Here is a 41,489-nt window from a genome sequence, read left to right on the forward strand (position 1 = left end):
ACCGTCAAATCCGCAACCGCGCTTCTCTATGCCGCCGCTGCCAATGTCCTAATCCGACGCATCGCTCGTTACGCATGAGATTCAAGACAGGCTCTCAGAGGGTTCGCTATTTTCGGCAGCATTTTATGATGGTAGGATCGCCGAAGAGGAATGGATGATGCCCACAACCATTGAATCCAATAATGCGCATCGAAGCGATAACCAACTTCGTCTCGGAGATTGGCTTTGGCGGCCTTGGTCAGCGAAGCTCTGGTGGAGCGGCGTGCCACTCTATTGGCTTGGCATGTTCGCGTCCTTCAAGCTGGACGCATTGGCATACGTTTATCGTTCGGCAGTCGGCGGGTATTTGAACGAATTGTTCTTTCCGCCCATTGTAGCACTCGTTCTCTCATATGGTTTTCTTCGTCAGTGGTTGGTGTCGTTGCCAGCCCAGGAGGACGGTGAAACCGACGAGCACGATTTTTGGGATCGCAACAAATATGGTCCGTCCGGGATGCTTCGTGAATTTGATCCACTCGACCCAGCGTCAGGGGCGCTTTGGATCGGCAGCCCTCTGAACCCGCTGAACCCTGGCTACATCAATTGGCACCCTTCTTGAACTCCGAATCGCCGTCGAACGGCCCCGACGTTAGATCGGTCGAAAATCGTCCGCTGCCTAGTAGCGAGCTCTGCTCGATCGAGGTCAGAGGAGCGGTCAGATCAGCGGTTCCGCGCGCGCTGTCGGTCTGATCAATATATCGGTTTCTGAGCCCATTCGAGCCGAGAATTTCCTCCGACAATCGGTGGGCGAATGCCTCAGCTGGATTGATGGATCGTGCCGCCGATCGTTCTGAATTGGCCAACGCTTGCCGGACATCATAGTTTACAATGTTGAGCTGCGCGCTTGCGGTCTCGTTAGTCGAGCCACCTTCTTGACTGGAAATACCTAGAGATCCCGACATGCGGCCAAATGACGCGCCACGGTCGGACTTTGTCATTCGACCTGTGTGCGTACCAGTACCTCCACCGATCTCGCCTTTTACTCCGATCGAGAATGCGTTTTGGTCCTGCGCGGTGCGGCCGATCGAGCGTTCCCACCCCGTCTGCGCCATAATGGCCTGCACATCTCGTTGGATGGTGTCCGAAACCTGCGGCTTCAGGCGCCAATTGCCCTTCCGGTCCATCTCGAACCCGCCCTTGAGCCAGTTCGCCATGGCGGTGCGCCCTTCGGCGCCACCGCTCATGAAATGTTCGATCGTGTCGGGACCTGCTTGCTTACCCGCCTCGAACCGTGTGCTGGTGTCGTTGCGGGCTGACTTCTCGAACCCAGCACTACTGGAGACGAGCAGGTCATTGTGAGCGAGGCTGAAACGGGCATGGCCGCCATTGGCGACCGCGCCGAGCTGGCTCTCGTTAAGGAGGCCAGCCTGCCACATCTGGGCGGCGGTGGCCGGGGTCAGGTTCATCCTGAAGTCGCCATTCTGGTCCATCGCGATCTGGCGCTTGCTCATTTCGATGCCGTTGGCCCGCAGCAGACCCTGGATGCGTGACAAGCGCTCGCGTTCGACGATGCTGGTCAGCCGGGCGTTTCTCGCCCGGTCAGCGATGCCGTCGGCGCCGCCTTCCGCCATGTCGAGCTGGTTGCCGCTCGCATCGGCCAATGTTCGAATGAAGCTGTCGAGACGGGCCGCCTCGCGCGTCGACATGCCGGCGGCCTCGGCGCCTTGCGCGAAGCCGAAATTCTCCGACTGCCGCCGCTGCTCGCCGATCCGGGCAGCACTGCGCGTGCCGTCGTGCCCGACCTCTTTCTGCGCGTCGAGCTTCCCCGAACGCTCGGCAAAGTCATAGCCGGCGGCTTCCCGGGTCCGCCCATAAACGCTGGTACCTTCCCGCGCTGCTTCAGCCGTTGCCCCGTCCGCCGTACCCAGGTCGGTCGCGGCCCGATAGGTTTCGAGAGCCTTGGTCACCTGGGCCTCATTACGTCCCGTTGTGCGGGAGAGTTGCGTGATGGCGGAGGAGCGCGCTTCGCCGGAGAGAGCATTGATGAAGGCGATGCGGCGGCTCATCTCATCAATAGGTAGGCCGAGCATCAAGGAGGCGTTGCGCTGACCCTGGTTCCCACCCGTGCGATGGGCCTGCTCGGTGGCGACATTGCTCCGTTCCACCTGGGCGACCCGACCCCCGGCATAATCGCGGCGGCCTTCCATGGCGCCGCCCTGCACCTGGGCGGCGGTCAGGTCATTGCGCAGCATTTCCTCCTGCGCATAGCTGTTGGCGATGAGCTTGGCGAAGGTGGGATCGGCGCTGGCTTCTGCGATGACCCCGCTTGCCTTGAGCGCCGCGTTTTGCGGTGAATAGCCGCCGCGCTCGAAATGCCGTGTCGCGGCCTGCATCATCATGCCATAGGCGCGGATGTCGCCAAAGGCCCGCCACTGGACGAGTCCCTGGGTGAAGGCGCCGAACGCCTTCTCGCCTGTTTCGCCCGCCCCGAAATAGCTGGTGCCAAGGCTGCGTAGCGCGTCCTTCTCGGCAAAATTGTGGATCGCGCCGGTGGCGGCTGCTGCCCGCACGGCGCTGGCCGTCGCTGGATCATTGAGGTCTCGGCCGTGTAGCGCTGGCGCAAGGCCGCCCAGTTCCCGCGCGCCATCGACGCTGCCGAGGCCCATTGCGGCGCTACCTTGCGCTCCGCCGCCATGGGCAGCACTGACCGCGCCTGCCGCGCCGAAGCTGCGGTTGGTACCGAACGTCGAGCGCTCGCCGAAATCTCCAAAGCTTGAGGTGGCCGATCGACGAGCGCCCGTTCCCATGGCCGAAGCCTGCGCCTCAAGCGCCGAGGCAAAGCCTTCGGAGGTGGAGACCCCGGCAGCCGCGGCTGATCCCTGAGCCTGAACACCGAGCGAGCCGGCGGTGAAGGACGAGAAGACATTGCCCGAGAAGCGGAACACGGTGAACACAAACGCCCCGGCGAGGCCCGCCGCTGCGGTGCGGAAGCTCCCGAAGATGGCGAGCGCCTTCATCGCCGAGGAGGGGGCAAGCATCCAGGTCGTGGCCGCCACATGATTGGAACGCATCTCTGCTAGCACCGCCATCGCGCGGCCACGGGTCAGTTGATAGATGCCGGCGTCGATGACGCCCCAGAGCGCCACGAACACGAAAAGGCCCAGCGCAAAGCTCGCGACCCGAAGGTTGATGGGGGTGAGGATGAACAGGAGGGCGATCGGCATCATGAACAGCATGATTCCGAAGACGGTCGTGCGGATCGTCGGCATCCATTCATTGGCGGTCGACATGGTGGCAAGGCCGCCCGCCACCACAGCCCGATTGGCCATGACGCGGGCGGCCGTCGCCGGGCTGTCCTCGAATAGAACGTCGCCCACACTATTGCCCAGCAGGATATTGGTGAAGAAGGACTGGGCGGTGAGCGGCGTTCCCAGCATCATGTCACCCATCTCAGCCAAATTGCTGCGGCAGCGTGCCAGCTGATCTGCCTTGGTGATGTCATAGCCTGTGCGCTGACAGACCTGGGAGGAATAGTCCTCGAAGATCGCCGGGTCGGAGAGCCGATCCGCGATATGGGTCCAGGCCTCGTTGCAGCTGACCGTCGTTCCGCCCTTGTCCGAGGCTGTGAAGATGGTGCTGAAGGTCGAAGGCCCCGCCATGGCGGCAAAGGATGCCGGCAGGTCTGTGCTGGTGCGGAAAAGCTGGTCGTCATCGATGCCATAGGCCGGCGAGACGCGGGCGACCGGATAGCATTGGCGGACATAATCCTTGACCGTTGCGTCGAGAAAGGCATCGGTCATCGGCCCGCGCGGGCTGACGGCATTGAGGAACAGGTCGAAGGCATGGCCGCCCGCGCCGAACTCGAGTTTGGCATGCGGGTCGAGCGTGTTGTCGTCGATCGTTTCGGCGAGCGCGCGCTCCATCATGTTGGTGACGCCCGCCACCAAGACGATCAGGTTCGGAACATCGCCGACGGGCTGATAGGCGTTTCGCACCCGGTCATAGACATGGACGGTGCCGGTCGTCGCGACGAGGCCGACAAACAGGCCGATGCCCACCAGCATCTGGAGACCGAACGCGACAAGGCCCATGCCAGTGCCGCGGATCATGGCGAGCATGGCGCCGAGCGCCATCCCGACGACCGCGACGATCAGCACCAGCGTCTCGTAGCGCGGATCGGCGAAGATCATGGAAACCAGCCGAAACGCATCCACGGTCTCGGCAAAACCGTCATAGGTGTGAAAGCTCGTCTCCAGCGCGAGGGCAGGGGAGGCGACGAACAGGCCGGCGAGACCGCCAAGCAGCGCGGTCAGGCGGGATAGGCGGCGCATAGCGTCCGCTCCTTCAGCGGTTGCGGCTGGCGGCGGTACCAGCAGCATCGCGCGCGTCCCGATCACGCTGGCGGATGAGACCGGCATAGCCCGTCGAGAGGTTCGCCTGAGAGAGTACCGCCATATAGGATTGCCGCATCTGCGCGCGCTGGCGCAGCACCTCTTCGCGCAGGTCGCGCAGCTGTTCGATGCCCTTGGTGAGGATGCGGGTCTGGCAGATATTGGCGCTGGCTCCATCGGCGGCGCCAGCTGCGCTGGTGCCGCGTTCGGCGTTGGAGATGGCGAAGTCGATGCTGCGGGTGAGGTCGTTCAGCATCTGATAGGCGAGCGTCAGCGCGACCAGTTCATCGGTATCGCCGATGACTGAGTCGACCACATCCTGGCGGACGCCCCATTCGAGCATCCTGTAGACCGGCAGGGTCCGCACATTGGCGACGAACTGCCGTTCCTCGGCCGTCAGTGCGGCGCGGGTCCTGATCTTCTCGGCGATCGAGGTCATGCGCTCGCGAGTGAGCGCCAGCGCGCCCTTGCTCCCGTCCTGCGTGCAGTCGGCGGCGGTGGCCGGCATGTTGAGGGCGCGGCGCATCACTCGGCCGCTCAGGAAATCGTCGGAGGATTCGGTATCCTGACCGGCACAGGCGGGGATGGCGGAGAAGAGTGGAACCTTGTCGGTCGCGTCCCAACGCATATAGACATCGCCCACTCGCGCGCGCATGACGCCCGCCCAATCGGCCGCGCCGACGCGGGACGCCGCATGGGACAGCAATGATCCAGTGCGGAAGATGTCGGTCACCTCGGCCGGGCAATTGGCGAGCGCGTCCTTCAGATCCTCGGTGGGGCTATTCCCGTTAGCCTGGATCTTCTCGCGGCTTTGCTGATAGCTTTTGGCATAGCCCTCCTTCACCGACTTGTAGCCAGTCATCTCCTCGATGATGCCCGACATGTTATCGTCGCCCTTGGCGATCTGGACCATGCGATTGGCGAGGCGGCAGTCGTTCACCTGGATGGAATTGAGGAAATTGGTGGCCGCCTCCATCTTCGAAATGATGTTGCCCATCTTCTCGTCGAGAGTTTCGAGCAGATATTGGAAGGCGACGGCGGGCGCCGCCTGGAGGATGCTTTCGAGCTTCTGGACGAGGTAATCGGGATCGAGGAAAGACATGCCGCCCAGAAACATGTCGATGCCGCCGCAGCCCGCCTTCACCTTGGGCATGGTGAGGCTCATCAGATAATCGCTATGCACATCGATCCGGCCAGACATGCCGCCCGCGGTCACATAGCCGCGTGTCTGGTCCTCGAAGCTGCCGGGACTGGTATAGGTCACATTGTCGAACCATTGCTCCGCCCAACTCTGGGCATGCGCGGGTGCCATGGTGCCGCAACTCGCCAGCAGCGTGGCAAGCAGCGCGATCAATTGCCGGAACCGCGCGCAGGATGTCAGACGAAGAGGGGTGAGGGTGCAGCAATCGGCCATGGCGGACTCCAGGGAGGTGGGGGAGTGGGGTGAAGGTCCGAGCCCGCCATTGCTCAGTCCTTCGCTTTGTTGCTTGTTTGAGAGGGCGTCGGGGCGCCGACGATACCGGTGAACTTCGCCATCGCGCGCACGCCGACCGCGGCCCGCACGCCAGTCTGCATCTTCAGCCCGAGATAGATGTTGCGGGCGAGATTGGCCGGATGATCCGTGCCAATCGCGACCGGCAGGATGCGGGCCTCATCGGAGACCGGGCGCAGCCAGGCGACCGGATGGCCGATCCAAGGGAGACCGAGGCGCCCGGAGCGAAGCATGGCCTCGTCGATGTCGATCGGACGGAGCGTCAGCCCATAACGCGTTTTGAGCGCAAGCAGCTTGGTCCAGAGATCGCCGCAAGGCAGGCAGCCGGGCACCGTGCTCATTTCGATGACAAACTCGGACCCCTGGCCCTTCAACGCGGCCTCGAAATCCGGCGGATAATCGAGGGTGCGTGGAACGCGGGCGAGCCACCTCTGCATTTCGCCGGCGCTGGAAACCGGATGGATCGCGGCGCGGGCCGCCTGGATCCGGTCGGGCGATCGTCGCTCCGCCTGCGCATGGGCCGGGAGCGGCAACAGGCCCAGCAGCGCGATCGATGTACCGAGATGGAGGGCTCTCATGGGCGGCCTCCGCCTGGGCTTGCCATGGGATCAGCGGCCGCAACCGGACCATTGGCGAGCGCGTCGAAAAAGCCGTTTTCCTCACCGGCGCCGGTCAGGAACTGTTCGGGCCTGATGTCGCCCGAGAGCAATTTCACCGCCTGATAGGCGGTCTGGATGAGCGTCGGGAAGGCCTCGACGCCATTGGCGATGACCATGCGCTGCGCTGAGTTGCGGCGTATGACCATGGTGGTGGGCGTCACCTCGACGCCGAAGCGGGCGCCAAGTTCGGGCCGCCGATCAAGGTCCTCGCGGATGATCTGCCAGCCGGTTTCCTCCTGGAAGCGCTGGAGGATCGGCCATTGCACCCGGCAATAGCCGCAGGAGGTGCGCGAGAACATGACGAGCGCAAATTCAGGGCCACGCGAGCGCAGGTAGGCGCGGCGCACAGCATCCTTCTGCGCGCCGAGCGCATCGCGCGCATCGCCGATCATCGGATTGGCCGACTTGGCGCTGAGTTCGGGATGGGCGAGCATCGCCAGCTGGGTGACGCCGGCAAAGGCGCGGGCTTTCCGTCTCGCGAAATCCTCCAGCCGCCAGAAATCGGATACCGCCTCGACGGTAAGGACGGTCGCGGCATAATCGCGCTGGTCAGCGATCAGCTTGGCGATCCGGGGCGGACTCCAGCGCGCGAGTTCGGCCATGGGCGGGATGACCGGGGCTGGCGGCACTTCATCGGGCGGAGTCCCGGTGGGATCGGGCTTGGCGCGATACCACCAGTAACCCTGGCGGATCGTGTCCTCTCCTTGGGCTGGCGCCGGGAGCAGCAGGCCGGCCAAGGCCAGCAGGGCGAGGGGGCGCGTCACAGGATGCGCTCCATGCGGGTGAGGCGCTCGAGCCGGACCGGCCCGAAGTAGCGGCTGTCAAAGCCCCCGGCATGGTCGGAGCCGACATAAATAAAGGCGCGCGGGATCGGCCGATCGCCCCAGCGCAGATGGGGAAGGGGCCGACCATCGCGACCGAACGGTCGACTCGCCCCAAGGAAAGTGCGGCCGCAATAATACCAGCTACGAGTACCCTCGCGCCCGTCGATCGACATCCGCTCGATCTCGCGGAGCCGCTCGCCCGGAAGACAAAGCGCGCGCTTGGTGACGCTCACCGGCTTCGGGCCTGCGATCGGATGGGAAAGCATGAACTCGACGAGATCCCCCTTATGGATCGGACCCGGCGCGCGTCGCACCGCCCAGGCGTCGATCGACGGGCTCATGACCAGGGTGATGCCCGGCAATCCCAGCCAGGTGAGGGTGGCAATGGGCAGGATGGCGGCGAGACTGAGCGCAAAGCGCCTGTTGTCGGCAGGCTGGTTGCCGATCGCACCGCCCAGCGCGCGGGCCGCCTGCATGGGCAGGGCCTTGGAAGCCGGCCAGAGGCGGCTAGCGGAGAGACAGGCGAGACGCAGCATCGCGGACCTCCTCCGTGCCGCCGAGGCGGGCATATTCTTCGAGCAGCCCTGAAAGCGCCGCGTCGCCATAGACGATATGGCTGGCGCGGGGCGCGACCTCCTCGTCGCGCTCGCAATAGGGAAGGGTGGGATCGCCCGGCACCATGGCGAAGGCAGGGACCCGATTGACGCCATGCTGGCGGAAGAGGATCGGGTCGACGATGAGCTGGACGTTACGCATCGTGCAGGCCGGCCCCTCGCAGCCCGGATCGACGCGCAGGATCTGCGCCGTCAGTTTCGCCATCGGGCCGATCTTGCTCATGCCCCCCGGAACGCCGCGAAAGGCGATGACCCCGCCCACCAGCTCAAGCTGCGAAGCGTAATTTCGCAGGGTCTGGAGCGGCATGGAGGAGGAGGCGAACAGCATCGGCATCCAGCCCTTTGCCGAAGGCGCAGCCCGTCCATCCCTCGGCTTCGCCGCATCGATCGGCGCGGCAAGCCCCAGCGCCTCATAAAGGCGCTTTTGCAGGGCGTCATGCTCGGCAGTCATGTGCTGCGCGGCGTCCTCCCGGTCCTTGCGCGCCCGCGCTTCGATGCCGGGAAAGCGCCCCTTTTGCCGCATCGCCTCGAAGGCCCGGCGGCGCATCGCTTGCGAGGGTTCGGGAATGCCGGTCGGACCGGAAAGAACGGGCTTGTCTGGTGCGGGCGGGTGGTGTTCTCCCGCGGTCCGTCCGCCTTGCGCCAGCGTCGGGGCGGCGGCGCAAAGCGCGACCATGGCGCCGGCGCGCAGCAAAAGGTCAGGGATGGATGATGCTGAGCGTCGCATCGATCTTTTCCTTCATGTCGATCTGGATGTCAGATTGGGCGCGGGCCTCGATGTCCGCATAATATTCGCTGAGGTCCATCCGGCTGAAGTCGAGCGCCTGGAACTCTTCAGCGGAAGAGCCGCGGCAATAGGGGTGCTGGGGCGTACCCCAGCCAAAGCTGTTGAAAGCGGCAAGCTGCGGCCGACCCTGCTCCTGGATGATGCGGCCAAGCTTCGTGTTGAAGCAGCAATGACCGCGCGCCTTCTGGATGCAGATGCCCAGGATCTTCGACGCGCAATAAGTGCCGACCTCATGGCACATGCCCGAGCCCCGCAACATGCCGGTTTCCATATCCTGTTGGTCGCAGCCCTGGAGCAGCAGCTCGATCATGTAATTGATGGCGAGGCTGATCGCGATCGAGGTGGGATCGATGCCGACAATGATCGCATTGGCGCCTGCCGAGGCCGCCTCGCTTGCCGTCGCTCCCGCCTTGAAGGCGGTATAGGCCGCTTTCATGCCGGTGAAGACACCCTTGGCGATCGCGATCTTGGTGGTGATCGAGCTGAACGAACCACCCATCCCGTCCTTGACGATTTTGCCCTTGTCCTTGCAGCAATTCTGGAAGGAGACGCTGGCGCCGGGAGGCCGGCAACGCAGCGCCCGCCCGCCGAATATCTCGATGGTGCCAAGGCAATTGCCATCGGCATCGACCGGGCCGTCACCCGGCGCGCCGGGATCGTCGACGACCTCTTCATTTTCGATCGGCGTGGCGGAGGTATCGATGCAGCTATGGGGCGAGCAGGCCGGCACGCCACCAACTGTCGGCGTCTTGCAGGCAAAAGCTGCGCCAAGTGGGCAGGTATAGCCGCCTTGTGCGTCGGCCACGCAGTCGACTTGGCCGATCGGGCAGAGCGCGCCGCCGTCTGCGGCTGCAAGGCACTGCGCCATTTCTCCCTCGTCGGCGGCATCGCCATTGCCGTTGAGGTCGGCAGCGCAGAGCTGCGCGGCATGGGCCTGCTGGAACATACTGAGAGGAACCAGGGCGCAGGCGAGCGCGAGTGCGGGGGCGAGGCGGCGGATCATCGCGCCACCGCCGTGCAGGCAAGGTCGGAGCCGGCGAGCCGAACGGTCTGCATCATGACCACCGCCTCGGGGAAATCATCGAGGCAGCCGCAGGGTGAGACGATCTCCTCGCCATCGCCCAGCGGGCAGACATTGTCGGCCGAGCAGACATGATAGAAGCTGTCCCAGCCGACGGGCACATTCTGCTTTTCCGCCACGGCGCCAGCGGGCGCGACGCCGCTATTGGCGCTGGGCGCGCGGGTCTTGCAGATGGACTCGCAGGCCGCGACCGCCGGACGGTCGGGAAGCGCGAAGGCGCGGGTCGACTGGACGAGGGAGCCATCGTTGGCCCGCGTCTGATCGGCGAGCATCGTCTCGGTCGAATGGTCGATGATGTAGGTTGCGCGGGCAAGATCGGGCTGCACGGTTCCCGATGTATCGACCACGCAGGCATAGCGGCGCGTGCGCAGGAAGAAGCCGCGGCTATATTGATAGGTGCAGCTGCCGGTGCCGAACAGGCGGGTGAGGGGCAGGGGCTTCAAACCCGTGACGACGCCATTGCGGACGGTCTCGACGCCATCGACATCTTCCTGGGTCAGGTGGCAGGCGGGATGACCCGCATAGCCTGCGCAGAGGTCGACCAGCCGTTCGCTGACCTCGCAGCTCGTGTCGACCTGGATTTCGACGGTGACATAACCCCAATTGCCGCCACCCCCGCCGCGGACCCGCGCGCTGACAGACGTCGCGCCGGACCTGAGCGTGTCGGTAAAATCGATGGGCGTGCGGTTATACCAGGGATCATCGCTGATCCGGCAGTCACCCGATGGCAGGCCATCACCCGTCCACAGACGCTTGCCCGCCGAGCCCACGACTTGCCCGTTGATCCGCCCCTGAACCCAGTCGTCGGCGCCCATCTCGATAATCCGCGCCGAAACGATCCGGCTGGGCAGCAACGGATTGAAAGTGACGGTATAGACGGGCGGATTGCTGTCGCAGCTCCCCGCACCCCTGATCTGGAAGCGGAGGCATCCTGTGCCGCAGCTGCTGGTGGATGTAATCGACCCGCTGGCGGAGACGATATCGGAAAAGTCCCAGGCCTTGACCGCAATCTCGCGCTCGATCGTGCAGGACCGTGTTTCCTCCGCCTTGCCATTGCCTGCCGGCGAGGCCGCAAGCGCTGTAAAGACAGAATTTGTCTGCGAGGCGGCATAGGCGTCGCCGCTGATCGCCGTCGGGTTGGCGCGATAGCTCGTCGCGGACACCGAAGGCGAGGACGAGCAGGCGGTCGTCTGCGCGCCGACATAGCGGATGACCGGGCCGTCGATACTGGCCTGCGCCACCGCGGTCCGGGGATCGGCGGTCGTCAGCGCGCCGATGACCCCGCCACCCAGGTCCTTCAGAACTGAGGGCAGATTGCCCGCGACCAGGTTGGCACCGCAGCTTGCATTGACGCAATAGCATCCGGCGAGGTCCGGCAGATCGACCTCGCTGAGCTTGAGGTCGCCGCTACCGCCGACATCCCATTTGAAACTCTGGCACTGGTTCCAGCTTCCCGGCGAACAGGAGATAACGCCGTTGGCGCAGATTCCCGATACCGGAACCGGGAGGGCCAGGACCTGGTCAAAGGCGCCGTCGAGATTCTTGTCGCGGGAAATGGAGAGATGGGTGATGTCGCCGGTCGCGCCCGACTGGACCAGCATTTCCAGCATGGTGGCGCTCTTTTGGCAGGCGAGATTGGGCGTGAAGCTGCGGCTGTTGTCGACCGTGCTGACGGGTTGGTTGCCGAGGCCCGGCGTCAGATAATTGTTGCTGATCGCATCGCTGTCGCCGGATTTGGCCCGCGAGGCCGCCGCTGCTGCCCGCGCTCTCGCGTCCATATCCTGCGCGAAGGCCGGCTGCGCCAACGCGGTCTGTGCGACCAGCAGGTAGAGGCCGGCCATGCTGGCGGAGAGATGGAGTCTCACGACTGGCCCTCGCCTCTGCCGGCGCCAGCCACCTTGCGCAGGCGAAACAGGGGGCAAAGTGCGGCAACGCCGGGAGGCGCCGACAGACAGAGAAACGCGGCCCGTCCATCCACTATGGTCAGCACGGCCGAAGCGAACAGGGCTTCAGGCAGAGGGGGGGAGCCTCGCTCGCCGGGGGTATATCCGGCCGTGCCGACCTTCCTCTCCTGCGGTTGCAAAGCCGCAGAAGAAGAAACCGGGAATGGAGCGGCGCCGGATGGCGCCGGCGCCGCTCCGCCCGCGCAGCGCCCGGCCGGGCCGACTTGGCCTTGGCGGGCAGACCGGGCAGGGAGCCGGGTCGCTGTGGGGCTTGGGGGAGGGGATTTGCTCATGGGGTCGAGACCCCCGCGCAGCAGATCACCTTTTCAAAGGACATGAACTGGGCGTTGTCCTTGCCCGGCGCATGTTTGGCCGAGGACCAGAGCGCGCCGGGACGGCCGATATTGACACATTTGCCGCCCTTGACCGGCTCCATGATCTGGAGCTTGTAGCGGCTCTTGGTCCAGATCGGCTGGGGCTTGAACGAACAGCCGTCAGCCGAGCTGATGGTGAGCGCGCCAAGCCGCCCCATCATGAAGGTGCCGCGCGCCGCAAGGCCCGCCCAAGCCTCGACGCTGTCGCCAAAATGGATGTCGCCCGCCACCGGATAGGTCGCGCCCCAGCTTCCCATGCACCAGAAGAGCGGATCGATGACCTTGCCCGCTGCCGCCGCGGCGCTATCGGCCGTGCAGGCAAGACCAGCGGCGGGATTGCCGAACAGGATCCCTTCGGGCTGGATGATCGCGCCCAATGTCCCGGATTGCCAGGTTGGCAGGACTTCGGTGATCATCGCGACGTCGAAGCCATCGTCCTCGACGCAGGGGAGGTCGGTGAACATGTCGAGCATCTTCCAGACCGGCGAGATGTAGTAATGCATCTGCGCAAACAGCTTCTGGCTGTTGGTGCCGTCGGCGATTCCGGACTGACTGCCCTGAAGCCGGCCGCCGGTGGGGAGGAGATCGGCGCCGAGCGCCATCATGCAACCCGGCTCGGTGACGACATCGATCATCCGGTTGGGCGACCAGAAGCTCACCTTCACGCCGAACCAGAAGGTCGCGCCCTTGCGGCAGGCGCATAAGGGTTTGGAAGCGGACTGGGCGTCGAGCGCCTTGTCGAGCTTGTCGAAACTCCCCACCCGCACGCCGCCGATCGTGATCGGAAAGATGCAGGTCCAGCGCACCTTGGTCAGCGGATTGAAGATGGTCCTCGCCTCGCATTTGGAGGCGTAGGCTGGCGCGGAGGCACCGCCGGTAGCCAGCACCAATGCAAGCGGCGCCATGCGCGTGAGGAGCTTCCGCTTCATGGCCGCGCGCTCCCGCTCGCTGCGCGAAGCGGCGCATATTCGGTGAGCATGAGCTTTTTGCCCTGCTGCGCGACGATCACCGGCGCGACAGTGAGGCCCAGCCGTTCCTTGATCCGTTCTTCCAGGATGAAGAGCGGACGGCCGGTGCGTTCGGAGAGGTCGAGCGCATCGCCCGCGGTCAGCAAGATGAAATCCGTGAACCGCGCCTGCTTCAAAGCCCAGCCCAGATCGCGCGGGTGGATGATGACGAGGCGCTGGGGCAACGACACATAGTCGAGCGGGTTGAAGGTGAAGCCCTTGGGGTAAAGCAGTCGGCCATCGGGCAGACGGATATCCTGCTCCACCGTATAGAAGGGGACAAGGCTGCGGACCCGGTCCACCTTTGCAACCCCAAGCTGTGCCGCGTGCATCGCCGACCAGCTCGAACGGGGGCCTAGCCGGGAGGCAAAGCTGGGCGCCCTGGCAGCGCGGTCCTCGATCTCGGTCATAGCATCGGGCTCGGCGATCGACCAGGTCCGCCCGATGGTGGAGGTCGCCGCCCGCGCGGGGTTCCCGCAGGCAAGGCTCAGCATCAGCGCGCCGATCAGGGCGTGGCGGGCGCGATCGGGAAAGCGCTCATCAGCGATCATGGCGCCGCCTCCACCAGGGTTTGCCTTCATCGCTCTCGCCGCGGACCGCAGCGATGAGCGCTGCGGTGCCCAATATCCAGGTCGCGAGCAGAAAGACCTGCAGCGCGGAGGGCAGCGCGTCCGACGCTTCGTAGAGCAGGAGGGACTGGACGAGCAGTATGAGCTGGGTTCCTACCAGGAGCCGGATGGGCCCGGGCGCGGGGCGCCGGGAGAGGATGCCGCTCATCGCGCGCGCCACCATGTGCGCAGGCGCAGGAGGCCCTTGTCGATCGCGCCAGTGAGGCCGATGAGGAGGATGCCGCTCGCAAAGCAGCCGGCGGCGACCATCACGGCGGCTCGCAGGACGAGGAAGGGAGGCTTGCCGAGCGCAAGGCCCGCGGCGCCCACAAGCAGGCCCATCATCAGCGTTTCGATCGTGACGAGGCGGAAGCGCCAATAGAGCGCCTGTGCCTCGGCCTTGGCCGCTGCGCGTCTCTCGATGAAGGCTTCGAGCGTGGGATCGGGCGCGAATTCGAAGCGGGGCTGGTTCTGGTCGGGAGGCGTGCGCATCACAGCAGCTCCCCGCTTGAGCCGGAGCCAAGGATTTCGCTAGGATCGACGCCGGCCAGATCGCAGACCGCTTCGAGTGGCGACATGCCCCTGCGCAGTCGCGCCTCGAAGGCGGCGACCTCCTGCGGCGCGCTGGTGTTGATCCAGTAGGAGAAGGGATCGACGACGAGGCGTGCGATGCCCAGACCAAGCGGTGAGTCGATGAAGACTTCCGAATAATGGGGCTTGTTGTTACGGACCGATTTCAGGAGATCGAGGACGAAGCCCGAATAATCGAGGATCTTGTTCTCGACGGCCCGGTCATAGGTTGATCCTTGAAGCAGGAAGCGGGTAGCGGCATTTTCGAGGATTACCTGTCCCGTGCCGCCGAACAGCAGCAGGTCGTTCATCGACTGAAGGACGACGCCGAAACTCCCCTGATATTTGCGCGCGCGCCTGTAGCCCTGGCCGAACACCTCGGCGAGGCGGGAGAGATCCTGGCCGTCGGTCCTCGTCATGAACTGGGCGGCCTCATCGCACAGGACAAAGCGGGGCCGGTCGCGTGCGGAAAGATAAAGCTCCTGGGTGACCGCGTTCACCACCACCATCACGATCACATTGAAGAGGTCGGGCATGGCCTTGAGGCGCTCAAGCTCGAGCACGACGAACTCGTCGGCGGAAATGTCGAAGGTCGAGGGGCCGTTGAAATAATGGCCATAGGCGCCTGAACTGGCAAAATCGCGAAGATTAAAGGCGAGTTCGCGGGCGGCTGGGATCAGATGATCGACCTTGTCGAGGTCGCTGGTGGCATAAGCGGGATAGGCGCCAAGCCAATCGCGCACCGCGTCGATCCCGGCTTCCGCCCGCCCGCTGTCGATCGTCCACTGCACCGCGGACTTCAGCAGGTTCCATTCGGACGTGCTGACGCCCTTGCGGGTCGCGGCATTGGCCATTTCCGCGACGATGGCGACCGCCATGGAGATGGCCGACTGCCGATCGTCGCCGTCGAGCGCGAAGCCCATGTCGAAGGGGTTGAGGACGAAATGCTCCTCGCCAATGTCGATGTAGCGGCCCGAGCAGAGCGTGCAGAGCTTGGCATAGCTGCCGCCGATATCGATGATGCGGATGAGCGCGCCTTGCGCATAATATTGTTGGCATAGGTTATTGAGGAGGAAGCTTTTGCCAGCGCCGCTCTCGGCCGAGACGATGAAATTATAATTGTTGATGCGCGGATCGAAGAGATCGAGCGTGATGAGCTGGCCCTTGCGCCCGGCATAGAGCAGGGCAGGGCGGCCGCCGCCGCGAAAGTCGGTCTGGACAGGTGCCAGTAGCGCTGCGGCCTTTGCTGGCATGGGGAGGTCGCGCTCCAGCATCCGCAATGTCCGCCGGTCAGGATAGAAGCCGAAGGGCAGGGCCATCGGCAGCAGGACTGGGTTGAGATAGCTTTCCTCCTGCATCATCCAGGGGAGCGGTTCGCTTTCCCAGAGGCGCTTGGCGCGCGCCGCCATCTCGCGGGCCTGCGCACTGTCGCGGCCGAACACCCAGATGACCGGGATCACCGAGACGAAGCGGCTGTTGCCCGCTTCGTCGAGGACCCAGCCGATCTCCTCGATCTGCTTGCCGACCTCGACCGCGAAACTGCCAGCGGCCTTTTGCGCGGAGAGGATCTGCGCGCGCTTGTGGATTTCGAAGCTCGAATGATCGAAGAGGATGTTGAGCGTGTAGAGGAAGGGGCCGCCAATCTGGTCGCTATCCTCCGAAGCGCCGCGCATGCCGCCCAGCAGCCGGTTGCAGCGTTCGGCCGTGACCCGCCGCGCCGGGGACTTGGGGGTAAGGCAGCGCGCGACCTGTTTGCCGAGGAACAGTTCGGGGCCATCGAAGACGAGATCGGGGCCGGCATCGATCAACTGCTTGCGCACCGGGCGCGCGGGCATGTCCTCGCTGCCTTGGGCGAAAACCCCCGGTGCAGCAGAGAACACGCCGTTGAAAATGCGGCGATAGAAGGTGACCAGGGCCTCGGGCGCGAGGCGGGCGATGCCGAGCTTGGAGAGCTGCTCTTCGATCTGGCGCCGCAGGTCGGCCCCAAGCGGTTTGCGCGTCTTGATCGAGAGGAGCAGCCGGAAATTGCGCAGCGGAATGCCGTGCAGGGCATCGAGGCCCTTCGTCCCTTCGCGCAGATAATCGCGGGTGCGGCGCGCCGAGGCCTGAATCAACGGATCGGGCCGGGATTTGAGATCCAGGAAGGCGTCGAGCGCATCGTCGATCAGTGGGTCGGCAAAGCAGTGGAGCTGGACAACGGTGCCCGCCGCGAAATGGATATTAAGGAGGCCGAGCAGCGCCTGATGGACATGGGCGAAGAGATAGGCACTGGGCACGAGTTCCCAGGCCTGGCCCCAGCCATCGTCGATGCAGAGGAAGGCTTCCTCCTCCGCGACCCAGGCGACCATCGGCAGAAAGTCGGAATAGGCATCGCGCGAAACGCTCTGGCGCAGCCGCTCGAACGTCATGCCGCCGCCATGACGGGTGCCGGGCGCCTTCATTGCCCCTGCTCTCGCGGCTGTTCCTGCGGTGGAGCGGGAAGGTCGCTCGTCTCCATTGGCACGGGCTTGGCCTTCACCTGCTCGAGGACTGGCACACGGCTCGCCGGATTGACGGGGCTCACCAGATAGTCGCCGACCACCCATACGGGCTTGTCGAGGATCGAATAGACATAGCGCGGCATGTAGAGCCGGTCGGGCCGTTCACGGTCGGCATAAGGAAGGATGAGCGTGCGGATCGTACGGCCCGGCCGCAGCATCGGCGTCACCGGCGCCTCGACCAGCCCTTGAAGCTCGCGATAGACGCTCATCCGATAGCCAAGATAGGGCGTGGCGGCCTTGCCCCTGGCGCGTCCCGTCGATCCGGGCGAGGTGGCGACGGCGCTGCCTTTCAGCATCTTCCTGTCGTTCGTGACTTTGGGATCGGATCGCGAGGCGGCGCCGGCGACCGCATCCTCATAGGCGCGCTCGGGGTGGATGCACTGGCCATGGTCGCTATTCTTGCAGCTGAACTTTTCAGGATAGGGCGACATGACCGAGCCGATGGCGGTGCAGGCGGGAAGGCTGGCCAGCATCAGCAGCGGAGTGCCTGCGCGGTGTATCACCGAAGCTGCCAGGAAAGAGCGGAGCGGCATGGGCGTGTCTCCTTGTTTGAGGCGCGGGCGCATCAGAATTTGCTTCCCGCAGTCGGCTTGATTTCGAGGGCGACGCCCTCCTGGATCACCACGACCACATCCTTGGCCGCGCCCACCTCGACGATGGGTCCGGCCTGGCGGGCGAGATCGAGATAGAAGTCGGTGAGCTTGTCGGAGGATTTGGAGAGACCGCCGGCAATGCCGGTCTTGGCCGCGTCGCCCGCATCGAGCGACCGGACGGTGCCGAGCGCGGAGACCGACGTGTCGCCGAACGTGTTTTCGACGCTCTGGCTCATGCCCGAGATCGTGCCGGCAATGAAGCTGCGCGCGAGCGCGGCGCCGGCGCGGGTGACGACCCGGCCCGACAGCCCCTTCTTCCCGTCGGTATCGACGAAGAAGCCCTTGATTGGCTGATCGACGACCGAGCGTTCATCGAAATCGACGCAGGAGAGGGACACGAGCTGGACTTCGACCCGCTCCTTGGCAAGGCTGCCGGTCGCATTGCCGATGACAAAGCAGCCAGCAAGGTTCGCCTTGACGTCATTGGGCAGCACGGCGGGCGCCTGGACGCGGGCGATCAGCGGTTCGGGATTGCTGGTTGCGTCCCGGCTCGCCAGTGCGTCGATCCCGGTCAGCAGCCGCGCCTTCATGAAACCAGGCGGCAAATAGATCGTCCGGGTCTTTTTTTTAACGCCTGTTGCCCCTTTGTCGCCCGCGTCGGCGGTGAGTGCGGCGGTCGCGGTCCCGATCGAGCCGACCTGCCGCTCCACCGGCGGGGCGGGCGGCGCAGGCGGCACGGACGGCATGGGAGGCGGCGGGAGGCTGCCGTCAGCGCTCTCAAGTTCGCGCCCGCTGGGGCTGGGGGGGAAGGCCGGGATGTCGCCGGGCATGGCGCTGGGGAGATCGCCCTCTGCCGCGTCCGTGATGGTTCGCCCGCCAGGGGCGATCCTGCCTTCCTCGATCGCGGTCACCCGGTCGCCCAGCAGCGCCTGGCCGTCGAGGATTTTCTTGAGGTCGCCGCGCACCTTGGTCTCAAGGCTGTCCCCGCGAAGCCCCGCGCCCATGTCGAGGCGCGATGCCGCCGGTGCCGCTGGCGCCTCGTCCTTCGATCCGCTCGAGGCGGTGTAGAGGCCATAGCCGAATAGTGCGATGACGACGCCGACACCGGCCTGGCGGGCGCGCAATTGCTGATGGGCCGTCAGCAACGCCCAGCGGGCCTTGAGGTCGAGCAGTGCCGGACCGCGCACCTCCCTGGCGGCGCGATCATCCGGTTCGCCGCCGGCGCCGTCCCTACTCTTTGGCGGGCGGGAGTAGCCCTTTATGCCGGCGTGGGGCCGCTGGGTCGGCGCGTCGGGCCTGGTGCCCATCGGTTGCGAGCCCGTCGGTTGCGCACCCGTCGGCTTCTCGCCGCCCTTGTCGCCGGGGCCGCTCACAGCGTCTCTCCCCGCCGCAGCAGAATGAGGCGCGCGGTCTCGCCGGCCTTCAGGGACAGGCGATCGAGGGTGACGCTGAAGATGCGCTTGCCCATCGCGGTGTCCAGGAACATCCGCTCGTCAATGTCGGTATCAGCGCTCGCCTCGACCCAATATTCCGACGCCGACAGGCCGGTGCCCTCGATCGTGACGCGGCGGCGTTCGGTGAGCTTCAGCGCTGGCGCGGCGCTGAACGCAAGCGGCCCTGGCGAGACGGCGACCTCGGTAAAGCTTGCCGGCACCCGGTCCTGCAGCATCGAGAGGGTGATCGAGACGGCGCGCTCCTCCTCGACCAGCGGCCCTAATAGTTCGCCATTGGCACGGGCACGCTGGCTGGCGCCCGGCACGAGGGTCACAGTCTGGGCGGGAATGTCGGAGGGCTCGGCATAGAGCGGATAGATCGCGCCGTTACAGGTCACGAAAAATTCCGAGGGCGTGGTGACGAAGCTGCGCGTCACCTGGCCCGCTTCGTCGTTTTCCTTGACGAGGAACTTGACCCAGGCATCAGCGCCCGCCTTCTCGACCGCGATCGCCTTTTCGGCGGAGAATTTGACGTCCTCGATCTCCCCGCCCTGGCAGACGAGATGATTGATGTCGCGGTTGGAGAGGCGGATGCTGCTGGTCTGGTCGGGAAGCGCGGTGATGGTCTGGGCCAGTGCCGCTATGGGCAGCATGGTGGCGATCGCGCTCGCCGCGAAGGGCGCGCAGAGGCGCTTACCGAAGTTCGGCATCGAAATTCTCCTCGGAAAGAGACAGGAGCCAGAAGCGTCCGGCATCGATCGTGTAGCGGATGCGCAGATTGCCGCGGAACTTGCGGATGACGCCGCCGATGACGCGGACCTTTTCTACCGGCACCAGGATCTGGCGGTCCGTCCAGGTGACGGGCTGATCGGGCCGGATGTAGGTCGCGATCGAGAGCGTCGGATTAGTGGTGAGTTCGTCGAGGATCGCGTTCAGACTGTCGCGGATGCCATTATAGGCGGTGGGGTGGACGATGCTGAGCAATTCCTCAAACTGCCGGTCGGCCGACAATGCGGAATAGGTGCCCGAAAGCGCGACGATATTGCGCGTCATGGTGCGCAGATATGCGGGCGAGGGCTTGCCGCCGGTCACATAGAGATCGCCGCCCGCGCCGAAGGGAACCACGATTGTCCGCTGGTTCTGGCTCGTCGTGTAAAGGGCGATCCCCAAAACCGCGGTGATGCCGAATAGCCCCGCAATCGAGAATTTGAGGAGCCGATTTTCTTCGAACAGGTTGGATGACCCCTGGAGATAGCGATGGATGCCGAAGCTCGCCGGCTTGTCGGCCAAGGGATTGCTGGTCTCTCGGGCGGATGATCTGCCGAACATGGGATAGCTCACTCGCAAAAGCGGGTCTGGGTCGGGCCGGGGTAGCGGGGCAGCGTGAGCAGCCCCCAGCGCCAGGCGAGATGCGGGATGAAGCCGCGCGGCTTGGTCCGCTTCCAGGGAATGAAGAGGAGAAGGACGCCGAGGAGCGACCAGCCCACATATCCGCCGACGATGACGGCAACGAAAATGGTGGACACCACAAGGATGAACTCCTGCGCGTCGAACCAGAGAATCTGGACCGGCTTGTGCAGAAATTGCGGAAGTCTCTCGTCCACGTCCTTCTCCCTTGCTTCATCACGTACGACCAGACGTGATTGTTACGAAGAGCGACCATTCGCTCCCCGTGTCCGGCGCAGGCCCAAAAGAAAAGCCTGCGCCAGTCCTTGTTTCACGCGGGTCTCAGACCATCATGCCGAAGGTCTGGAGGATGGAGTCTGCCCGGATCAGGCAGACCGCCGCGACGATCGTGGGGATGCCGATCATGATATTGGAAAAGAGGCGGCTGACCCCGAACAGGAAGGCGGCAACGCCGCCCACGAAGCCAAGCGGACCCTTCACCCCCTGGTTCACCACGATATCGTAGATATCGTAGCCAAGGTCGCCGGCGGCCGGCGCCTGGAAGGCGTGGGCGGCCGATGCCAGGGTCATCGCGACGAGGAGGGTTCCCACGGCATCGGCCGACGCAAAAGAGAGGCGGCGGATCCGTGGCATCGACAGATTTGGTAGGTCTACGGTCTTGAGCATGGCTTTTCTCCAGGCAAAATGGAGCCGTCCCATCGGCATGCCTGCCGGCATCGACTTGGGTGATCGCTGTCGGCCAGCGAGGGGCAGGGCGGCTCCAGGAGGAAGGCCCATCGCCGGCATCTCGTGCCCGGAGGGCCTGCACAGTGCGCGCATCCTCCCAGGGCCCGCCAAAGTTTCTGCGGTCAGCCAAGCGGCTTTTTGGCCGCCTGCTTTTGATCGAGCCAGGCCTCGATCTCGGCTTGCTGGAAGCCAGAGATGATGCGGCCGTCGAGGATGAGGGTGGGGGTGCCCGATATGCCCATGGCTTTGACCGCCTGCGCATTGGCTGCGACGCGGGCGGCGCCCTCCTTGCAGGTCGTGAGAGGTTTCGGCGCCTCTCCGGCATAGGTGGCGCGGAACGCGGCCGCCTGGTCCTTTGAACAGAGGATATGCTCGGCCTTGGACGCGGCCTGCGGGTGGATGCCGCTCACAAAGTAGATCTGACGGCGGACCCCCTTTCCTTCCGCGGCCTTGGTCGCCCAGAAGCGGTCGAGGGCGCGGCAATAGGGACAGTCGGGATCGGTGAACTCGATGATGGTCGGAGCCTCGGGTGGCCCGATGGTGAGCGCCTGCGCGGGATCAAGTTGCCCCAGCTTCTTGCGCGCGCTGGCATCCTGCGCGAGGGCGGTCAGGTTGACGCCATTCCTGTCATAGATGGTGGCGAAGAGCAGATGGTCGCTCTCCGGCGCATAATAGAGGATGCGCCCGCCCGCGCTCGCCTGAAACAAGGGGCCTTTGACGGGCGCAGGGCCGAAATCCTCGAACTGGAGGTTGGTGAAGCTTTGGCGGAGGCTTGCCTGCGCCTTTGCCGCTACAGCGTCGAGAGCGGTCGGATCCGTCGCGGGCTCTGCAGGTGCCGCGTTCACGATCCCGGCGGCGCCTGCGATCAGCGCAATCGCGAGTGTCTTAGCGATCCGTGCGTGGCATGGCATCATCATATCCTTTCCTGTTGTGGAATGGCCGGGCAAGAAGCGCCGGATCGAAGCGGATCGAGCGCCCAAGCGGTACAGTCATTGCGGGAGCGGCCGGAATTTGGCCCAGGGTTACCGCCTCGATGATGAACTCGCCGCCATGCTGCCGAACGGCAAGAGGTTGGACCCAGTCAGTGGGAACTCGCGCCCTCACCATGGCTTGCCCTTTGGCCGCCATTGCGGGCATAGTTGCCGCCATGAGAATGACGAGCGCTGGGGCGCCGATAGGAATGCCTCTGCCCATGGGGCATGTCTCCTCGCATCTGGGCGGCTGAAGCGGCGGCCCGGTTTCGGGAAGGGTGCTGGCGGGAAGCTTCGGTCATTCGGGTAAGCTCGCCGTCACCGGTTGTTGAAACCATCGATGTCGAGACCGCCCCCGCCCTGCAATGGCCAGGGCAATGATGTGCCGGTGCAGGGCACTGACGTGCCGCCAGGCGGCAGTGAAGTGCCGCTTGGGCATTTGCGTGCCGCATCATGGATCGTTTGTAACGGGCGAAGCGTCGACCATCGCGGATACACTCCGCCTTGCTGCACGAATCGCGTCAGGCTCCGCCCGTCATTTTCAGTGAGGAAAGTGCAAAGGATGAACGGTAAAAGGTCACGCACCTATCGGCTGACACTTTCGGAAAGCGGATTGGAACTCTATCTCTCAGTCCACCTGCGCCTGTGCGCCCTGGCGCAGGATCTGTTACCCTATGGAGCGACGCTCCAGGCTGCGATCGAACTTCTGGAGCAGCGGGATTGCGATGAGGTGGCGGCCGAGATGCTCGACAATCGCCTGGATATCTATTTCGGCAAATGCGAGCATTTCGTGGGCGGTTCGCCTGCTATCGGCCGGTCCGCGCGGGCGATCAGGGAGAGATTATCGCAGACAGGCTTGATGCATGCGCCCCAGATCGGTCGGATTTATATTGCCGGGCTGGGTGTTCTTGGCGCCTCTGAGAGCCGCGAATTGACCAGCTGGGTCGCTCGTCTCGCGCGCGAGCGGGCGCGATCATAACTGCTGCGGGCACAGGACGCCGGCGCCAACATCAGGTTGGATCGTCGAATTCATCTCAAATTGAGAATGATTGTTTTTGACCGCGTGCGTCAAATGCATAGATTTCGGCGATCGGGTAAGTGCCATTGGAAGCTTCGAGCCAGTGTCAGGGGTGCCTGCGCATGCCGACTCGAAGACTTCAGACCAAGGATAACGTGCTGGTTCTCTCCAGGATAAAGGAGATTTCCGGGAAACGGATCGAAGAGCGCCGCCGACGTGACCGGATCACGCAGCCCCAGCTTGCACGCGCGGCCGGGGTCAGTGTTCGATGGTTGCGGGAAATTGAGGCGGGCAATCCCAAGTCGAAGCTTGATGAGCATCTTGCATGTGCCCATCGGCTTGGTCTCTCGACCACCCACATCATGATCCCGCTTCTTCTCATGGAGCGAAGAATGTCGATTCCCGAGGAATATCTGGTGGAGGAGGATCTCTCCGAACTGGAAGATCGCTGCATCGCGCTCGTCTATGAGCATTCGCAGGCGGCCGTCACCCGGCGCAGATCCTCCTTCTTCGCGCCGGGTGATGACGGCGAACCGTCCTGACGGGAGGTCTTGATGGCACCTGAACCCCTGACGGCAGAGCGCATCTATCGCCGGCTCAAGGCCGATATACTCGATGGCGTCTTCCCTCCGGGATCCCAGTTGATCGTACAGAATGCAGCCGAAACCTATGGCGTGAGCATATCGCCCGTACGGGATGGCGCGCATCGGCTGGTGGGCGAGAGACTATTGGGCCTCAATGTCGGGGGAGGGTTCACCATCCCGCAACTCGATGCGCAGGTGCTGCGCGACCTTTATGTCTGGCATGGCTATCTGGTCAGGCATGCCCTGAAGGCAAATAGTCCCGTTGCGGGGGAGCCAGGGCCTATCTCAATCCTGGAGCGCAGTGGCCCGCACCATCCCAAGGATATTCGCGATGCAACCGCCGCGCTGTTCGGCCGGATCGGTAGCAGGTCCGAAAATAAGGCGCATCTCCATGCAGTTCTTGCCGCAGGCGAGCTGCTTTCGGTCGCGCGACTCCATGAGCCGTCCGTCGTCAAAAATGTCGAGGAAGAACTGCTTGCGATCTGGAACCTGACCGGATCCGGTCAGGATGCCGCATTACGAGATGCCATCTGGGCCTATCACAGGAGACGGATACGACGCGCTTCGGCAATCGCTCACAGAATTAGCGCAGTCCCGCCATCCTCCGACACTGCCGGTAGAAGCTGATGTTCAGCGGCTTTGATTGCCGCCGGTGCGGGGTTGTCTCCAATATGGCGCTTATAAGCCGGTAAAATGAGAACTTATAAGATCGGGTATAAGGGGCGAGCTACTTATCATCATGCATGCCGCAAATGACTGCGGCCTGCATGATGGAGATGAACATGGAACGTATCGAAGACCGCTCCGACGACTTCGTCGATCTGGGCAACGCCGCCTTTGAAACCAAGGGCGCAATCGCGGGCGAACCGTCGGACGGCGTCGGCTACCGCCTGAACGGCATGGCAGACGAATAATCCGAAGGGATCGGCGCGGCTTTGGCCGCGCCGATCTACGAAACGATGTTCTACGCAACGCCTCATTTTCACCATTGCCTGGTCGACGGGCGCGTCGTCGCACTTGATATGAGGACGACCCGCTATTTCCTGATCCACGGTGCATCGGGTGAGGCGTTGATCCAATGGGAAGCGGGCACCAAAGACAAGCCGGAGGAAGCTTTCAATGACCTGATCGCGAAGGGATATGTGTCCCGCGAACAGGCCGGAAATCGACGTCTGGAGGCGTGCGCGGCGAAACCCCTGAAGGGCCGCGCCAACATTTGCGTGTCGTCCGCCAATTGTGCCGAGTATCTGCAGATCGCCTGGTTTCTTGCCACGACGCGCCTGCGCATAGCATCGGGATCGCTTGCGAGAACCCTTAAGCCGATGCGGAGACGAGCAGGACAGATGCCGGTCCGGGAGCAACAGGTCGTGATGGACCGTGTCGGGCGCTTTACCGCTTGCCGGCCATCCATTCCGCTATCCCGCGTCTGCCTCCTCGACAGCGTTGCGCTCTATCATTTTGTGGGAGATTCCATGGCGGAACTGGTCTTTGGCGTCAGTTTCGATCCCTTTGCCGCGCATTGCTGGCTCGAGCGCGATGGGTGGCTCCTGAACGACGAAATCGACCGCGTGCGTCGATTTACGCCGATCATGCGGTGCCGGGCATGAGCGATTTCATCCTCTGTCCAGCAGCGGGACCGGCTATCGGCATCGCTCGGCGGGCCCTTGCCGATCTGTCCCTGATCGACGACTTTTGCGAAACGTCGATCGACGCGAACTACAGGCTTTTCCTGAGGGGACGCGTTGAGATTTCGTCGGACCGGCGCCTTGTCATAATCGGCGAAGCCTTTGATGCAGCTGGCGGCCGCCTGAGCCAGGAGAGCCTCGACACGGCGGCGCATTGCGCTGATCCACTGGAAACGGTGGCATCGCGCCATTGGGGGCAGTTTGTGGCCGTCGTGGTCGATGCGCAGACCGTGCGCTTCTACAGGGATCCATCGGCTGGGCAGGGCTGCTACATGTGCCGCGTCGGCCGCGCGTTCTTCGCCGCCTCGAGCGTGGATCTGTTGCGGCTCGCCACAGGGGAGGATTTCGAGATTTGCCGGGACGGAATTATCCAGGCGCTTGCCTATCGGGATCTTCGGCAGGACCGCACGGCACTGAAATCCGTCTGCGAACTGACACCGGGATGCACCGCCAGCGATCAAAATGAGGGGGTTCGCTATGTCTGGCAACCGCTCGCGGACCTGGAGGTGGGCCGCGCGCTTACGCATGAAGAGATTGCGGAGCGGCTGGAGCGGGCGCTGAGGGTCGCCGTGCGCGCGCAAACGAACGGTGCCAGTCGCGTAATGCTGGAATTGTCCGGCGGATTGGATTCCTCCCTCCTCGCCATGCTCCTGGCGGACATGGCGATCGACTTTACGGCGGTCAGCTATGTCGGGCCTGACGCGCGAGACGATGAGAGCGATTTTGCCAGGGCAGTTTGCGCCCATTTGGGCCGGCAGTGGCGCGGATCGGTCCTGTCGGCTGATCACATCCGCCTCCATAAATCGGCTGCCGCGCATCTCGCGTGGCCGAGCGCCCGGCTTTTTACCCAGCTGTTCGATCAGGCGGCGGATAGGGCGTTGGACGAGCTTGGCTGCGACATGATCATGAGCGGGGGCGGCGGCGACGGCACCTTCTGCTATCTTCCCTCCAGCGCTCCATTGATCGATTGTCTGGGTAGTTGGAAAACGATGTTGAACAGTCGGGCGGTTGTCCATGATCTTGCGCTCGCCCATGAGACCACCAGCGCGGAGATAATCTGGCGGGCATTGCGAAGGATGATCCTGCCGCATCGGCTTTCCTGGAAAAGGGATGGCTCCTTCCTGTCCCGTGAGACGCGGCGGTCGCTGTCGCGCCGGGCCTGTCACCGGGGGATCGATCTGGGCTGCGCGCCGAGAGGCAAGTGCGATCATCTCAAGCAAATGATCGGCATCCATAATCACCTGGACGCCTACAGCGCGCCTCGCCAAGACGCCCTTCGGTTCCCGCTCGTGTCGAGGCCGGTGGTCGAAGCGGCGCTTCAGATACCGACCTGGCAATGGTTTGAGGGCGGGCGCAACCGTGCCCCGGTTCGCCGACTGCTCGCCGACAGATTGCCCCCGATGATCTCGGGTCGCCGGTCGAAGGGCGGCTTTGATGCTGTGATTCGCGATATCTTCAAGCAGCGCAGCGGAGAAATGAAGGCGCATCTTCACGATGGCTGGCTTGCCACGGAAAAAATCATCGATGTAGACGCCGTGGATGAAGAGTTTCGCCGCTTCCAGGAAAGCGGAAGCGGCGGCATCAACCGGCTGATGGTGCTGTGGGATACGGAAATGTGGGTTAGGGCCGTCCGCCGGCGGAAGGTGACGCGAGGTCTCCTTGAGGGGTCAGCCATCGGCGGAACCAGGCAATCGATCGCCGGTAGATCGCCAGGCGATGCGCCGGCTGCCATTTGATATGATGCTCGTCGGGAAAAACATACATGTCCACGGTTTTTCCCGCGGCCTCAAGGGCGTGATAGGCGGGGAGCGCAAGACGAAACTCGTCGTCTGAAAGCTGCATGAGAATGGGCGCGGCGATCTTGTCGGTATTTTGCAGAAACGAATAGCGTTGCCAGAATTTGGGGCCCTCCGTCCCTCGGGGCGGGTAGCCCCAACTGACGAGATCGCGATAATATTCCTCGCCGGCACTGTCGTAATTGCTCGGGTCTTCGCAGCATGAGCTGACGGCTGCGGCGCGGAACATACTGGAATTGACCAGTGCGAACTGGACCGTCGACGCCCCGTCGCTGAGGCCAGTGATGCCAATGCGCGCCGGGTCTACCAGTCCGCGGTCAATCAGTTGTGAGACACCGGCTTCAAGAGCGTTCAGAACATGACGCCGATCCGCCCAGCCCGCGACATTGTTTCGGCTGAACTCCGCAATATTCGCGGCAGGGAAGCGATTGGCATAATCCGTTGGCCTCTGGAAACTCAGCACGGCAAAGCCTGCCGCGGCCAACGGCAATATGGGATATTCATCGCCGGTTCCGCCCCGCAGAAAGCCGCGGCTCGTATATTGAACGACGACAAGGGGAAGCTTCCGATCGTTCCGATAGTCGGGCGGCAGGACAAGATCGCCAAAGGCTTCACCGCCCTGAAATTGCCAATAGAGGCGTTGCACCGCGCCGAAGCGATGCCGCGCGAAATCGGGGTTAGGCTCATAGACGGTGGAGACGGCGCCGTCCCGCGCCGAGATGGCGACGACCCGACGCGGCTCGAGGCTGCGCTCATAACCGCAAAACAGTTCGCCCTTGCCAGACTGGCAGCCGAGAATGAGATCCTCCGTCCGCAGGAGGAGGGTGGGTCGTCCGCGCCGTGGATGCCATTTGTAAAGTTCGAGATGGCTCCGGTCCGCTGGACCTTCCGTTCGCAGAAACAGGATTTCGTGCCGATCGGTCCACCAGATGCCGAGCAATTCGCCTGCGCACGCTTCGCTCTGACATGCGATGGGAACGCCATCGACGGCCGCGTGAAGCCTTGAGGGTGAGCGCAGCTGATCCGGCTGCTCACGCTCGACCCACGCTGCGGCATTTCCATCATCGCGGAACGTGCCAAGCCTGGCGTTTGCCGGAACGCCTTCGCTGCGCGATCCGAAAGCCTTGCTGGCGGCGTCTGCCCGAAGGCTCGTCAGCTGTTTCGTCTCGCGATCGACCTGATAATAGACGGGTGGGTACGCGCCGGGCGGAAAGGGAAGGGCGCGGGCCGTCTGCCATATTCGATAATCATAGTGAAAGCCGGAAAGCCCTTCTTCCTCGATGCGACGTTCAGCTTCCAGTCGGTTCGTGTCGGCCGCCAGAAGCACACGCCGCCCATCTGCCGACCATCTCAGATCGGAAATCGGCAGGTCGCCGGACGTTGCCGCTTCTGCCCCGCTGCCATCCGCATGGGCGATCCAAAGCCGGGTCTGCCCCTGGTCGCGCCGCACATAGGCGATATGATGTCCGTCCGGCGACCAGCGCGGCGTCAGCGGCATGGGCAGGCCGATCGGAAATCCCGCCAGACGGCGGTTGGAAAATCTCGCCTTGATGAAGTCTCCGCCCTGATCGGCTATGATAGGCGCGCGCTTCCCGCTTCGGTCGATGATCACAAGCGCCATGCAGTAGCGATTGGTTGCTGCGTCAGCACGGCGCATCTGCACCGCCAGTTGCTTATTGTTGGGGGACAGCGCGATATGGGAGGCATTCAGAGGGCTGGATCCACCATCGCCAAAGTCCCAGAGGCCGAGCAGATCCTCGGGGCTGACATCGGAGCCATTCGTGGCGCTCTGCTCCGCGCGTGTCGGCGGCGGGGAGCAGAGCGCGGCGGCAGCGGACGGCAGGGCGCCGACTGCCGCAAACAGGACAGCGACGAGGCAGTTTGGAAGGCGCATCTCACCACGCCTTGGTCAGCTGAAGCGAAACAACCCGGCCCAGCGGATTGGCGTTTTGCGGATCATAGCCAACCGCCGTGATCCCGTTGAAAGAGAAGGCCGCGTAGGGTGGATCCGTGTCGAACAGATTCGTCGCACTGAGCGCAACAGCAAGGCCCTGCAGCACGCCTGTCTTGTTCTCGAAGCGGTAGCTGAGCTGCGCGTCGATGGTGGTCCACGCATCCACATGCTCGACCGGACTGACGATGCTGTTGGTATAGCCGCGCACATAGTTAAGGCTGGTGAGCGCAGAGAGGGGGCCAGAGGTCCATCCCGCATGCGCGCGCAGACGCAGATCGACCGGATTGTTGATGCTGTTTAATATGTCGATGGCTGGCGCCGATGCGCTCGCTGCACGCGTGAAGCGGAAGAGATAGGTGCCATCGATGCCAAGCCGGGCTGTGCCGCTCCCCGCTGGAAATTGATATTGGGCATCGAAGTCCAGGCCTTTCTGCCGGACAACCGCGAGATTTTGCGTTCGGGCATCGATGAAAACATCGACATCGGCGGCTTGCAGGCCGAAATAGTCGATGAAATTGGGCGAGTTGATGGCGGCCTGCAGCATCTCCAGCGAGGGACTGTCGTTGATCAGCGCCGCATAGGTTGCCCGATTATTCAGCATCTGCAGCAGGGCGGAGGTCAGATCGACGATCTGATCCTTGTAGCGGATATTAAAATAGCTCGACGAAAGGCGCAGGCCGGGAAGCAGTGCTGGCTCCAGCACAAAGCCCAGGGTGAATGTGCGCGCCTTTTCCGGCTTCATGCCGGTCTTGTTGCCGCGATAGTACATCACGTTGCTGGTGCCAGTGGGCGACTGCGGATCGCTGACGGGGTAGATGAAATAGACGTCCGAATCCGGTGTCTGCCGCAGTTCGACGAACCCAGGCGCCCGGAAAGATGTGCCGAAGCTGCCTTTAAGCTCCAGTCCGGACACTGGTTTCCAGGATAGCCCGAACTTCGGGTTCGTCGTGGAGCCGAAGTCGTTATACCGCTCGTGCCTGACTGCTGCGGACAGGCTCAGCGATTGGAATGCGGGCAGGGCGTTCGCTGCGCCGATGATCGGCACGAAGATTTCGCCATAAACGGCTTCGATATTGCGCGCGCCCTGCGTGCCGGTGGAAACATATGGCTCGAGCCGGCTCTGGTCCGAAACGGTCCGCGATCTGAAGCGTTCATCGCGATGCTCGGCGCCCAAGGCCAGGCGCGCCTCGCCACCGGGGAGGTCGACCAGCGGACCGTCACCACGCACCGCGCCCGACCATATTGTCGACGCGAAGCGCGAGTGGGTCGATCCGCGAATATAGTCGAGCACCGTGGCACTGTTGACCTTGCCGTCCCCGAGGAGATTGACGGCAATCGAGGGATCGCTGCTCGCCGCGGCGACGGCCAGTCGGGCGGTATTGGGAAGATTGATCGTCCCGAAATTCTCGATCTGCTTCCCATAGGTGCCACGGATATCGATTGCCCAGCCGCCAAGAGCGATCGTACCGCCGCCGTTGAACCCCAGGGCCTCGACCTTGCCCTGATCGGTACGCGGGCCAAGCTCGTCGGTGAAATCATAGCGGACGCTGATCGCGCGGCCTGTTCCGAGAGGATCGACATAATAGGGGTTGTCGGGTGTGACGGTGATGGAGGATTGATAGCCTGCGGGGTTCACGCGTTTGGAGAAGGACCGACGGGCGTACAGACCCTCAATGTCCAGCGTGAAGTCGTCGGTTACATCCTGTTCGACCCGACCATAGGCGGAATAGCGCGTCTGGCGTGGGAGAAGGTCGGCCTGCTCCCATCCGTCCTGTCGGTTGAGCGATCCTGCGACCAGGTCCGATGCAACAAGCGAACTTCCGTCCTGGCCGGAGGGAATCGCATAGGTCTTGCCGCCAGCCACGATGTTTCCGGGGTTGGCGAACTGGACGCGATAGTCGCTACCGCCCCAACGGCGCAGGTCCTGTGTTGCGAAGTCACGATCATCTGCCGCAAGGCTACCGCGACGATAATATTCGATCGCAAGCACAGCGCGACCCGAACTCCATTTGGTGCCGGCGACCTGGCTGGCCTGGATCTCCGAAAAATCTCCGTCAGCCGTGCCATAGCGAAGGCCGGTTTCGAGCCCCTCGAATTTTCGGCGGGTGATGAGGTTGACGACGCCGGCGACCGCATCGGATCCGTAAATCGCGGATGCGCCATCGGGCAGGACCTCGATCCGCTCGATTGCGCTGACGGGCAGCATCGATATGTCTGCAAAGACACCCCCGGAGCCGCCCAGGGCTGGACGATTGCCGTTGAGGAGCACCAGCGTGGAGGAGGGGCCAAGACCGCGCAGATTGATCGAGGATCCATAGGAGGAGTTGAGATTTGCGCCGCTCGCGCCGGTGGCGCCGCTCGTCGCTTCGTTGGCGCCGCCGCCATAGGCTTGGGGGATCGACTGGAGGATCTGCTGCGCAGACGCATAGCCGCTTTCGCCGATCACCTTTCGATCGAGACGGATGACGCTCGATCCTGGCGCATCCGCGCCTCGTATGCGGGAGCCGGTGACCAAGAGCGTGTTTGCCGCGTCAGCGCCGTCACTCAGCGCCGCCGACGCTTCCGATCGCCCCAGGATCACCAGGCTCCTGCCATTCTCGCGAAAGCGCAGATCGCTCGACTTGAGGAGAATGGTGAGCGCCTCTGTGGGCGTAAAATGGCCCTCGACCGCCGGCGCGGTTCTGCCCGCTACGGCTTCTGGCCGGAACAGGATCTCACGCCCCGTCGCGGCGCCCAGCGCCTGGAGCGAGGCGGCCAGATCCTGCTCTGCGATATGCAGTTCAATCCTTTGATCACTCTGCGAGATTGCGATCGGGGCATAGCTGGCGGTTGTGATCGCTGCGATGCTGAACACCGAGGAAGCCAATCCATGGAATATCTGTCGCACTATGTCCCCCTTTGTCTGTCGCGCGCCGATTGCGGCGCATGACGGGGACCACGCTCGAATTTACCGATTTATGAGAGAGCTGCCGGCGGGCGAAAAATTTTATTGGGCCGTGATACTGATTGTGCCGTCTGGCTCGTTCCGGGCGCGCAGATCGAGAAGAAGTGCAAGATTGCTGGCCAGACGCTGGGGATCGTTGATCCTGAACGTGCCCGACGCCCGCATTGCCGCAACTTCGGGCCCAGGCGCCCGGATTTTCATGCGCGAATAGCGGTTGGCTTCCTGGATCAGTTCGCCCAGTTCAATCTGGTCGAACTGGCGTAACAGCGAGGGCCAGTCGTTCCCTGCGGGACCTGTGGGAAATTGCTTCAGAAGGCTGAGTCCGGTGGATCCGGTTTCTGCCGCTTGCCCGGGGGCAAGCATTTTGGTCGTCAATATTCGTCTACCCTCAATGCGGGCTCTTTGGGTGACCTCGACGGAACCGCGCAGCAGATGGACAGCAGAGCGACCATCGGAAAGAGCGCTGACATCGAAGACCGTTCCATGAGCTGTGACCGACATGGCGCCTGCCATGACTGTGAAGGGTCGGGCCTCGTGCGCGACCTCGAAGCGTGCTTGCCCGCGCTCGAGATGGAGAGTCCTGCCTGAATCCGTGAAGTCGGCTCGAACGATGCTGTCGGTGTCGAGCGTGAGGATGGACCCATCGGCCAGTTTTATCCTGCGAATCTCACCAATGGCGGTCTGCATAGGGTTCGACGCGTTTGCTGCCACTGCCATCGAGCGCGAGGCATCGGTTGACGGACCAGGGTGGAGAGGTTTCCGGACAAAAGCGGTGACAGATATGATGCCGAGGCACAGGGCGGCAGCCAGAACGGACAGCTGCCGTCGCTGGCGCCGATTGGCCGGGATGGCAGGTTCGGGATCGAATTCCAGGCCCTTTCCGAGATTATATATTTCGCTGATCCGGGCATAGGCTGCCCGATGCGATGGGCTAGCGGCCATCCAGGCGTCAAACTCCATCTTCCGGTCCGCTGCAGCCGGACCGCGCATGGCGGCGAACCATGCTGCCGCCTCGTCGCGCAAGAAATCTGAAGGCCTATCCATCATCATTCACCATCCAGCGCCTGCGCGATCCGCGCAAGCGCGCGACCGAAATGATATTGGACAGTCGGGATAGAAATGCCAAGTTCCTCGGATATCTGCTTGTAGGTCATGCCTTTGGCACGCTGCATGATAAAGACCTGCCGCGTCTTTTGGGGAAGGGCGGCCACGGCCTGTCGGTAGAGACGCAGGCTGTCGACTCCTTCGATCGCAAGCCCCTGATCCGGCTCCACTGCGATTTCGACATCTTCTGCTGTCTGTTTCCCGAAGGCGGCTTCCGCGCGCTTGGAGAGGCGGATGCGATCAACGAGAAGATTGCGCGCAATTTTCTGCAGGTAGGATGCCGGATGGGAGAGGGGGGTCTTTCGCATATGGGCGGTGAGCCTCACGAAAGCCTCCTGCATCAGATCGCAAGCGTCATCGCTGTCCCGTGTCTGACGCTTGAAGTAACGAAGCAGACCCGGCGCCTGCGTGCGGTAGGTCTGGGCCAATAGAGGTGTGTCGATCTCTTCGTCGGCCAGCAGGACGACGCCCATGGAGCGCTCGTCGACCCCTTGGGGGACTTTTTCGCCAAAGCCTTCATCCAGAACGGAAGCACGAATGGGACGGGACACGAAACACCTGGCCATGCGGCTGACAGCATCACGGCCCCGAAAACTCGGGGGTGAATTGGCTAGGTGTGTCTCGAACGATGCTGCCGCATCTGTTCTGACCGTCCGGCACGCACGACGGACGTATTGATGCCTGACAGGGAAATCCTACCGGAAGGCTGTCAGCATTCTCCATCCGGCAAAAGGATGATGCATGGTCTACAGGACGATTTCAAGACGAAGCGATGGGAAGTTTTACATGCTCGGATGGGGCGTATCAGCAGACCGACTGTACTCAAACTGGTGTTCCTCGGTTTTGGATGCGCAACATTCTGCATCAAGCCGATCTACCGTTGTCCTGGCATTTACAATTTATTCTTGGACGCGCAGTAATCAATCCCCTCCCTCCACACCATGGGTTCGCATAAATGGCCGATGAAACACCCAATGAATTCACGACGCTCACCGTCCAGCTACTGAGCGCCTTCGTCTCCAACAATACGGTTCCTGCCGACGGTCTGGCTGACCTGATCAAGTCGACACGTGCGGCATTGGCCACAAACCCGGTCGCGATCCAGGTCGAGCCGGAAGCGCAAGGTTACGTACCCGCCGTATCGATCCGCAGAAGCACTGCGTCGCGCGATTTCATTCTGAGCCTTATCGACGGAAAGCCCTACAAGACATTGAAGCGACATCTGGCGCAGCATGGTTTGACGCCGGATCAGTATCGCGATCGATTTAATCTGCCCAAGTCCTATCCCATGGTCGCCCCAGCCTATTCCGATGCCCGGCGGGCCGTCGCCGAAAAGCTGGGTTTGGGTAGAAAGCCCACGAAGATTACAGAGAACGGCAAGGAGGATGCTCTGCCGAAGGATGCGGGTTCGACGATCAATCCAGCTCCCCGCACCGCAGTGGTCGCCGCCGAAGCAGCCGATGTCGGCACAAAAAATGTTAAGGCGGACACGGCCAAGACGGCACCAAAAACGAGGAAGATGGCTGCTCCAGAGACTACCACGGCCAAGCCGGGAAAAAAGGAACCAGCGGCAGTCAAGAAAACAGCGCGAAAGCGTTTGTCGATTGCTACGCCAACGGACGACAAGCCCGCCCCCGCGCTCAAAGCTGACAGGAAAGATCAAGCAGTTTCCCTTGGGATCGAGGCCGAAACGATCAAACCAAAGAGAACCGTGAAAGCTCCAGGTTCGCCGAAGGCGGCCAAGCGAGCGGCAAAGCCGAAATCGTCGGCACCGACTGTGAAAGCAGGCACTGCGCCTGTCGCGGACGGTGGCGAATTGAAGCAAGCCGCAGCTGGGAAGGCGTGAACGAGTAGAGCGCGGCGCCGTTGGCGCCGCGCTTCGCTAATCTGCAGATGATTCAAAGACATCCGGGGATTTCGACCCTTTGCCGCCTTTCAAGGGGCGATTTTCGATTGCCAGGTGCGGACCGACTGCTAACCGAATGACTGGGCCTGCGGCAGGCTGCGAACTAGCATATAGATATCTAAGCGACCTCCACCTTAGCTTTTCCAAAGGCTTCGACTTTCTAGGCCAATCTGCCTCGGTTAAGCCTAATCGCATGGACGACACTTATTCGCCGAAACCTCGCGCCAAGGCGGTCGCCTGCCCAAATTTTACCCATCCGGCAGCGATTGAACCCGTCGCGGACTTACGAACGCAATATCTCGAGTAAACAATCTATCTTGCCGTCTGCGATGAAAATGAATGGGTGTTGGAGTTCGGTGGCAATGCGCCGAGCGGCCGCATCTGCTTTCTCCTGATGATCCCGCAATGCCGTGACATCGCGATATGGCCGTTCGCGCTCCCTATCGGCCCGACGCCGCTCCGCTATCACTTCAGGATCGGCTGCCAGAAAGCAGATCGTGTCAAGCCGGAGAGCCTTGAATACCCAAGATGGAATTTCGATTAGATCATCGCGCCCGTCGATGATGCTATGTCCATCAAATATGATCGGGAGTTCCGTCCCGGCTGCCTCACGTTCGAATGCAGCGATCATGAGGGCCTGATTGTCGATAACAGCCCCTGTGCGCAACGCCTCCGAGCTTTGCGGGTCCTGCGCCCTGTATGCCTGTTCAGCTTTGATCAGCCCGCTGGCTTGGAGATGGAGCAACGGTACAGTCTCGCGGACCTTGTCGATGAGCGTGGACTTTCCCACGCCAGACAGGCCAAGGACAGCTATACGTCTATTCATACCGCAAATCCAAAGGCGCCCTGCCTGAGCACCGACAATTGCTGTGGCGGAAGAAGGTTTTTGATTGATTGCGGCGGATGGCCCGCAAACACGCTGCAAGTCTTGAGAGCCGCCAACGACATGGGCGGTTCAAGATGCGCCGCCAAGAGGAAGTTTATCACTTTGACCGGGCGACCTTGCGATGCGGCCAAATTCCTGAGCTGCGCATCGCTATAGACAGAGCGACCACCCGCCAGCCGGCGCAGTTCTTCGGTGGAATGTGCAAGCTTCATCTCCTCGAACACGCCGACGGTCGTTATGGCCTGCGAGGGCTGCGCCCCGGACTTGCCCTTGTAGAAGAACAGGAGCGCTCCAGGTTGAGAGATATGCGCAGGTGCCCGGCATAAATAGACCTTTCGGATCGTGTTGCCGGGCCGCTGAAACCCAGTGTCACTGAAAAGGCTAAGTTGATTGCGGTTCACCAGCTCAGGGAAGAGGATCTCATGAAATTCCTCCTGGATGGGTATCGCATAGGCGGCGACTCCGTCGCCAGTCGCGAATCGCGGATAATTTTGCCGAGCCAGATCGAACAGCGAGGTTTCGGGAACAGGCAGGAGCCGATCACGGCCTATGGCCTTTTCGTAAACGCGCTCGCCATTCTCATTGTCTCGCGTATGGCGAAAGCCGTAATATTCAAGCAGCGCCATAAGCGTCTGCTGTCCCGAATAAGTCGTGAGATAAACGACGTCATGATTATTGGACTGGGCGTACCACAGGACCTGCTTGAGCAGGAGTTCACCAAGCTTTACACCTCGACTTTCGGCCCGCACCTTGAACGTGCAGATCTTGAGGATCTTTTCGCCGGGAAGCGTGGCGTCGGTATCACCCTGCCGTTCGTCCTTGCGAACGATCAGACCTGCAACCTGCCCCTCATCCATTACCACCCAGCACTTCCGCATTGGTTTGACGCATTTCTCGCGCCACCAATCGTCAAATCCCGGATAGTCGTCCCGCAGGCTAAGAAAGATGGGGTCATTCTGAGAAATGGTGTTGGCCTCCATCTCCAGCACCGCCGGGAAAACGACGGCTACCGCCTCATAAGTGGTCCGGAGGAAGGAGACCGCGTCGGCGACGTACAGAACACGAGCGCCGAACGTGGAGGATATTCGCTCGGCGCGCTCATGAAGGCCTTGGTCCTCGGTAACGAGGAAGTCGGCAACACCGATTTCGAGTGCATGGAGCAGCGTCGCGTCCACGAGGTCATTCGGGCGGCGGATACGACCGAAACTAGCCTCCAGTTCCACCTGGCCAATCCCCGCCATTTTTTTTACGACGGGGAATTTATTGATCTTGCTCAGGGATACGCGGCGGCGCGCTTCATCCTTGTCCCGCCTGATATCGTCAATTGCTGCTTCATGGACGAAAATCTCGACGCCGTGCCGCCCCGCAAGTTGTTGCAGGGAGGCGAAGTGCGGTGCGACTTCGGCATGATCTTCCAGGCCGATGAAGACATTTGTGTCAATCAGGAATCTGGGCGCGCTCATACAGAAGGGCTTCTCGCATCTTGGGCGTCGCATAGAGGAAGGACTGGGGTGGTTCGAAACTAAATCGATCCCTGAGCTCACTCAAGCCCAAGGGACGCGGCAGCGGCCGACCATGCCGCAGTTCGATGGCGAATGCCTGCCCAGCGCCCTCGAAATATGCGTCGAAATCCTTACGGGCGATGCAGGCGCGATCACCAAACGCCTTCCATATTTCCAATGGCGTGCGCTTATGAACTTCGCCGATCTCGGCGATACCGGACAGAGCCCGTGTCGGACTGGTCTCATAGATGAGGGCCGTCGTGCCACACGGCACTGACATGGGGAAGCGGCGGCGAAGCTCCACCGTCTTCTCTCCGCTTACAATTTTTCGGGTGTATGCTGGCTTGATGCTGAACACAACGTCCCGGTGCGGTGGCAGCCGGTCATCGTCGATGATCGGCAGCATCAATTGGTTTTCATCGACCTGATCGAAGCGATAATCAGCCTCCCGCAGACTGTTGATCATCGTGGCCGCGTTGTCGAAGCAAGCCTGGATCCGTAAGGTCGCGCCCATTGCGCCCAGATAATCGCGCAGCGTCGAGACGTGGATATCTTTGCGGCTCTCCAAGCGCGTGACCGCAGACTGACCGATTTGCAGGCGCTCAGCGACCTGAGTCTGAGTGAGACCGGCCAGCTTCCGGATTTCACGAAGGCGATGGCCAATGTGGCCATCTACGGCGTCGGCACCGCCCGGAAGCGGTTCAAAAATTTTGCCAACGACCTTCATTCTTCCTCGCACACTTTGCAAACCCTGATTCCAATATATTACATCGAAGGCATATTCCGCCAAGTGATTTGTGCGGTGCAAGAGGAGGGCGGTACTGCTTCAAATGCGCCCGGACTTTTCTTACCCGGCGGGAAATGGCAGGAGCGGCAGATGCAGCGGGGCAATCGGGCCGCCGCACTCTTGTTTCACTTTTGTCCGGGACTTAACGTGACCGAGCATCTCTACGTCGTCAGTTCGGAATGGGGCGGCACCCAAGGCGGAATCAATGTTTTCAACAAATCCCTCGTTGAGGCGTTGGCGCGCGTCGTGGGCGCCGGCGTACAAGTCTGTGCTGTCATCGCATCGGTGGAGACGATTCCCACCAGCCAAAGCGGAGCTTTTCGTTTCATCGATTATGATGGAACGGGCGAAGGCCTGGCAACGACCATCGTGCGCGACATCGAGGCGACGCGATCCGGGGCTGATCGGATCGTTATAATCGGCCATGACGTCCACAGCGGACCTCATGCACTTATTGCTTGCGAGGCCTTGCGCGATCGAGCTCTGAAGAGTGAAGCCGCCCTGTTCTGCCACATGGACTATTCTGCATATCAGAAGTTCAAATCTCAGCCGATCAGGCAAATCAACGAAAAAATAAAGCTTCAACGCGATATAGTTAAAAGAGGCGATCATGTCTTTGCGGTCGGCCCCCTGCTTCAGGAGGCCTTCGGTGCACTTCGCGATGTCACTGAAAAACAGTCTCCGATCTACTCGATTATCCCCGGCGCACCGGAGGCGCTAACCAAGCGCATTGCTGAAAATCCAGCCAAGGCTACGCATTTCTTCTTTGCCGGCCGTATCGATCCTGACAATGACCCAATCAAGAACGGCCGTCTGGCCTTGCGCGCCATTTTCGAAGCATATGAAAAGAATGCGCGATCGACCAACCCCCGCTGGCACCAGCGTGGCCAGTTCATTGCATACGGACTTGGCGAGGACGTCACGGACGCGTGGTTTTGCGAAGAGCTGAAAGGGTTTTCTTATGGCAACCACTTCACTCCCCTGCCGCGACGCTTCGCCGATCAAGAGGAGATTTTTGACGAACTCTTGAATAGTCATGTCTCCATCATGCCCTCAATTCATGAGGGCTTTGGCCTGGCCGGATGGGAGGCGGTGTGCGCCGGGGTTCCCCTGATCTGCTCCAAGCACACAGGATTGGCCGAGTTCCTCGACGCTTATTTCAACGAAAACCATCTGGCACCAAGAGAGTCAGTGCTTTTCGTTGAGATGGGGGACGAAATAGACATCGACACGCTCTCATCAGCGATTGACGAGATGGTGCGAAAATATGACCGGCGTCGGTCGCATGCGCGAAAGTTAGCTGAGGATATCACAAAGCAGTTCACCTGGGATGCCTGCGCCCAGTCGGTGGCCAGCCGGCTCGGCCTATCTCAGGCGGGACCATCTGACTGGCAATCCCGCCAACAGGACAGCGATGCCGCGCTTGCTCGCGATGGCACGAGCGACAACATTGCGGCCGAAGTCGAACGTGCGCTCCGGGAGGCAAATGCGGCCAACTCACTGAACGAATGGAGCCTGACCTGCACCGCGCTCAATTATATCAGTGATATCGGTAAAACTCCGACATACGCCGAGAGACAGAATGCGTTCGGTCAGCTGCAGACAATCGCTGATGGAATCCAGAGGGGATATGAAGCCGAAAGCTTGCGCCAGCCCCTGATCCGGTTTTCGGGACGCTTTGATGTCGGGTGGCGCTTCATGGCGGCAGCATCAGGGGTTGCGCGCTCGTTTCAGGCCTTCGTGACAGTCATACCGAAGGAGATGCTTCGCGACATACATGCCGACAGCTTCCTTAACCGCGAGTTTCTCCATTACTCAATGAAGTTCGCTGACGAGTTCGACAATGTATCGGAGGAGGTCGCGCGCGAATTCTTTGCTCAAGCGCTCGCTAGTGCACCCGAGAGTCCCCCGCTTCAGATCCGCTTTGCTCGTCTCGAAGCCGCCTTCCCTGAACTTGCCTCGGTCGCCTCCCTCGATCCATCGCAAAACTCCCATTATAACGCTGAGCGAAATCGCTGCGAAGCAATCAGGGCCAGTCGATTCGACCTTAATGATCTCGCGACCAATCATCAGCTTGGGCCCACGGCCCTGGCGCTTGCAACGCTCAGTCCAGCCTTTCGGACGCGTGGGATCGATCAGATATTCATCGCCGGGAATGAACACGGCCATGTCGCGCCAAGACCGGCCTGGCGCGGCGACAAGCTCCTACGGAGCGCGTTATTGGCCGCCATCCTTCACCCGAATATGCTCATCGCTTTTATAGAGGCGATGGCATTGGATGAAGAGGAAGCAATAAGGTGGGCCGCGATAGACCTCGCCTTCTCCCTGACAGTGCGCAGCCGACTTTTTGACGCCAGCCGCGCCGGGACGCTCGAGGAATCGTCCTTTCAGCTCAAGCAACGCCTTGGAGCCATCGTCGATTCCGCCGTCCAGGGCGATGGATGTCATCCTTGGATGCAACGTGAGTTTCTGGACCGCTTCCATCGCGAACACAGCGCCCCAAGCCTCCCTAAAGAGATGCGGTTCACCGCAAGCGACTTCCCTTTCTCCCGTGCACTATTTGGTCCGGCAGTCGGTGAGGCAGGAAACCATCCCTTCGACAGTCTTCATCCCGAAGTTCACCTCAGCGCCCAGAAACTGCTCGAAACGATGCGTCGCGTGCTGCTGGTCCTGCCTCCCATTTCGATGAAAACCGGGGCACCCGACGTCTCGACGACATCAACCCCGCCTTTGGGCCTTGGGATGGTGGGCAGCCACCTCCTCGCGGACGGCCATGACGTCCATCTTGCAGACTGCCATCGGACACCGGCCCTCGTCCATGAGGTCATCGAAGCGGCGTCGCAATTCCAGTGGATCGGCTTCAACACCGTTCTACCGACGATGCGGTCAACGTTGTACATGGCCTCATCCATCAAACGGACCTTCTCACCGCCAGCGATCGTGGTTGGCGGCCCGGCGGTCAATGCTGGCGCGTTTCAAAGCGCAGCGCAGAATGATGATGAAGCAAGCTCTTGGGACTTCGAGATCAACGCGCAGGCGGAAACGAATTTCGCTTATCTGGTCCGAAGTGCGGCCCGCGGTGACGCAGCGCTTCCGGCCGGCATCAAGCCCAATGAGCACAGCCCTTTGGTGTTGAACGCCGGCCACCGATCCAAAGGCGCATCCGCCGCCATCGAGCCCCGGGAATGGCCTGAGACAGTCTTGCTCGACCGTCGCCTTTTCTCGACGCCTAAGAGCCTGTCTTGAATCTCATGCGTAACGAGCGATACGCCTGATGAGGATGATTGCAGCGGCGGCATAAAGCAGGGCATTTGCGGATTTGAT

At 62.4% G+C, this 41,489-nt stretch carries 37 protein-coding genes; 9 read left to right on the forward strand and 28 right to left on the reverse strand.

The window, feature by feature from the left end:
• The first annotated feature begins 154 nt into the window (after positions 1-154).
• Entirely contained in the window at positions 155-598 is a 444-nt protein-coding gene (locus tag BMY84_RS26575) for a hypothetical protein (protein ID WP_256215460.1), read from the forward strand.
• Here the strand turns inward: BMY84_RS26575 and BMY84_RS26580 are convergent.
• From BMY84_RS26580 to BMY84_RS26680, 21 genes are all read right to left on the reverse strand, one after another.
• The gene (locus BMY84_RS26580) at positions 579-4,310 is read right to left on the reverse strand and encodes a conjugal transfer protein TraG N-terminal domain-containing protein (protein ID WP_093088018.1); all 3,732 of its coding nucleotides are present in this window, start codon (positions 4,308-4,310) and stop codon (positions 579-581) included. The genes BMY84_RS26575 and BMY84_RS26580 overlap by 20 nt on opposite strands.
• A gap of 13 nt (positions 4,311-4,323) precedes the next feature.
• On the reverse strand, positions 4,324-5,682 hold the full coding sequence (locus BMY84_RS26585) for a conjugal transfer protein TraH (RefSeq protein ID WP_256215466.1): 1,359 nt from the start codon (positions 5,680-5,682) through the stop codon (positions 4,324-4,326).
• A gap of 155 nt (positions 5,683-5,837) precedes the next feature.
• Entirely contained in the window at positions 5,838-6,440 is a 603-nt protein-coding gene (locus BMY84_RS26590) for a hypothetical protein (RefSeq protein ID WP_093087974.1), read from the reverse strand.
• Positions 6,437-7,285 carry a conjugal transfer protein TraF gene (locus tag BMY84_RS26595; RefSeq protein WP_093087976.1) on the reverse strand — a complete coding sequence of 283 codons (849 nt, stop codon included), beginning with the start codon at positions 7,283-7,285 and terminating at the stop codon, positions 6,437-6,439. The genes BMY84_RS26590 and BMY84_RS26595 overlap by 4 nt, the downstream gene beginning before the upstream one ends.
• Entirely contained in the window at positions 7,282-7,881 is a 600-nt protein-coding gene (locus BMY84_RS26600) for a S26 family signal peptidase (RefSeq protein WP_093087977.1), read from the reverse strand. The genes BMY84_RS26595 and BMY84_RS26600 overlap by 4 nt, the downstream gene beginning before the upstream one ends.
• Positions 7,853-8,686 carry a type-F conjugative transfer system pilin assembly protein TrbC gene (locus tag BMY84_RS26605; RefSeq protein ID WP_256215461.1) on the reverse strand — a complete coding sequence of 278 codons (834 nt, stop codon included), beginning with the start codon at positions 8,684-8,686 and terminating at the stop codon, positions 7,853-7,855. The genes BMY84_RS26600 and BMY84_RS26605 overlap by 29 nt, the downstream gene beginning before the upstream one ends.
• Entirely contained in the window at positions 8,658-9,692 is a 1,035-nt protein-coding gene (traN, locus tag BMY84_RS26610) for a conjugal transfer protein TraN (RefSeq protein WP_256215467.1), read from the reverse strand. Before traN ends, BMY84_RS26605 begins: the two co-directional genes overlap by 29 nt.
• A gap of 53 nt (positions 9,693-9,745) precedes the next feature.
• Positions 9,746-11,668, reverse strand: coding sequence for a hypothetical protein (locus BMY84_RS26615; RefSeq protein WP_177204220.1), 1,923 nt, complete (start codon positions 11,666-11,668; stop codon positions 9,746-9,748).
• A 391-nt stretch (positions 11,669-12,059) separates the two neighbouring features.
• Positions 12,060-13,049, reverse strand: a complete 990-nt coding sequence (locus tag BMY84_RS26620; protein ID WP_256215468.1) for a TraU family protein — start codon at positions 13,047-13,049, stop codon at positions 12,060-12,062.
• A 20-nt stretch (positions 13,050-13,069) separates the two neighbouring features.
• Positions 13,070-13,702, reverse strand: coding sequence for a conjugal transfer protein TraW (locus tag BMY84_RS26625; protein WP_093087983.1), 633 nt, complete (start codon positions 13,700-13,702; stop codon positions 13,070-13,072).
• Positions 13,692-13,928 (reverse strand): hypothetical protein, encoded by a 237-nt coding sequence (locus BMY84_RS26630; RefSeq protein ID WP_093088022.1) that lies wholly within the window; start codon positions 13,926-13,928, stop codon positions 13,692-13,694. The genes BMY84_RS26625 and BMY84_RS26630 overlap by 11 nt, the downstream gene beginning before the upstream one ends.
• On the reverse strand, positions 13,925-14,251 hold the full coding sequence (locus BMY84_RS26635; protein WP_093087984.1) for a hypothetical protein: 327 nt from the start codon (positions 14,249-14,251) through the stop codon (positions 13,925-13,927). Before BMY84_RS26635 ends, BMY84_RS26630 begins: the two co-directional genes overlap by 4 nt.
• Positions 14,251-16,770 carry a TraC family protein gene (locus BMY84_RS26640; RefSeq protein ID WP_093087986.1) on the reverse strand — a complete coding sequence of 840 codons (2,520 nt, stop codon included), beginning with the start codon at positions 16,768-16,770 and terminating at the stop codon, positions 14,251-14,253. The genes BMY84_RS26635 and BMY84_RS26640 overlap by 1 nt, the downstream gene beginning before the upstream one ends.
• Entirely contained in the window at positions 16,767-17,402 is a 636-nt protein-coding gene (locus tag BMY84_RS26645; protein ID WP_093087987.1) for a TraV family lipoprotein, read from the reverse strand. The genes BMY84_RS26640 and BMY84_RS26645 overlap by 4 nt, the downstream gene beginning before the upstream one ends.
• Positions 17,403-17,434: 32 nt before the next feature.
• Entirely contained in the window at positions 17,435-18,835 is a 1,401-nt protein-coding gene (locus BMY84_RS26650) for a TraB/VirB10 family protein (RefSeq protein WP_256215462.1), read from the reverse strand.
• Positions 18,832-19,605, reverse strand: a complete 774-nt coding sequence (locus BMY84_RS26655) for a type-F conjugative transfer system secretin TraK (protein ID WP_093087989.1) — start codon at positions 19,603-19,605, stop codon at positions 18,832-18,834. The genes BMY84_RS26650 and BMY84_RS26655 overlap by 4 nt, the downstream gene beginning before the upstream one ends.
• The gene (locus BMY84_RS26660) at positions 19,589-20,224 is read right to left on the reverse strand and encodes a TraE/TraK family type IV conjugative transfer system protein (RefSeq protein ID WP_093088025.1); all 636 of its coding nucleotides are present in this window, start codon (positions 20,222-20,224) and stop codon (positions 19,589-19,591) included. The genes BMY84_RS26655 and BMY84_RS26660 overlap by 17 nt, the downstream gene beginning before the upstream one ends.
• Positions 20,225-20,232: 8 nt before the next feature.
• A complete protein-coding gene (locus BMY84_RS26665) occupies positions 20,233-20,499 on the reverse strand; it encodes a type IV conjugative transfer system protein TraL (RefSeq protein WP_093087990.1) in 267 nt (88 codons plus the stop codon).
• A 124-nt stretch (positions 20,500-20,623) separates the two neighbouring features.
• Positions 20,624-20,935 (reverse strand): hypothetical protein, encoded by a 312-nt coding sequence (locus tag BMY84_RS26670; RefSeq protein WP_093087992.1) that lies wholly within the window; start codon positions 20,933-20,935, stop codon positions 20,624-20,626.
• A 215-nt stretch (positions 20,936-21,150) separates the two neighbouring features.
• Positions 21,151-21,945 carry a DsbC family protein gene (locus BMY84_RS26675; protein WP_256215464.1) on the reverse strand — a complete coding sequence of 265 codons (795 nt, stop codon included), beginning with the start codon at positions 21,943-21,945 and terminating at the stop codon, positions 21,151-21,153.
• The gene (locus BMY84_RS26680) at positions 21,914-22,222 is read right to left on the reverse strand and encodes a hypothetical protein (RefSeq protein WP_093087995.1); all 309 of its coding nucleotides are present in this window, start codon (positions 22,220-22,222) and stop codon (positions 21,914-21,916) included. The genes BMY84_RS26675 and BMY84_RS26680 overlap by 32 nt, the downstream gene beginning before the upstream one ends.
• A 339-nt stretch (positions 22,223-22,561) precedes the next feature.
• Here BMY84_RS26680 and BMY84_RS26685 point away from each other — a divergent pair, with 339 nt between their 5' ends.
• The 6 genes from BMY84_RS26685 to BMY84_RS26705 all read left to right on the forward strand — a co-directional run bounded on the left by BMY84_RS26685 (position 22,562) and on the right by BMY84_RS26705 (position 27,022).
• Positions 22,562-22,978, forward strand: a complete 417-nt coding sequence (locus BMY84_RS26685) for a hypothetical protein (protein WP_093087996.1) — start codon at positions 22,562-22,564, stop codon at positions 22,976-22,978.
• A gap of 125 nt (positions 22,979-23,103) precedes the next feature.
• The gene (locus tag BMY84_RS26690; protein WP_232313633.1) at positions 23,104-23,559 is read left to right on the forward strand and encodes a helix-turn-helix domain-containing protein; all 456 of its coding nucleotides are present in this window, start codon (positions 23,104-23,106) and stop codon (positions 23,557-23,559) included.
• 12 nt (positions 23,560-23,571) lie between these two features.
• Positions 23,572-24,228, forward strand: coding sequence for a GntR family transcriptional regulator (locus tag BMY84_RS26695; protein ID WP_093087999.1), 657 nt, complete (start codon positions 23,572-23,574; stop codon positions 24,226-24,228).
• Between the two features lie 155 nt (positions 24,229-24,383).
• Positions 24,384-24,515 (forward strand): benenodin family lasso peptide, encoded by a 132-nt coding sequence (locus BMY84_RS29505; RefSeq protein WP_143075179.1) that lies wholly within the window; start codon positions 24,384-24,386, stop codon positions 24,513-24,515.
• A 21-nt stretch (positions 24,516-24,536) separates the two neighbouring features.
• The gene (locus tag BMY84_RS26700) at positions 24,537-25,208 is read left to right on the forward strand and encodes a lasso peptide biosynthesis B2 protein (RefSeq protein WP_093088001.1); all 672 of its coding nucleotides are present in this window, start codon (positions 24,537-24,539) and stop codon (positions 25,206-25,208) included.
• Complete coding sequence (locus tag BMY84_RS26705; RefSeq protein ID WP_093088002.1) at positions 25,205-27,022, forward strand: asparagine synthase-related protein; 1,818 nt, start codon at positions 25,205-25,207, stop codon at positions 27,020-27,022. Before BMY84_RS26700 ends, BMY84_RS26705 begins: the two co-directional genes overlap by 4 nt.
• Here the strand turns inward: BMY84_RS26705 and BMY84_RS26710 are convergent.
• The 4 genes from BMY84_RS26710 to BMY84_RS26725 all read right to left on the reverse strand — a co-directional run bounded on the left by BMY84_RS26710 (position 26,907) and on the right by BMY84_RS26725 (position 33,635).
• A complete protein-coding gene (locus BMY84_RS26710) occupies positions 26,907-28,976 on the reverse strand; it encodes an Atxe2 family lasso peptide isopeptidase (RefSeq protein ID WP_093088004.1) in 2,070 nt (689 codons plus the stop codon). The genes BMY84_RS26705 and BMY84_RS26710 overlap by 116 nt on opposite strands.
• A 1-nt stretch (position 28,977) precedes the next feature.
• Complete coding sequence (locus BMY84_RS26715; protein ID WP_177204218.1) at positions 28,978-31,923, reverse strand: TonB-dependent receptor; 2,946 nt, start codon at positions 31,921-31,923, stop codon at positions 28,978-28,980.
• 99 nt (positions 31,924-32,022) lie between these two features.
• Positions 32,023-33,030, reverse strand: a complete 1,008-nt coding sequence (locus tag BMY84_RS26720; RefSeq protein ID WP_093088007.1) for a FecR family protein — start codon at positions 33,028-33,030, stop codon at positions 32,023-32,025.
• A complete protein-coding gene (locus tag BMY84_RS26725) occupies positions 33,027-33,635 on the reverse strand; it encodes an RNA polymerase sigma factor (RefSeq protein WP_256215465.1) in 609 nt (202 codons plus the stop codon). Before BMY84_RS26725 ends, BMY84_RS26720 begins: the two co-directional genes overlap by 4 nt.
• A gap of 404 nt (positions 33,636-34,039) precedes the next feature.
• Between BMY84_RS26725 and BMY84_RS26730 the strand changes: the two genes are divergently transcribed.
• A complete protein-coding gene (locus tag BMY84_RS26730) occupies positions 34,040-34,930 on the forward strand; it encodes a MucR family transcriptional regulator (protein WP_093088010.1) in 891 nt (296 codons plus the stop codon).
• Positions 34,931-35,273: 343 nt separating this feature from the next.
• Here the strand turns inward: BMY84_RS26730 and BMY84_RS26735 are convergent, their stop codons facing one another.
• Genes BMY84_RS26735 through BMY84_RS26745 form a run of 3 tightly spaced genes read right to left on the reverse strand, consistent with a single transcriptional unit; the run spans position 35,274 to position 38,105 of the window.
• Positions 35,274-35,816: an ATP-binding protein gene (locus BMY84_RS26735; protein ID WP_093088011.1), complete on the reverse strand. Its 543-nt coding sequence runs from the start codon at positions 35,814-35,816 to the stop codon at positions 35,274-35,276.
• On the reverse strand, positions 35,813-37,339 hold the full coding sequence (locus tag BMY84_RS26740; protein ID WP_093088013.1) for a GNAT family N-acetyltransferase: 1,527 nt from the start codon (positions 37,337-37,339) through the stop codon (positions 35,813-35,815). The genes BMY84_RS26735 and BMY84_RS26740 overlap by 4 nt, the downstream gene beginning before the upstream one ends.
• Positions 37,314-38,105 (reverse strand): helix-turn-helix domain-containing protein, encoded by a 792-nt coding sequence (locus tag BMY84_RS26745; protein ID WP_093088027.1) that lies wholly within the window; start codon positions 38,103-38,105, stop codon positions 37,314-37,316. The genes BMY84_RS26740 and BMY84_RS26745 overlap by 26 nt, the downstream gene beginning before the upstream one ends.
• Between BMY84_RS26745 and BMY84_RS26750 the strand changes: the two genes are divergently transcribed.
• The gene (locus BMY84_RS26750) at positions 38,043-41,411 is read left to right on the forward strand and encodes a glycosyltransferase (RefSeq protein WP_177204219.1); all 3,369 of its coding nucleotides are present in this window, start codon (positions 38,043-38,045) and stop codon (positions 41,409-41,411) included. The two genes, BMY84_RS26745 and BMY84_RS26750, sit on opposite strands and share 63 nt — an antisense overlap.
• Positions 41,412-41,489 lie beyond the last annotated feature (78 nt).

It is taken from the genome of Sphingobium sp. AP50 (genome assembly GCF_900109095.1).
GTDB lineage: Bacteria > Pseudomonadota > Alphaproteobacteria > Sphingomonadales > Sphingomonadaceae > Sphingobium.

Excerpts from the sequence above, each read along its gene's own strand:
- BMY84_RS26575 (WP_256215460.1), top strand. The coding sequence starts at position 155 with ATGATGCCCACAACCATTGAATCCAATAATGCGCATCGAAGCGATAAC.
- BMY84_RS26580 (WP_093088018.1), bottom strand. The coding sequence starts at position 4,310 with ATGCGCCGCCTATCCCGCCTGACCGCGCTGCTTGGCGGTCTCGCCGGC.
- BMY84_RS26585 (WP_256215466.1), bottom strand. The coding sequence starts at position 5,682 with ATGGCACCCGCGCATGCCCAGAGTTGGGCGGAGCAATGGTTCGACAAT.
- BMY84_RS26590 (WP_093087974.1), bottom strand. The coding sequence starts at position 6,440 with ATGAGAGCCCTCCATCTCGGTACATCGATCGCGCTGCTGGGCCTGTTG.
- BMY84_RS26600 (WP_093087977.1), bottom strand. The coding sequence starts at position 7,881 with ATGCTGCGTCTCGCCTGTCTCTCCGCTAGCCGCCTCTGGCCGGCTTCC.
- BMY84_RS26605 (WP_256215461.1), bottom strand. The coding sequence starts at position 8,686 with ATGCGACGCTCAGCATCATCCATCCCTGACCTTTTGCTGCGCGCCGGC.
- traN (WP_256215467.1), bottom strand. The coding sequence starts at position 9,692 with ATGTTCCAGCAGGCCCATGCCGCGCAGCTCTGCGCTGCCGACCTCAAC.
- BMY84_RS26615 (WP_177204220.1), bottom strand. The coding sequence starts at position 11,668 with ATGGCCGGCCTCTACCTGCTGGTCGCACAGACCGCGTTGGCGCAGCCG.
- BMY84_RS26620 (WP_256215468.1), bottom strand. The coding sequence starts at position 13,049 with ATGGCGCCGCTTGCATTGGTGCTGGCTACCGGCGGTGCCTCCGCGCCA.
- BMY84_RS26625 (WP_093087983.1), bottom strand. The coding sequence starts at position 13,702 with ATGATCGCTGATGAGCGCTTTCCCGATCGCGCCCGCCACGCCCTGATC.
- BMY84_RS26630 (WP_093088022.1), bottom strand. The coding sequence starts at position 13,928 with ATGAGCGGCATCCTCTCCCGGCGCCCCGCGCCCGGGCCCATCCGGCTC.
- BMY84_RS26635 (WP_093087984.1), bottom strand. The coding sequence starts at position 14,251 with ATGCGCACGCCTCCCGACCAGAACCAGCCCCGCTTCGAATTCGCGCCC.
- BMY84_RS26640 (WP_093087986.1), bottom strand. The coding sequence starts at position 16,770 with ATGAAGGCGCCCGGCACCCGTCATGGCGGCGGCATGACGTTCGAGCGG.
- BMY84_RS26645 (WP_093087987.1), bottom strand. The coding sequence starts at position 17,402 with ATGCCGCTCCGCTCTTTCCTGGCAGCTTCGGTGATACACCGCGCAGGC.
- BMY84_RS26655 (WP_093087989.1), bottom strand. The coding sequence starts at position 19,605 with ATGCCGAACTTCGGTAAGCGCCTCTGCGCGCCCTTCGCGGCGAGCGCG.
- BMY84_RS26660 (WP_093088025.1), bottom strand. The coding sequence starts at position 20,224 with ATGTTCGGCAGATCATCCGCCCGAGAGACCAGCAATCCCTTGGCCGAC.
- BMY84_RS26670 (WP_093087992.1), bottom strand. The coding sequence starts at position 20,935 with ATGCCACGGATCCGCCGCCTCTCTTTTGCGTCGGCCGATGCCGTGGGA.
- BMY84_RS26675 (WP_256215464.1), bottom strand. The coding sequence starts at position 21,945 with ATGATGATGCCATGCCACGCACGGATCGCTAAGACACTCGCGATTGCG.
- BMY84_RS26680 (WP_093087995.1), bottom strand. The coding sequence starts at position 22,222 with ATGGGCAGAGGCATTCCTATCGGCGCCCCAGCGCTCGTCATTCTCATG.
- BMY84_RS26685 (WP_093087996.1), top strand. The coding sequence starts at position 22,562 with ATGAACGGTAAAAGGTCACGCACCTATCGGCTGACACTTTCGGAAAGC.
- BMY84_RS26695 (WP_093087999.1), top strand. The coding sequence starts at position 23,572 with ATGGCACCTGAACCCCTGACGGCAGAGCGCATCTATCGCCGGCTCAAG.
- BMY84_RS29505 (WP_143075179.1), top strand. The coding sequence starts at position 24,384 with ATGGAACGTATCGAAGACCGCTCCGACGACTTCGTCGATCTGGGCAAC.
- BMY84_RS26705 (WP_093088002.1), top strand. The coding sequence starts at position 25,205 with ATGAGCGATTTCATCCTCTGTCCAGCAGCGGGACCGGCTATCGGCATC.
- BMY84_RS26710 (WP_093088004.1), bottom strand. The coding sequence starts at position 28,976 with ATGCGCCTTCCAAACTGCCTCGTCGCTGTCCTGTTTGCGGCAGTCGGC.
- BMY84_RS26720 (WP_093088007.1), bottom strand. The coding sequence starts at position 33,030 with ATGATGATGGATAGGCCTTCAGATTTCTTGCGCGACGAGGCGGCAGCA.
- BMY84_RS26730 (WP_093088010.1), top strand. The coding sequence starts at position 34,040 with ATGGCCGATGAAACACCCAATGAATTCACGACGCTCACCGTCCAGCTA.
- BMY84_RS26735 (WP_093088011.1), bottom strand. The coding sequence starts at position 35,816 with ATGAATAGACGTATAGCTGTCCTTGGCCTGTCTGGCGTGGGAAAGTCC.
- BMY84_RS26740 (WP_093088013.1), bottom strand. The coding sequence starts at position 37,339 with ATGAGCGCGCCCAGATTCCTGATTGACACAAATGTCTTCATCGGCCTG.
- BMY84_RS26745 (WP_093088027.1), bottom strand. The coding sequence starts at position 38,105 with ATGAAGGTCGTTGGCAAAATTTTTGAACCGCTTCCGGGCGGTGCCGAC.